The sequence below is a fragment of the Lysobacter yananisis genome, assembly GCF_031199375.1.
GTDB classification, from domain to species: Bacteria; Pseudomonadota; Gammaproteobacteria; order Xanthomonadales; family Xanthomonadaceae; genus Lysobacter; species Lysobacter yananisis.
The window spans coordinates 1,804,871-1,861,889 of the sequence record NZ_CP133568.1 but is presented as its reverse complement, the minus strand read 5'-3'; the positions used below and the strand labels follow the sequence as shown (position 1 = coordinate 1,861,889).

Sequence of the window (57,019 nt, the reverse complement as noted above, 5' to 3'; positions counted from 1 at the left end):
GATCGCCAGCTGGGTCGCGCCGCCGGCCACGCGCACCGACTGGCGCAGGCGGTCTTCGAGTTCCGGATGGATCAGCAGCACCTGCATGGTGCGTTCGCCGTCGGCGTAGCGGTCGGCGATTTCGCGCTTGAGCGCGACGCGCACGTATTCGGTCAGCAGGACCACGTCCTTCTCGCGGCCGCCGACGTCGGTGATCGCCTCGAACGCATCGCGCAGGTTGCGGATCGGCACGCCTTCCTCGACCAGCCGGCGCAGCACGTCGGCCACGCGCTGCGGCGCGACCACGCGCAGCATTTCCTTGACCAGATCGGGATAGTCGCGCTGCATCCGCCCGAACAGGTTGGAGGCTTCCTGGATGCCGATGAAGCTGCCCAGGCGCCGCTCCAGCGCGGCGCGGCAGTGCTCGCTCACCGTGGCCAGGCCGTCGCGGATGTCGGCGCCGGCCTGGCCGGTCCATTCGCCGGCCAGCGGCGGGAAGAAGCCCGGCAGCTTGGGCGCGTTGGCGTCGCCGGCGCGGGCCGGGCGGAACTGCGCGTTCGGCGACAGCCGGCCGAACGCCAGGCGCGCGCCGAACGCGGTCAGGCGATAGCCGCCGAGGCCGTCGTCGCCGTCGAGGTCGGGAGAAATCTTCAGCGCCGGCACCGGCAGCGGCACGCCGTATTCCTCGCGCAGGCGCCGCGCGATCTCGACGATGCGGGTGCGCGCGGCGTGCTCGCCGAACGCGGCCGCCAGCGACGGCGCCAGCTCCAGCTGCAGCGGCGCGGGCGGCGCGATCTCGTCCTCGTTGACGGTCTTTTCCTCGGCCGGACGCTCGCCCTCGGGCACCTTGAACGCGCGCCGCAGCACCGGGTGATGGTGGCGATAGCGCCAGGCGGCGAAGCCCAGCAGCACGACCGACAGCATCAGGAACACCAGCTTGGGGAAGCCGGGCACGAACGTCATGCCGAACGCCAGGAAGCCGGTGATCAGCAGCACGCGCGGCTGGCCGGAGACCTGGCGCGTGATCGACTCGCCGAGGTGGCGGTCGTCCTCGTCGCCGGCGGTGCGGGTCACCACCAGGCCCGCGGCGATCGTCGCCAGGATGGCCGGGATCTGCGAGACCAGGCCGTCGCCGATGGTCAGGATCGAATAGGTGTGGGTGGCGTCGGCGAGCGGCATGCCCTTCTGCAGCACGCCGATGGCCAGGCCGCCGAGCAGATTGATGATGATGATGACGATGCCGGCGATGGCGTCGCCCTTCACGAACTTCATCGCGCCGTCGAGGCTACCGTGCAGCTGGCTTTCCACTTCCAGCAGGCGGCGCTTGCGCTTGGCCTCGTCCTTGTCGATCAGGCCGGCGCGCAGGTCCGAGTCGATCGACAGTTGCTTGCCGGGCATCGCGTCCAGGGTGAAGCGCGCGGCGACCTCGGCCACGCGCTCGGCGCCCTTGGCGATGACGATGAACTGGACCACGGTGATGATCAGGAACACCACGAAGCCGACCACCAGGTTGCCGCCGGCGACGAGACTGCCGAAGGTTTCGACGATGTGGCCGCCGTTGGCTTCCAGCAGGATCGAGCGGGTGATGGCGATCGACAGCGACAGCCGGAACAGCGTGGTCAGCAGCAGCACGCTGGGGAAACTGGAGAACGCGACCGGGGTGGGGATGTACAGCGCGATCAGCAGCAGGCCGAAGCCGATGGCGATGTTGACCGCGACCAGGGTGTCGATGATCGCCAGCGGCAGCGGCAGGATCATCACCCCGATGATGGTGACCGCGGCGAAGGCCAGCACCACGTCGCTGTAACCCGCGCGCCGACGCGGTTGCGCGCCGGAGGCGGTGGCCATCCAGGAAGTCAGCAGTCCACGCATTCGTTCGCCCCGAAAACCCTTAGGAAATCCCGCTCCCCGCGGGTTCGCGCCCGGCCGGGGCCGGCGCGGCGGCGACCGCCCCGCGTCGCGCAAGCGATCCGCGCGCAGCGGCCATGTGATCGGCTAGGCAGTATGAAACGTCGAAGGCCGTCACTGCTTTGCCATGTATCCCTGAGCACCTACGCATGGCGCTGTCCTCGACACGATGCCGGTCCGGACGGCCGATACTAAGTGCAATTTGTCATCTCTTGTGTGAACGAGCCGGTTCCGCGCGCGGCGCGCATGAACTCACGCGTTCTTCATTCCCCGGCGCTAAATTTCGCCCGCATTCGTCGTTGTTTTTGTGAACTCGTGCGCAATTGCACCGACGCATTCGTCTAACGTAAGCGCGAAACGCTCACGATTCGCGCTCCGCGGGGGAGGTCGCGGGCGAGGCGGGAACCGCGGTCGCGGCGACGGTTGCCGATGCAACGGTCTGCTCGGCCGCGGCCGGTACGGCAGCGCCCAGCGCGGCCGCCGCCGGTGCAATGTCGGCCGGATCCAGTTCGGCGATCAGGTTCAGCGATTGCCCGGCCACGCCGACCGCAAGCGCGCGGCCGCTGCGGGTGCGCAGCACCACGATCCGCTCGCGCGGGCCGATCGGCAGGACCTGCAGCACCGTCAGCGGCGCATCGCGCGCGGTCAGGCCGTGGCGCTTGCGCAGGAAGTACAGCACCGCGACCAGGCCGCCGAGCACCACCGCCACCGGCAGCACGATCGCGACAAATTCGAGGAACAGCGACGGCGGCTGCGCAGCGGCGGCCGGCGCGGCAGCCGCCGCCGGCTTCGCGGCCGGCGCGGCGGCTTGGGCCAGCGCGGCCAGCGGCGCGCAGGCGGCGATGAGGCACAGGCGAACGGCAGAACGCAGCAAGGGCAATGTCGGCATGGCGATTGAGTGCGCAACCCGGTTCAAGAACGGACGAAACGAACGACCCGCCGCGCGACTGCGGCGGCGGCGCGCGGCGACATACCCTAGCAGCCCCGCGCGGCTTCACGCCGCCGGGCCGCGGCGCGAGGGACGCTGAGGCATGGCCCGCTCGCGCTCCGCCGGTTCCCGCACGGTCTCTCCGACCGAATCCAAGCCCGATCCCAAGGCCGCTGCGGCGGCCGACTCCGCCGCCGCGCGCGAGGACGCCGGCCTGCTCGCCGCGGTGCCGTTCGCCTGCGCGGTGTTCGCCGAAGACGGCGCGCTGCGCGCGGCCAACGCGCGCTACCGCGCCGAGTTCGGCGAACTGCCCGAGCACGAGCGGCGCGAGGCGCTGCTCGCGCGCCTGCGCGGCGAGGCCCGCGACGGCGCGCGCCCGCGCGAGGTGCGCGCCCCGCACAGCGGCCGCTGGTACGCGCTGCACTGGGGCCGGGCCGAGCACGCCGGCGCGGCCGCCGACGTGCTCACCGCGGTCGACATCAGCGAACGCATGGAGACCCTGGCCTCGCACAAGAGCCGCCAGGAGAAGCTGTTGTTCACCTCGCGCATGATGTCGGTCGGCGAGATGGCCGCGACCCTCGCGCACGAACTGAACCAACCGCTCGCGGCGATCATGAACTACGTGAACGGCAGTCTGCGCCTGGTCGAACAAGCCGGCGGCCCGGTCCAGGTCGAGCGCGCGCTGCAGGCCGCGCGGACCCAGGCCGAGCACGCCAGCGCGGTGATTTCGCGGGTGCGCGAGTTCGTCCGCGCGCGCGAACCGCGGCGCGACGCGCACGAGCTGGCGCGCATCGCCGAGACCGTGCTGGAACTGCTGCGGCTGGAAGCCGAGCGCCTGGACCTGCGCATCGAACTGGGCCTGCCCGAGGCGCTGCCGCCGGTGTTCGCCGACCGGGTCATGGTCGAGCAGGTGCTGCTGAACCTGGTCAAGAACGCGATCGAGGCCATGCGCGAGATCGCCCCGGAGCGGCGCGAACTGCGCATCGACGCGCGCCTGAACCTGGACGAGCAGGTCGAAGTGCGCGTCTGCGACCGCGGCGCCGGCCTCAGCGCGGCCGAGCAGGACCAGCTGTTCTCGCCGTTCTTCACCACCAAGACCGACGGCCTCGGCATCGGCCTGGCGATCTGCCGCTCGATCATCGAGTACCACGAAGGCCGGCTGTTCTTCGAACCGCGCGAGGGCGGCGGCAGCGTGTTCGGGTTTACCTTGCCGCGTTACGAGGCGCGGGGATGAGGGTTGCGCGCGCTAGGCTGGTCCCGGGTTCGAACGCCCCTGGCAGGCAGGACATGACAAAGATCACGACCGTCGGCGCCGAGCGCCGGGTTATATCGTGGCTCCCCTCGGGGCGGGCGGCGTTCGCGCCCGGCGCCCGCCCAGCCTTCAGGACCGTTTCGTTCGTGAATTCCGCCCGCGCGCTCCGACCGGCCCTCCTGGCGTGCATCGCTGCGCTTTGCTGCGCCTGCGCGCACGCGCGCTCCAACCCGCCACCGGCGCCCGAGGCGCTGGAGGACATCGTCGTCGCCGAACCCGCGGCGGCGGACGATATCGACTATGTCTTCAAGATGTCCTGCCGGGACTCGCCCGGCTTGAAGCGGCGGCACGTCGTGGTGGAAGGCTATGTCACCTCGGACAACGCCCGCGAACAGCGTTCCGGCCTGAGCGCCCTGGTCATCGACGGAGTCGCCCTGGACGCGCTCGCCTTGCGCGAGATTAACCGCGAATTCCCGCCCGATGCGGTACAAGATCGCCCTTGGATGCGGTGCGATCGGGGCACGATCGAATTCACCGTGCCGTACAACAACGCCGACAAGCGCGGTAGGGTCCGGTTCAAGATCGACAGCGATCGCCAGATCGAACTCGTTCCCTGAGGAAAGGATTCCCATGTCGACCGTCCCGACTCCCATAGACCAAAACCGGATCGACGCCCTGGCGTCAGAGGTCACGCACCGGATCCTTTCGCAGCCCGATTACAAGCAAAACGAGTACGTCGCGGTCTTGTATCGCGACGACAGCGGGGAACTGAAAGCGACGCCATTGTTCGGCACCGGCCACACCGACCGGGCGCCGTTGGGCCGAGCCTTGGCGGCGGCCGGCGGCAACGACCGCGTGGTCGGCGTGGTGCACAACCACCCGCCGTCGATCGTGGCTACGGCGTCCACCTCCGACCAGGACGAAGCCCGCGATATCAACAAGTTGCCGTCGGACAACGACTGGAGCGGCGCGCGCAAGGTGTTCAGCGACCGCGACGACGTCACTTACTACCTGCTCGGCCCGGACATGGCGCTGCGCAAGTACGACTACCAGGACAATGCGGCCTGGGACCGGAAGAACGATCACGAACATTGGGATCGCAACCGCAGCCGGTTCGAAACGGGGCCCCAATTGCAAGTCGAACCGGCGCCCGATCCGCGCGCGCCCGATCATCAGGACCACGCGCTTTACCGGCAGATCCTCGAAAAAACCCAGGAAGCGTACGAAAAGGCGGGCCGTCCGGCGGCCGAAGGCGAGCATGAACGCGTCGCCGCGAGCCTGCTCGCGGAAACCAAGCGCGATCACCGCGGCCAGTTCGAACGGGCCGACGCGGTGGTGTTCAGCGTCGACCCCAAGTCCGGGGAAGTCGGTCGTCGCATCTTCGTCGTGCAAGGCGACCCGTCGGATCCGGCCAGCCTGCGCAGCGACGCGAAAACCACGGATGCGGCCCGGCAGCCGCTGGAGCAGTCTTTCGACAAGGTCTACGACGCCAATCAACGCCTGTTCCTGCAACAGCACGAGCGCGGCGACGTAGTGCAAGTGCCCCAGCAATCGGCTCCCTCCGCGCCCGCGCCGGCGCGCTGAACCGAGAACTCTCGCGATATGTCCGCTCATCATCCACCCGCTCCCACGATCCTCGCGCCGCGCCGCGGCCCGGCCTTGCCGGGCGCGCGCAGCACCGGAGGCCACGCGCCATGAGCGAAGCCCGCATCTACCTGGTCGACGACAACGACGGTTTCCGCGAGTCCACCGCCTGGCTGCTGGAGACGGCCGGGTTCGAGGTGCAGGCGTACGCGTCGGGGCCGGCGTTCCTGGACGCTTACGGCCACGAGCGCCACGGCGGCGGCGCGCAGTGCCTGGTCTCGGACATCCGCATGCCGCTGATGAGCGGGCTGCAGTTGCAGGAAGAGCTGCGCCGGCGCGGGATCGGCCTGCCGCTCGTGTTCGTCACCGCCCACGGCGACGTGCCGCTGGCGGTCGAGGCGATGCGCAAGGGCGCGGCCAACTTCCTGGAAAAACCCTTCGGCGACGAGGCGCTGATCGAGGCGATCCGCGCCGCCGTGGCCCACGCCCGCAGCCACTCCGGCGGCGGCGAGGCCGGCGACGACCGCCTGGCCCGGCTGAGCCCGCGCGAGCGCCAGGTCATGGACCTGGTGGTCGCGAGCAAGCCGAACAAGATCATCGCCGACGTGCTCGGCATCAGCGTCAAGACCGTGGAACTGCATCGATCGAACATGATGAACAAACTCGGGGTACGCTCGCTGCCCGAACTGATGAAGGTGGCGCTGGGCCATGGCTGATACGCAAGCGGACATCGGCGCGCCGGCGCGCGCCGGCGAAGACCTCGCCGCGCGCGCGCAGCCGTTGCGCGGCAAGGTGCCGGCGCTGCCGCTGTGGCAGGCGCAGGCGCTGTGCGCGTTCTTCGGCGCGCCGCAGCGCTGGCCGCTGCGCGAAGGCGGCGGCTGGCTGGAGTTCTTCCGCGCCGGGCCGATCGACGGCGAAACGGTGACGCTGGAAGGCGACGGCGCGCGGGTGCGGCTGCAGCTCGACAGCGGCCTGGCGCTGGACGCCGATACCGGCCTGCATTGGAGCGGCTATCGCGGCCGCTCGCGCGTGCTGGCCTGGAGCCTGGCCCACGAATCGCAACTGATGAAGCTCAGCCAGGCGCTCGACGTGGCGCTGATTCCGGTGGTCGACGACGGCGCCGCCTCGCTGCGCGAGCTGCAGGCGCGCGGCGGCGAAGACGACGGGCTGTGGCTGGGCTTCCGCATCCTCGACGGTGCCGGCCAGGCGCGTTCGCGCGGCCACCTGCGCATTCCGCCGGGCTGGGTCGACCGGCTGCTGCTGCGCGCCGAACCGTTCGAGCGCGCGCGCGGCGACGGCGAGCAGTACCGCGACTGGTCGCAGCTGCCGGTGCCGGTGACGCTGAGCTGGGACGGCCCGAGCCTGCGCTACGCGCAATGGCGCCAGCTGCGCGCCGGCGACGTGCTGGTGATCGGCAACTACCAACGCCCGCCGCCGGTGCGCGCGCTCGCGCCCGGGCTGGCCTGGCCGCTGGCGCCGGTCGCCGACGGCTGGCGCATCGACGGCGCGCCCCTGACCCTTTCCACGCACCAGGAGACATCTGCGATGAGCGATCCCGAATCCGCCGCCGACGCGCCGGAGGCCGCGACCGGGCCGGACGTGCCGGTCCGCCTGGAATTCGACCTGGGCCGGCTGGAATGCCGCTACGAAGACCTGGCCGGCTTCCAGCCCGGCTACGTGTTCGCCCTGCCCTCGCGGCTGGAAGGCGCCAACGTGGTGATCCGCGCCAACGGGCGCGATGCGGGCCGCGGCGAGATCGTCGCGGTCGGCGAAACCCTGGGCGTGCGCCTGCTCTCCTGGAGCTGAGTCATGGATTTCAGTTCGTTCTCGCCGGCCCTGGTGCTGCTGACGGTGGTCAGCCTGGCGCTGGCGCCGTTCGTGGCGGTGATGGTGACGTCCTTCACCAAGATCGTGGTGGTGCTGAGCCTGCTGCGCAACGCGCTGGGGCTGCAGCAGGTGCCGCCGAACGTGGTCATCAACGGCCTGGCGATCGTGTTGTCGATCTACGTGATGTATCCGGTGATCCTGGAGACCCACGACGCGATCAACGCCAGCGCGAACGGGACCACGGTGGCGGCGACGCAGACGCCGCCGGCGGCTAACGCGACGACCGCGACGGGTGCGGCACCGGCTGCAGCGCCCGCGGGCGCGGCGGTTCCAGCCGCGGGCAACGCCGCGCCGGCCGCGGCGGCGGCCACCACCGCGCCCGCGGCGGCGGCATCGAGCGCCCCCGCGGCGAACGCGGCCGCGACCGCCCCCGCCGGCGCGCAGCCCGCGGCGGCGGCGAAACGCCCGGCGCCGACGCCGTCCTCGGTGCTCGGCGGCAAGATGGACGCCGCGCGCCTGCTGCAGCTGATGGACGCCGGCAAGGAGCCGCTGCGCAAATTCCTGATCAAGCACTCCAGCGATGCCGAGCGCGCGTTCTTCCTGCGCAGCGCCCAGCGCCTGCTGCCGCCGAACGCGCGCGCCGACATCGGCGTGGACGACTTCATCGTGGTGATCCCGGCCTTCACCGTCAGCGAACTCACCGCCGCGTTCCAGATCGGCTTCCTGATCTTCCTGCCGTTCCTGATCATCGACCTGGTGGTGTCGAACATCCTGCTCTCGCTGGGCATGATGATGCTCTCGCCGACCACCGTGTCGCTGCCGTTCAAGCTGCTGCTGTTCGTGTTGATCGGCGGCTGGGCCAAGCTGGTGCACGGCCTGGTGCTGACCTACGGCGGGTGAGTCGGCGGGACCGGGGACCTGGGACCGGGGACCCGTAGTGCGCCAGATCTGCCAGGCTTTTGCGGGACCCGGGTCCCCGGCCCCCTTTCTCCGGAACAACGAGTCCTGCTCATGGGCGACATGCTGGAACTGACCAAACAGGCCCTGTGGCTGACCCTGCTGCTGTCGGGTCCGCCGGTGCTGGCCGCGGCCGTGGTCGGCCTGGTGGTGGCCTTCATCCAGGCGGCGACGCAGTTGCAGGAGCAGACCTTCGCCTACGCGATCAAGTTCACCGTGATCGTGGTGACCCTGTTCGTCACCGCGTCGATGATCGGCGGCACCCTGTACACCTTCGCCGACCGCATCTTCCTCGATTTCCCCGGCATGATCCGGCACTGATGCGCGCGACGATGCGCGACGCGGGCGCGATGCGATGACCCTCGACATCGACAGCGGCGGCAACCTGCTGCTCGCGCTCGGGCTGGTGCTGCCGCGTGTGCTCGGCGCGTTCATGATGCTGCCGCTGATCACCAACGAGAACATGCCGCCGCTGGTGCGCAACAGCTTCATGGTCTCGCTGGCGATCATCGCGATCCCGGTGGCGATGAACGGGGTGCCGCTGAACCAGCTCAACGCGCTGCAGTTCGCGCCGATCGTGCTCAAGGAGCTGTTCATCGGCGTGTCGATCGGCTTCGTGTTCGGCATGGTGTTCTGGGCGATCAGCGCCGCCGGCAACGTCATCGACACCCAGGTCGGCATGACCCTGGCGCAGGTGTTCGACCCGATCCAGGGCCACCAGGCCTCGCTGCACGGCAACTTCCTGTCGCAGTTCGCGACCTGGCTGTTCATGGCCAGCGGCGCGTTCCTGGTGTTCCTCGACCTGCTGATGGCCAGCTACGCGATGTGGCCGGTGGTGTCGTTCTTCCCGACCCTGCACGCGGCCGGCATGGAGCTGTTCGTCGGCCAGTTCAGCTATCTCACCACCGCGCTGCTGGTGCTGGCGGCGCCGGCGATGGTGGTGCTGCTGCTGATCGACCTGTCGTTCGGCCTGGTCAACCGCTTCGCCCCGCAGCTCAACGTGTTCACCATCACCATGCCGATCAAGGCCTGGCTGGCGACCTGGATCGTGCTGCTGATGCTGGGGGTGTACGTCGAGATCGTGCTGGAGCGCATCTCCGGCAATCGCGGCTTGATCGAGGCCTTGAACAAGGCGTTCGGCGGGGCGTAGCGGCGCGGCATGCGCTTTTTGTAGGAGCGGCGCGAGCCACGACCGCGACGACGCAATTGCGCCGAAACGTCCGCGATGCTTGCGTTGTCGCGGCGCGGCTCGCGCCGCTCCTACAGGGAGGTTCCGTCAGCGCGGCTCGTCGTCGAGCGGCGGCGGCAGTTCCGGCGCGCTGTCGTCGCCGTCGCGCAGCCGGCGCACGCCCTCGGCCCAGTGCAGGACCTCGGCCACGGCCTCGAAGAATTCGTTGCCGATGTATTCGTCCAGCGCCACCCGTTCGTGCAGGCCGCGCGCCAGTTCGATGTTCTGCAGGATCGGCACGCCGGCCTCGACGGCGGCGGCCTTGATCGCCTCGGCCATGTAGCCCTCGCCCTTGGCCACCACCATCGGCAGGTCGGTGATGCCGTGCTCGTACTGCAGGGCGATGGCGATGTGGGTGGGATTGGTCACGACGACGTTGGATTGGCGGACGGCGTTGAGCATGTTCTGCTGCGACCATTCCTGATGCAACTGCCGGCGCCGGCTCTTCACGTGCGGATCGCCCTCGTTCTCCTTGACCTCCTGCTGGATGTCGCGCCGGCTCATGCGCAACTGCTTGAGGTAGGAGAACTTCTGGTACCACACGTCGATGGCGGAGACGAAGAAGAACACGAAGATCGTCCACACCACGATCCGCACCAGCCCGTGCCAGATGCCCGAGCCCATCGCCTCCGGCGGCGCGTACGGCAGCAGCATCAGCTGGGCCAGCATCTTGTAGATCACGAACACGCCGATGCCGATCAGCGCCGCGCTCTTGATCACCGACTTGACCAGCTCGACGAGGTTGTCCATCGAGAACATCTTCTTGACGCCCTCGGCCGGATTCATCTTGTCCATGCTGGGCTTGATCTTGCCCAGCGACAGGACCGGGCCGACCTGCAGGAACTCGACCACCGCGCCCAGGAACACGGCCATGGCCAGCAGCGGCAGGGTCAGCCACAGCAGGGTCTCGAAGGCGGAACCGCCGACCTCGCGCAGCGCGTCGCCGAAGGGCTGGTTGATCGCCTTGAGGCTGGCCTCGAACAGGCGGATCAGCTTGAGCCGCATGAAGTCCATCATCAGCCAGCCGCACACCACCCAGCCCAGCACCAGCACGGTGCTGGTCAGCTCCTTGCTCTTGGCGACGTTGCCTTCCTTGCGCGCGTCGCGGATCTTTTTCTGGGTCGGCGGCTCGGTCTTGTCGGCGCCCTGGTCCTTCGCCATGCGCGGCCCTGCTGGGTGAAGGCCATCGAGGCTAGCACGCGGCGCACAGGCCGGAAGTGGCGGCTGTCAGCAATCGCCGCGGGCCTTGCGACGGCTCGGCGAGGCGCGGCTGAATGCGTCCTGGGCACCCGGCGGACACCTAGGGTCGCCCCGAGTTGGCCCTGTCGCGGCCGCGGGGCTACATTGCGTCCATCCCCCGAAACGGCGATCCGCCCACCCCGACCGCATGAGCAGCATCGGCCCCGATTCGCGCATCGACCGCGCTGGCCTCGACAGCCAGACGCTGGAAGCGCTGCGCGTCCGCGAACCGGCGACGCAGGGCGCGTCGCTGCCGGCCGCGGTCGCCGAGGCGGTTCCGGCCTATGCCCCGCCGGCGCGGGATCCGGGCGAGGAAACCCTCAACGCCGATGCCTGGCGCGGCGTGGCGGCCGGCGAGCGGCAACTGCCCGGCGACAGCGGGCTGGAGCGCGAGCTGGGCCAGCTGGACCTGTCCGCCGCGGCCGACCGCGGCGCCGACGCGGTGCTGGATTCGCTGACCGTTTGATTCGTCAGTTATCGATTCGCCGACCGCCTGGGGCGCACCCGCCCGGGTAATGCCCGTGGCCGGCGCGACGGCGACAGCCTCGGCCAAGGCCGGGCTCTGCGACTGCAAGCGCCCCGCCGAATGATCCGCCGGACCGCGAGCGCGGCCTTCGCGGATGCCCGCGTCGCTGGCGCCGGCCCGCTCGGCTAGGCTAGTGGCGTCTTCGCTGCCGTTCCCCGCTCCCGTGACCGACGCCGCTCCCTCGCCCGAAGCCCTGCGCGCCGCCGCCGACCGCCTGGTCTCGGCGCTGGCCGCGCACAGCGACCCGGAGTACCGGCTCAGCGTGCTCAAGCGCGTGGTCCGCCGGCTCGGCGAGGACCGCTATCCTTTGTTCATCCGCCTGCTCGGCGTGGTCGCCGAGAGCGACGACGTGCGCGCCCAGCGCCTGCTCGCCGACACCTTCGGCACCGCGCTGCGGCGCATGGACCTGCCCGGCGGCGCACTCAGCTCCTGGGGCGCGACCCGCCTGCCCGACGCGACCGGGCCGGTCGCGGTCAGCGCCCTGTCCGGGCATTTCTTCGGCGCCACGCCGCGGCGGCTGCTCGGGCCGGTGGAGTACCTGACGGTGTGGCACCTGCAGCGCACCCAGCGCACCGCGCTCGGCGCGGAGACGTTCCGCACCGCGCTGGCGCGGCTGATCGCCCTGCTCAACCGCAGCGAGGACGCGCGCACGCTGTATCCGCAGAAGCTCGCCGCCGATGCGCAGAACGAAATGGAAGGCGCCTACACCCGCGCCACCCGCGAACGCCTGCGCGCGCTCGCCGATGCCTGGCGCGCGGGGCGCTCGCCGGAAGAGGTGGCGCAGGCGGCGCTGGAAGTGGCCGATGCGCCGCTGCCGGGGCAGTGGGTGGTGCGCGATCTCTGAGCGCGCCGCGGCCGCGCGCAAAAACGCCGCTGCGACACTGAGCCACATCCGCGTGCGCGATGCCGGTGCTGCAATGCGAGCCTCCCCGCACCGAAGCGATTGCGCATGCGCGACCATCCCGCCCTGCCCTCGCGCCGCCGCTTGCTCGCCGCGGCCGGCGCCGCCGCGCTGCTCAGCGCCTGCGGCGAACAGGAGCCGAAACTGCGGCTGCACGGCATCGACCTGAGCCAGCGCCCCGGCTTCGGCGGCGATTTCCGCCTCAGCGATCCCGACGGCCGCGAACGCACCCTGTCGGACTTCTACGGCCGCGCAGTGCTGCTGTTCTTCGGCTTCACCCTGTGCCCGGACGTATGCCCGACCGCGCTGACCCGCGCGGCGCAGATCCGAAAACTGCTCGGCGCCGACGGCCAGCGGCTGCAGGTGTTGTTCGTGACCCTGGACCCCGAACGCGACACGCCGCAGGTGCTGCGGGCCTACACCCAGGCCTTCGATCCGAGCTTCATCGGCCTGAGCGGCAGCGAGCAGCGCATCGCCGAAACCGCCAAGGCCTTCCGCGTGGTCTACGCCAAGGTCCCGACCGGCTCGACCTACACCATCGATCACTCCGCGTTGAGTTACGTCTACGACGCCCGCGGCCGGCTGCGCATGGCCTTGCGCCATGAGCAGAGCGCGGCCGAGTGCGTCGACGACATCCGCCAGATCCTGTGAGGCCGCGCATGCGCAACCCGTTTCGCCATTCGCTCCTGTTCGCCGCCGCGCTGCTGTGCGCGCCGATCGCTTTCGCGCAGACCGGCGCCGCGTCCGCGACCGGCGCGCAAGTCGCCATCGACGCGCCGTGGGTACGCGCGACCGTGCCGCGACAACCGGCCACCGGCGCCTTCATGCGCCTGACCGCCGCGCGCGACCTGCGCCTGGTCGGCGCACGTTCGCCGGCGGCCGAACACGTCGAAGTGCACGAGATGGCGATGCAGGGACAGATGATGCGCATGCGCCAGGTCGCGTCGCTGGACTTGCCCAAGGGCCGCGCGGTGGCGTTGGCGCCGGGCGGCTATCACCTGATGCTGATCGGATTGCAGCGGCCGCTGCGCGCCGGCGAAAAGGTCGCGCTGACGCTGCTGTTCGAAGACGCGGACGGCAAACGCAGCGAGCAGCAGGTGCAAGCAGAGGTCCGCCCGCTCGCGACGCCAGCTTCGTGATCGACCTGTAGGAGCGGCGCGAGCCGGGACTGCGACGACGCAGCCATCGCGCAGGTTCCGTCGTAGTTGCATCGTCGCAGTCGCGGCTCGCGCCGCTCCTACAGAAAGCTTCGGCTACAGGCCGACCACGCTGCGCTCGGGACCCGGGCGCTTGCCGAGCTTGCGCTGCAGCGAACGCCGGTGCATGCCGAGCAGGCGCGCGGTCGCCGAGATGTTGCCGCCGGTGTCGTTGAGCGCCTGCTGGATGTGTTCCCACTCCAGGCGCCGCAGCGGCATCATCGTGTCCGGCGCCTGCACCGGCGCGGCCGCCGCATCGGGCGCGTCGACGCCGATCGCGGCGAGGATCGCGCCGACGCTGGCCGGCTTGGGCAGGTAGTCGTCGGCGCCGCGCTTGATCGCATCGACCGCGGTGGCGACGCTGGCGTAACCGGTGACCAGGACGATGCGCATGTCCGCGCGCAACTCGCGCAGCGGCCGGATCAACTGCAGGCCCGAATCGGCGCCGAGCTTGAGGTCGACCAGGGCGAAGGACGGCGCCTGCTGCAGGGCCAGGTCCAGCGCCTGGCGCACGCTGCCGGCGGTGCGCGCCTGGATGCCGCGGCGGGCCAGGCTGCGTTGCAGCGTGGCGGCGTAGGTCTCGTCGTCGTCGACGATCAGGCCGGAGCCTGGCGTGCCGCTCAGAACGGCACGGGGGGGCGTGGAAGCGTTCATGCGCGGCATCCTACGCCCGCGGCCGCGCGGCGGGCGTGCGGCAAACTGCCACAGGACAAAGTGTCCATGGCTGTGGTTGCAAGGGTGCCGCGGGATGCGGCGATCGGGGCGATCGGAGCGAACCGCGTCGGGCCTGAAGGCCCTCCCACGTCGCCGCCTCGATAAAACGAAAGCGCGAGTCGCCTTTTCTTTCGTTTCGCGCCGCCGTCCGCGCCCACGCGGGAACGGCGGCGCCACAGCCGCGCGGATCGCGACGATCCGCGCGCCCGGCTCACTGCCGCTTGCAGTCCACCACCTTGTCCGCATCGGTGCCGTAGGCGACTTCGTGCAGCACCAGCACCGTCCCCTTCGGCGCCTGCAGGCCGAACGGCGAGGCCAGCTTGCCCATGTCGCCGCCGGCCGCGCGCACGCACTTGAGCGGCACGCCGATGCGCTGCCACTGCCCTTGCGGCAGGCCGCGCAGGATCTCGCCGAACGGCAGTTTCGCCTCGCACTTGGTCCCGCACTGCGCGGTCAGCCAGGCCTCGCCCGCGCCGACCGATTCGGGCTTGAGCGTGATCAGCAACTGCACGTCGCCGTTGGTCTCGCGCACCAGTTCCACCGGCGCGTCGGCGACCAGCTCCAGCCGCGCCTCGCCCTTCCACTGCGCGCGCCAGGCGTCTTCCTGCGCCTTGTAGTCGACCGCGGTGACCGCCAGCGCGCCATCGGCGCTGGCCAGCGGCGGCTTGGCCGCGTCGCTGGACTTGCCCTGCGACTGCACCCGCAGCAGCCAGCCGCGCGGCAGCGCGCCGCGGCCGAGGAAGCTCATCGAACGCTGGTCGAGGTCCGGCGTGCCCGGATCTTCCGACAGCGCGCCGACCTTGCCGGCCTTGGCGTAGCTGAGTCCGTAGCCGAACGCGAACTGCGGCGAGTACTCCTTGTCGCCGACGTTGGCGACCTGCACCGCGGTGCGCGGCCACGAATACGACAGCGTGCCCTTGAAGTCGTGCTGGATCGCGCCGTCGGCCTTGCGCAACAGCACGTCGGCGACGCCGCCGCCTTCCGAGCCCGGCAGCCATGCGGCGACGAAGGCATCGGAAGCGTTGATCTCGCGATTGGCCCACAGCGGCCGCCCCGACAGGAACACACTCACCACCGGCACGCCCTCGGCCTTGAGCCGCTTGAGCGTGTCGAGCTCGGGATTGCGCGTGCCGCGGAAGGTGGCGATGCGCAGATCGCCCTGGAATTCGGCGTAGGGGTCTTCGCCGAAGACGAAGATCGCCACGTCGGGCTTGGTCGCGTAGCGGCCGTCCTTGGACAGTTCGGCGCTGCCGCCGGCGGCCTGGATCTGCTCGCGCAGGCCGGCCCAGATCGACTGCGCATGCGGGAAGTCGGACGGCTTGAGCCCGGTGCCCTGCCAGTTCAAGGTCCAGCCGCCGGCCTGCTTGGCGACGTTGTCGGCGCCGTCGCCGAGCACCAGCACCCGCGACTTGGGCGCGATCGGCAGCACGCCGCTGTCGTTCTTGAGCAGCACCAGCGATTCGCGCACCGCCTGGCGCGCGATCGCGCGATGCTCGGCGCTGCCGAGCAGCTCGAACTTGCCGCCGAGCGGGCGCTTGGACGGCGCGCCGGCCTCGAACAGGCCCAGGCGCAGCTTCACCCGCAGGATCCGGGTCACCGCGTCGTCGAGCCGGGCCATGCTGATCTGGCCGGCCTGGACCTGCTTGAGCGCGTTGTCGTAGTAACCGCGCCAACTGTCCGGCGCCATCAGCATGTCGACGCCGGCGTTGAACGCCGCCGCGCAGTCGTCGTTGGCGCAGCCCGGCAGCTGGCCGTGCGCGTTCCAGTCGCCGACCACGAAACCGTCGAAGCCCATGCGGTCCTTCAGCACATCGGTCAGCAGCGCGTGGTTGCCGTGCATCTTGGCGCCGTTCCAGCTGGAGAACGAGGCCATCACCGTCTGCGCGCCGGCCTTCAGCGCGGGCGGATAGCCGGCGCCGTGGACCTCGCGCAGTTCTTTTTCGGTGATCTTCGCATCGCCCTGGTCGCGGCCCTCGAAGGTGCCGCCGTCGGCGAGGAAGTGCTTGGCCGAGGCGATCACGTGCGCGCCGTCGAGGAATTGCTTGCTGCCGAGCTTGCCCTGCAGGCCCTCGATCGCCGCCGCGGCGTAGCTGGCGACGAGCCGAGGATCCTCGGAATAGCCTTCGTAGGTGCGGCCCCAGCGGTCGTCGCGCGGCACCGTCAGGGTCGGCGCGAAGGTCCACTCCATGCCGGTGCTGCGCACCTCGGCGGCGGTGGCCTCGCCGATGCGGCGGATCAGCTCGGGATTGCGGGTGGCGCCCAGGCCGACGTTGTGCGGGAACAAGGTCGCGCCGATCAGGTTGTTGTGGCCGTGCACCGCGTCGATGCCGAAGATGATCGGGATCGCGACCTTGCCGTCGCTGGCGTCCATCGACGCGGCGTAGAACTTGTCGGCGATGTCGAGCCATTCCTGCGGCGGCGCGGCGTAGTTGCCGCCCGGCTCGGAGATGCCGCCGGGCTCGGAATTGCCGCCGGCCAGGACCGAGCCGATGTGGTATTTGCGCACATCCTCGGGCGTGGCGGCGTTGATGTCGGCCTGCACGATCTGGCCGACCTTCTCCTCCACGCTCATCTTCGCCAGCAGCGCCTGGATGCGCGCTTCCAGTCCGGCGTCGCGCGGGATCGGCGGCTTCAGCGCCGGCCACTGCGCCGGATGCACGGCGGCGGCGTCCTGCGCCAGCGCGGGCGCCAGCGGCGCCAGCGCCAGCAGCAGCGCCCAGGCCAGCCGCCGCGGCCGCGGCGCGGCGGTTTGGATCGAGACAGCGGCGGCGCCGCGGCGCGGGCGGGACGGGACGTTCATGCATGACTCCTCAAGGCAGGGAAAAAGGGCGCGAGGTTGTGGCCGGATCGGCATAAACCCCGCAAAACCACGTGGGTTCCGTCCGCGCGTTCTGGCAGAATGCGGCCAACACGCGACAAGGAAACAGACCGGTCATGCGGGTGCGCATCGAAGATGTGGCGGAGGAGGCGGGCGTGTCGATGAAGACCGTCTCGCGCGTGCTCAACCAGGAACCCAACGTCAGCGAGGAAACCCGCAAGCGCGTGGAAGCCGCTGCGCGCAAGCTGCAGTACCGCCCGAATCCGTCGGCGCGCAGCCTGGCCGGGCAGCGTTCGTTCCTGGTCGCGCTGCTGTACGACAACCCGTCCAGCAACTACCTGATGGAAGTGCAGGCGGGCATGCTCGACGCCTGCAACAGCCAGCACTACAACCTGATGCTGGCGCCGGTGACCTACACCGACAAGAAGCTGGTGGCGCACGTCGACGAGATCGTGCAGCGCTCGCGCGCCGACGGCCTGGTGCTGACCCCGCCGCTGACCGACCACCCCGGGCTGATGAAGCGGCTCGGCCAGCTCGCCATTCCCTACGCCAACATCTCGCCCAAGCTGCGCGGCGAGCGCATCGGCGTGGTGCTCGACGAGGAACGCGCGGTGCGCGAGCTGATGGCGCACCTGGTCTCGCTCGGCCACCGCCGCATCGCCCACATCAAGGGCCACCCCGAGCACGGCGCCAGCCAGTGGCGCCTGAACGGCTACCGCGACGGCCTGGCCGCGGCCGGCATCGGGTTCGACCCGGAACTGGTCGTGGAAGGCGACTTCCACTACGACACCGGCGCGATCTGCGCCCAGCGCCTGTTGCTGATGGACGATCCGCCGACCGCGATCTTCGCCGCCAACGACGACATGGCCGCCGGCACCATCCGCACCGCCAGCGAAATGGGTTTGTCGATTCCCGGCGACGTGTCGGTGTGCGGCTTCGACGACACGCCGATCTCGCGCCAGATCTATCCGCCGCTGACCACGGTGCGCCAGCCGACCCGCGAGATGGGCCGCCTGGCCACCCACGAGCTGTTCAAGCGGATCAAGGCGCCCGACGCCGGCCAGCTGATCCTGGCGCCGTACGAACTGCAGTTGCGCAAGTCCACCGGCCCGGTCGGCAAGCCGCGCGCGCGCAAGCGCTGACGCGCGCGCGGCGCGGCGCGGCCGCTGCGTGGTTCGCGCCGGCGCCGTCACCAGAACGCGGCGTACAGCGCGACCAGGATCGCCAGCACGCCCAGCGCGGCCACGTTCCAGGCCGGCGCGGTGGCGTAGCTGACGCCGTCGTGGCGGATGCGGTCGCGCGCCGCCGGCGGTGCGGTCGCCAGCGAGACCGCGGCCATCAGCAACGCGGACAGCAGGAACACCACGCCGATGCGGTTGACGAACGACATGTCGGTCCACACCACGTACTTGAACAGCACCGACAGCAGGATCGAGCCGCCCGCCGCCGCCAGCGCGCCGGCTTCGTTGGCGCGCTTCCAGAACAGCCCGAACAGGAAGATCACCACGATGCCCGGGGTGAAGAAGCCGGTGTATTCCTGGATGTACTGGAAGCCCTGATCGAAGCCGCCGAGCAGCGGCCGCGCGGTAACGATGGCGATCAGGATCGACACCGCCGCGGCGATGCGGCCGACCCGCACCAGTTGGCGCTCGCTCGCATCGATGCGGCGCTTGGCGTAGAAGTCCAGGGTGAAGATGGTCGCCACCGAATTGATCTTCGACGCCAGCGACGCCACGATCGCCGCGACCAGCGCCGCGAACACCAGGCCGAGCACGCCCGGCGGCAGCAGCGCCATCATCGCCGGGTACGCGTCGTCGGAGCGCTCCAGCCCCGGCGACAGCACCACCGCGGCGATGCCCGGCAGCACCACGATCACCGGCAGCACGATCTTCAGCGCCGCGGCGAACACGATGCCCTTCTGCGCTTCCTTGAGATCCTTGGCCGCCAGCGCGCGCTGGATGATGTATTGGTTGAAGCCCCAATAGCTCAGGTGCGCGATCCACAGGCCGCCGAGCAGCACGCCCAGGCCCGGCAGCTTGTCGTAGTGCGGGCTGTCCTTGGGCAGGATCATGTGGAAATGCTCCGGATGCGCCGCCATCAGCTTCTGGAAGCCGGCGACGATGCCCGCGCCGTCGCCGATCTTGCTCAGCGTCAGCCCCGCGACCAACAGCCCGCCGAGCACCAGCAGCGTCACCTGCACGATATCGGTCAGCGCCACCGCCTTGAGCCCGCCGTACAGCTGGTACGCCAGCGCGAACAGGCCGAGCAGGGTCAGCGCCAGCATCTGGTCCATGCCGGTGACTTGCGCCACCGCGATCGAACCCAGCCACACGATCGAGGTCAGGTTGACGAACACGTACAGGCCCAGCCAGAACACCGCCATCAGGGTGCGGATGCGGTTGCCGTAACGTTCCTCCAAAAACTGCGGCATGGTGTAGATGCCGTTGCGCAGGAACACCGGCAGGAAGAACTTGCCGACCACCAGCAGCGTCGCCGCCGCCATCCATTCGTAGGACGCGATCGCCAGCCCGAGCGCGTAGCCCGAGCCGGACATGCCGATGATCTGCTCGGCCGAGATGTTGGCGGCGATCAGCGAGGCGCCGATGGCCCACCACGGCAGCGCCTTGCTCGCCAGGAAATAGTCCTTGGCGGTCTTCTCGTGGCCGCTCTTTTCGCGCGAGACCCATTGGGCGAGGACGAACACGCCGGCCAGGTAGGCCAGGACGATGGCGGTGTCGAGCAAGGAGAGTTTCATGCGGCTCCGTGGCGGGATTGCGCGGTTGCGTCCGTTCTACCCGCCGCGCCCGGGGCTGGCCATGGCTGGACGGCGGTTTGGGGCAAGAATTCGATTGCAATGGCGGGCGACGGCGCCGCGACGACACCCCGCTGCCCCGCCCGCGCGCCGTGGGGACGCGCGCGGAGCGGGACGGCGAGGCAGGGACGCGGTGCGGTGGCCATCAGAAGTTCCAACGCACGCGCAGGCCGTAGCTGCGCGCGTCGTTGAGGAAGCGCGTGTTCACGCCCGAGCCGACCAGGGCCTTCTGCGACACGTCCTTGTTGGTCAGGTTCGCGCCCCACAGTTCGAAGCGCCAGGCGCCGTTAGACGTGGTGTAGCCGGCGCCGGCGTTGATCTGGGTGAAGCCGTCCTGGCGATCGGGAAAGCCGGCCGTGGCCGAATCCTCGATCCGGTCGACCGTGCCGGCGGTGTCGCGCAGGAAGGTCACCGGGCGGTTGTTGTACTGGGTCAGGTAGAACGCGGATCGATACGCGGCGAGGATCTGCCAGTCGAAACTGCCGCCGGGCACGTCGAAGGCCTGCTGCAGGCGCGCGTTGAAGGTGATCTTCGACGACAGCGGCAACTCGTTGCCCGACAGGTCGATCTGCGAGGTGATGCCGCCGTTGCCGAAATCCTGGCTGCGCACGTCGGCGACCACGCCGCGCTTGATCTTGGTCTGCAGGTACAGCGCGTTGAGGTCGAGCGTGAAGCCGGCGCCGAAACGGAACCGGCCCTCGGCCTCGACGCCGTACAGCTCGGACTTGCCGACGTTGCGGTTGACCAGGGCGAAGCCGCTGGCCTCGCCGTCGGGATTGAACGCGATCACGCTCAGGTCCTGGAACACCTGGTCTTCGTAGTCGTAATAGAACCCCGACACGTTGAAGCTGGCGGGACGGCCGAGGAACTGGAACGAGTTCTTGGAGCCGATCTCCAGCGCGGTCAGCTTCTCCGGCTTGTAGGTCTCCGGGATCACGTTGACGTCGAAGCTGTCGTTGAAACCGCCGGCCTTGTGGCCGGTGGAGACGGTCGCGTAGAGCAGGTTGCGTTCGCTGAGGTCGTACTCGGCGCCGATGCGCCAGTCGGTGAACTCGAACGCGCTGGAGCCGTGCTGCGCCGCCGGCACGCCCAGGGCGATGAAGCTGTGCTGGCCGTCGGCCGGGCAGTTCGCGGTGTTGCCGCCGATGTCGGGCCGGTCGATGCAGGTGCCGTTCGGACGGGTCCCGTCGACGATGCCGGCCAACTGCTGCTGCATGGTGTCGCGCGCGCCGGCGCGCAGGATGCCCTGCAGCAGGAAGCGGGCGAGGTCGGCGTTGCTGGTCAGGCCGGTGACGTCGAAACTCGGCCGGTCGAGCAGCGCGGGCATGAAGCCCTCGGTGCCCAGGCGGGTCTGGAACACGCCGCCGTCGCCGCCGAAGCCCATCGTCCAGTTGCCGCCGATGCCGTCGCGCGACTTGCGTTCCTCGGTGTAGCGCAGTCCGCCCTTGACCCGGAAACGTTCGTTGACGTCGAAGGTGCCGTCGCCGTACACCGCCCACGAGCGGCCGTCGACGTCGGGCATGGTGAACTCGGTGCCCGAGTAGAACGCGCCCTTGTCGGTCAGCGAGATGAAACCGACCTGCTGCTTCTCGTGGAAGTAGAAGCCGCCGGTGGTCCAGCGGAAACGCGCGTCGTCGTCGGACGACAGCCGCAGTTCGTGGGTCTGCGACTGCGAGCGCGCCTGCAGGTAGTTGGTGCCGAAGTTGTCGTAGTCGACCCCACCCCAGCTCGCCGGCTCGCCCGGCGGACGCTCGCGCAGATCGCGGCCCGGCCAACTGTTGCCGTCGGCGGCGGCGTTGATCTGGAAATAATCGACGTCGCGGTAGCTGCCGCTGTACTCCAGGTTGACCGCGCCGAAGTCGTAGCGCACCTGGCCCTGGAAACCCCACAGTTTGTTGTCGACCTTGCCCTGCACGCCGCGGTAGACCACCGCGCGCATGTCGATGTCGTCCGGCTCGAAGCCGGCCTGGGCGGCGCGGAACACGCCGGCGCCCGGATAGCCGGTGCCGAGTTCGCGGCCGACGTCGAGCATCGCGAACACCTGCAGCTTCTCGTCGGGCTCGTACAGGAACGACAAGCGGCCGGCGCTGTCGTCCTGAATGCCGGCGGGCTTGAGGTGGCCCCACAGGCCGACGTTCTTGAACCCGGCTTCCTTCTCGACGTGATAGCCCGACAGGCGCAGCGCGGCGTAGTCGCCGAGCGGGAAATTCAACGCGGTCTCGTAGCCCTTCTGGTCGCGGTTGCCGGCCTCGGCCTGCACGTAGCCGCTGAACTCGCCGCCGAGTTCGGGCTTCTTGGTCACGATGTTGAGCGTGCCGGCCAGCGCGTTGCGCCCGCGCAGCGTGCCCTGCGGGCCTTTGTTGATCTCGACGCGTTCCAGGTCGAAGAACATCCCGCCCAGGCCGCGCGGACGCGGGATGTAGGCGCCGTTGATGTGCGGCGCCGCGCCGGGATCGCCGAGCTCGGTGTTGTTGGACGAACCCACGCCGCGGATGAAGACCTCGGTCGCGCCCTCCTGGTTGGCGATGCTCAGGCCGGGCACGGCCACCTGCATCTGCCGCAGTTCGTTGTTGATGCCCAGGCCGCGCAGGTCGTCCTGCGACAGCGCCTGGGCGGTGCCGGCGTACTTCTGCAGGCTCTGCGCGCGGCGCTCGACGGTGACGATGACCGAGTCCAGGTCGGTGGCGCGCTGCGCGGCGCGCGCTTCGGCGGCCGGCGGCGGCGCGGCGCCGGCTTGCGCGGGCGCGATCTCCTGCGCGGCGGCGGTGCCGGCCAGCAGGGCCGCCACGATGGCCGCGCTCAGGCGCGAACTACGGTTGTCCACGATCATCGCAACATCCCCTCCCGGCGCCGGCGGCGAGTCCGGTCGCGTGTCTGTCTTGGCGTTGGCGCGGCGCGGGCGCCCCCTGCAGCGGAGCCGGCCGAAAGATGCGGCCAGCTTGTAGCCCGGCTATGACAGCGCTGTCAACATGATGGACACGATGCCGCAATGCAGCACGATTTCCGTGGAAATCGAACGCGCGCGCCGGACAGGACGGCTGTGCGGCGCTTGCGTGATGCGGGTCACGCGAATCGGGCGTTTTCGGCGCGCGCGGGCGATTTCGATGGGTTCGGGCGAGACCCCGCCTTGGACCAAAGTCGCGCTTGCGCGCGCGGGCTCGGCCTGCCCGGGACGCGCCGCGCGTCTGCGTATACGGCCGGCGATTGCGCACTGCGTCACGGCGCTTGCGCGGGGCGTCGAGGTGGTGCGCACGCGCGCCGGCGCGGGCCGGTCCGACAAAAAAAGCGGACCCCGGCCGAAGCCGGAGTCCGCGGATCGCTATCGACGAATGCCCGACCGCGGCCACGGCGTGCGCGGCCGCGGTGGGAAGCGCTTACGGCGTGGCGTCGGTGGCCGCGTCGGCGTTGGCGATGCCGGTGCCGATGGTCGGGCTTTGCGGCGTGGCGAACGGCGAGGCGGTGCTCTTGATGATCTGCTCCACCTGCGCCGGGCTCAGGTCCGGGCTCGGCTTGGACTGCATCAGCGCGACGATGCCGGCCACGAACGGCGCCGCCATCGAGGTGCCGTTGTAGTTGACGTAGTTGAACGCGCCCGGCGTGGTGGTGCCGGCGTTGAGCGTGGACAGGATGCTCTGGCCCGGCGCGGCCACGTCCACCAGCGAACCGTGGTTGGAGAAGCTCGCGCGCACGCCGGCCGAGGTCGTCGCGCCGACGTTGATCACGTTGGCGCAGCTGGCCGGCTGGAAGCCCGAGGCCGGAGCGTTGCTGTTGCCGGCCGCCACCACCACCGTGGTACCGGCGTTGTAGGCGTTGGTGATCGCCACCTGCATCGCCGAGGTCGACGAGCACGCGCCGCCACCGCCCAGGCTCATGTTGATCACCGTGGCCTTGTTGGCGCCGACCGAGGGCACGCCGCTGACGGTGCCGCCGGACGCCCAGGTGATCGCATCGGCGATGTCGGCCAGGGTGCCGCCGCAGCGGCCGAGCACGCGCGCGCTGAGGATCTTGGCCTTGAACGCGGTGCCGGCGATGCCGGCCGCGTTGTTGGTCACGCCCGCGGCGATGCCGCTGACGTGGGTGCCGTGCCAGCTGGAATTGCGCGCCGGCTGGCCCAGGCCGCACTGGCCCGCGGTGGTCCAGTCGCCCGGATCGTGCGGATCGGCGTCGCGCCCGCCGCCGTCGTTGGCGGTGGCGGCATTGCTGATGAAGTCGTAGCCCAGCGGCGAGGTCAGGTTGCCGACCAGATCGGGATGATCGGTGATGCCGGTATCGATCACCGCGATGATCTTGCCCTGGCCCTGGTAGGTGTTGTCCCAGGCGGTGTTGGCCTTGATGCCCCAGGTGCCGTGCAGGCCCCACTGCGAGGGATAGTTGGTGTCGTTCGGGGTGAAGGTGGGATAGAAGCGCGCGTTGGGCTCGACGAACGTCACCCGCGGATCGGCGGCGATGCTCTTCATCAGCGCCGCCGCTTCGACCACGTCGAGCGTGCGGTTGACTTCGACCAGCTCGGCGCCGGTGGAAATGGTGCGGGTGTGCCGGATCTTCAGGTCCTTGCGGCCGACCGACGCCAGGGCGATGTCGAGATCGCGCTGGAACGCCGCGGCCTTGGGCGCGCCGGCGTCGTAGGTGACCAGGAAACCGTCGACCGGCGCGTCGGCCTTCAGGCCGCTGAGATCGACCCGGTCGGAGGCGAAGGCCGGCGCGGCGATGACGCCGAGGACGGCGGCCGCCAGGACGTGCCGGCGGAGGCGGAGCGTGGATTGCGTAGACATGAGGCGAAACTCCCGTGAGGTTTCGATGAGCCGCGATCTGCGGCGGAACCGTCCTGGTCCCTCTCGCGTGTCCAGCAGTGGGGCGTGCGGCGTTGCGCGAGCGCGTCCGGACGTGGTGCGCGGGCAGCGCTATGCCCGCGCACTGGAGCCTAGGGCGGAATATTTATTCGACAACCGCTAAACCACCTGCGGTCACATCGGCTTCGACGAAAACATCATGGATTGCGCATCCTCGCGGCCGACGTTCGCATGAATGCGCAGCGCGCGTTTTGGCAACGCGATGAACGAACGCGATGCGCGTCGCGATGCCTGCGCGCGCGATTGGATTGCGGAAAACGATTATCCAATCGGGAATGGTTGGCGACGTTTTTTGTCGCGCGAACGTACGTGCGCAAACCAATCGACGGGAGCTTCGCGGTGCGCGATGAGGATGCGCATCGACGGCTTGGTTTCCGATCGCGCGAACGGGACGAGACCCGAGGATCGCGAACGCTCTTCGCTGCCTGCGTCGTCGCTCCATTGCCGCGGTCGCGGCTCGCACCATCGGCTACCAACACCGCCGCCGTCTTTGCAGAAGCAGCGCAAACCGCGCCGGCCGCGACAACCGACGAAAGCGCCCCGCGAAGCCCGGGCCACCGACATCGTTCGCACCCAAACCCAGCGCTTGCCAGGGTCCCGTCCGCCCCCGCAGCCCCATCTCGACGCCGTGCCCGCGCAGGAGTAAGTTTTACCCGAGCGCATCGCCGCGGCCGCGGACGCAAGTCCGCACCAGAAGGAAGGAATCGAAATGAACGCCGCTGCCCACACGCTCCTGCCCTCGCGGGCGGACGCCGCGTCGTCCGCTGCCCGCGCCATCGAACGGCCGCTGCCGGCCTCACTCGGCGCGTGCGCACTGATCCACGGGGTCCTCGATGCGGCCGAGTGCGCGGCGCTGATCGCCGCCGCCGAGGCCCGCGGTTTCGCCGGCGCGGGCGGAGATTACCCGCCGTCCTACCGCAACAACGACCGCCAGGTGCTCGACGATCCGGCGCTGGCGCAACGCTTGTTCGAACGCCTGCGCGAGTACGTGCCGGCCGAGTTCGCCGATACCGACGGCACGCGCTGGCGGCTGGCGTCGCTCAACGAACGCCTGCGCCTGTGCCGCTATCGTCCCGGCCAGCGCTTCAACATCCATCAGGACGGCGTGCACCATCGCGGCCCGGACCTGCGCAGCCGCCTGACCTTCATGATCTACCTCACCGACGGCGATGCCTTCGTCGGCGGCGACACCCTGTTCTACGCGCGCGGCCCCGGCCGCGGCGGCGAGGCCGCCGGCGAGCCGCTGGCGCGGGTGCGCCCGCGCGCGGGCACGCTGATCCTGTTCGATCACGCGCTGTGGCATGCCGGCGAGGCGGTGACCGCCGGCGTCAAGCACCTGCTGCGCAGCGATCTGATGTACCAACGCATCGACGACCCTCGCGAACCCGCGCAGGCGACGCACGCCGATGCGCCGTTCGCGCCGGGCCACGACGGTTACGTGTGGACGCTGGCGCGCCTGACCGACGGCCGCATCGCCAGCGCGGGGCGCGATGCGCAGGTGCGGCTGTGGTCCGGCGACGGCCGCGAGCGCGCGCGCCTGCGCGGTCACGCGCAGTCGGTGCTGGGTCTGTGCGAATTGCCGGGCGCGCGGCTGGCGACGGTATCGCGCGACCGCTGTCTGCGCGTCTGGAGCCTCGACGACGGGCGCTGCCTTCGCAGCGAGGTCGCTCACGACGCCGCGGCGCTGTGCCTGGCCCGGCTCGGCGACGGCCGCCTGGCCAGCGGCGCGGCCGACGGCCGCATCGCCCTGTGGCGCGACGACGGCGAGCCGCTCGGCGGCTGGGCCGCGCACGCAGGCTGGGTATGGTCGCTGTGCGCGCTCGGCGGCTCGGGACTGCTCAGCGCCAGCGAGGACGCCGAACTGGCGTGGTGGGATGCGCGACGCGGCGAGCGCGTGGCCAGCATCGATTGCGGCGCGCCGCTGCGCAGCGTCGACGTTCGCGCGGACGCAGGCGGCGCCTGCGTCGCTTTCGCCGGCGTCGACGGCCGAGTCCGCCTCGCGTACGCCGTCGACGGCGCGCTGCGGTGCGAGCGCGACTGGCCCGCGCACGAGGCCGCGGTGCGACGGGTGCGTTGGCTCGGCGACGGGCGCCTGGTCAGTTGCGGCGAGGATGGGCGGGTGCGGGTGTGGACGCGCGACGGGACGCTGCTGGACGAACGGCGGCACGACAACTTCGCTACCGATGCGTTGTTGCTGGAAGACGGCCGGTTGCTCAGTTGCGGCTACGATGGCGTGCTGCGGACGGGGTGATCGGGTTTCGCCGTAGTCGGGGTATCGCGGTCGCGGCTTGCGCCGCTCCTACAGGTAGCGACCGCGGATTCGTATCCGACTGTAGGAGCGGCGCAAGCCGCGACCGCGACACCACGCCTACGGCGCAACGCCAACACGCGCCATCGCCCCTCTCCCGCGAACGGGAGAGGGGCATCCACTCAGTTCTCGTACGCCGACTCGCCATGCGTGGTGATGTCCAGGCCCTCGCGCTCGGCTTCCTCGGCCACGCGCAAGCCGACCACGGCCTTGACGATCACGAACGCAACCACCGACACCAGCCCCGACCACACCACCGTGATCGCCACGCCCAGCGCCTGCACGCCGACCTGCGCGGCGATGGTCTCGTTGCCCGCGCCGAGCCCGAAGCCGCCCAGCGCCGGCGCGCTGAACACGCCGGTCAGCAGCGCGCCGATGATGCCGCCCAGGCCGTGCACGCCGAACACGTCGAGCGCGTCGTCGGCGCGCAGCAGGCGCTTGAGCCCGTGCACGCCCCACACGCAGGCCGCGCCGGCGATGGCGCCGATGGCGATCGCGCCGAACGGGCCGACCGTGCCGCAGGCCGGGGTGATCGCGACCAATCCGGCGACCACGCCCGAGGCGCCGCCGAGCATCGACGACTTGCCCTTGGCGATCTTCTCCACCAGGCTCCACGCCAGCGCCGCCGCGGCGGTGGCCAGCAAGGTGTTGAGGAACGCCAACGCCGCGCCGGAGGTGGCTTCCAGGTTGGAACCGGCGTTGAAGCCGAACCAGCCCACCCACAGCAGCGACGCGCCGATCATGGTGAAGGTGACGTTGTGCGGCTTGAGCGCCTCGCGTCCGTAGCCCACCCGCTTGCCGACGAAATAGGCGCCGACCAGGCCGGCGATGCCGGCGTTGATGTGCACCACGGTGCCGCCGGCGAAGTCGATCGCGCCCTTGGCGAACAGATAACCGTCCGGCCCGTACCAGACCATGTGCGCGATCGGCAGGTAGGCGAAGGTGAACCAGATCGCCGCGAACAGCAGCACCGCGGCGAACTTGATCCGCTCGGCGAACGCGCCGACGATCAGCGCGCCGGTGATCCCGGCGAAGGTCGACTGGAACGCCACGAACACGTACTCGGGCAGGGCTACGCCGGCGGTGAAGGTCGCCGCCAGCGAGTCCTTGTCCACGCCCTTGAGTAACAGCTTGTCGAAGGTGCCGATGAAGGCGTTGCCGCCGGCGAACGCCAGCGAGTAGCCGTACGTCACCCACAGCAGCACGATCAGCGAGAACACCGCCAACACCTGCATCAGCACCGACAGCACGTTCTTGGAGCGCACCAGCCCGCCGTAGAACAGCGCCAGGCCGGGCACGGTCATCAACAGCACCAACAGGGTCGAGGTCAGCATCCAGGCGACGTCGCCCTTGTCGACCACCGGCTTGGCCGCTTCGGCCGCAGCCGCCGCGTCCTGGGCGTGGGCCGGGGCGAACGCCAGCAGCGCCGCCAGCGGCAGCGCGGTCCACAACATCGTCTTGCACATCCGCTCGCGCGAGCGGTCGTCGAAGGTCTTCGCGTACTTCATGGGAATCTCTCGCAGGCCGTAGTCAAAGGGCTCGTCGTCACAACGCGTCGTCGTCGAGTTCGCCGGTGCGGATGCGCACCGTGTTCTCCACCGGCAGGACGATGATCTTTCCGTCGCCGACCTTGCCGGTGCGCGCGGCGTTCTGGATCGCTTCCAGCGCCGCGTCGAGCTGGCCGTCGGGCACGGCGCATTCGATCTTCAGCTTGGGCAGGAAATCGACGACGTACTCGGCGCCGCGGTACAGCTCGGTGTGGCCCTTCTGCCGGCCGAAGCCCTTGACCTCGGTGACGGTGATGCCCGACACGCCGACTTCGGTGAGCGCTTCGCGCACTTCGTCGAGCTTGAACGGGCGGATGATCGCGATGATCAGTTTCATCTCGCAGCTCCTGTGTAGGCGGGTGTGCGGCGCGGCGTCAGAACGCTTTGCTCAACGTGAGGGTGAAGGCGCTGTCGGCCAGGAAGTTGCCGTGGGCGTTGGTGTAGAGCGCTTTCTCGGCGTCGGTATCGCTGTAGGCCGCGGCGACCGAGAACCCGTTGTCGAAGCTCTTGGTCACGCCGAGCTTCCAGTCGGTGTACTCGAAGGCCTTGTTGCCTTCGATCCACTGCTTGCCGCCGTGCAGGTTCAGCGCCCAGCCTGGCTGGAAGGTCCAGTTGAGGCTGGCGTCGAGATAGCCCGAGCCGTCGGAATCGGCGTAGCCGAACAGGTCGGTGACCGAATACGAGTACTTGAGCCCGATCGATACCGTCTCGCTCGGCGCAAGCGTGCCGCCGACGTAGATCTCGGTCGTGTTGGGGCTGTTGAAGCCGGACGGATAGCTGCCCGGGTAGTAGTAGGTCAGCACGCCGACGTCGTAGGAAAAGATTTCGCCGGCCTTGCCGCGATAGCCCAGGTAAGCGTCGATTTCCAGGCTGCTGGAGATGTCGTCGCCGACGACGACCGTGTCCGACAGCCAACTGACGTTGCTGCCCCACGCGCCGACGTAGAAGCCGTTGTCGTGGGCGTACTCGATGCCGGCCTGCAGCGCCGGTTTCTGGTTGGTCTGGGACACGCCGCGGAACAGGTAGTCCGTGGTCAGCGCGATCGAGCCCGACGTGCCGGCGAACGCCGGCGCCGCCGCGCAGGCGAGCGCCAGCGCCAGCAGCGCGCGTCGCGATGCGTGTTTCTGTTTCGGAGCATGTGCGGGCGTCGTCCTGACGCGGGACGCCGTGATGGCGACGGCATCGGTGGTGGTTTCGCTGGTGTGAGACGACATGACGCAGGCTCCTCATAAGCGGTGGCCCCTCCCCGGTCATTGCTTCGCGATGGAAGCTCTCGTGCGGGATGCGGCGGAACGCTTCGTCGTCGTTCTCGCCGTTTTCGGAAACAAGCCGCCCCCGCGGCGGGCTTGACCCGTCGTGCGCGTTCTCCTGGTTGAAGTCGAAATCGAAAGCCGCCCAAACGAACACGGCCCGAAGCGTTCGCTTCGGGCCGTGCGGGTTACAAGGTCTTGCTCATGAACACGCTGTGGGGATCGTCGCGATAGTCGGCGAAGGGCCCGCAGTAGTCGAAGCCGTAGCGCGCGTAGAGGCTGCGCGCCGGGCCGAATCCTTCCATCGAGCCGGTTTCCAGGCTCAGGCGCCGGTACGCGCGCCGCGCCGCTTCATCGAGAATGTGTTCGAGCATCGCCGCGGCCACCCCGCGCCGGCGGTGCGCGTCGGCGGTGCGCATCGACTTGATCTCGCCGTGCTCCGCATCCAACTGCTTGAGCGCGCCGCAGCCGAGCAGTTCGCCGCCGTCCCACACGCTCCAGAAGCTGATGCGCGGATGCTTGAGGCCGTCGAGGTCGAGCGCGTGGATGCTTTCCGGCGGCGACAGTTCGGCCATGCCCTGCAGGTGTTCGCGCAGCAGCGCGATCACTTCGGGACGGTCGAGCTGGCCTTCGCGGATCTGCATCGGTCGCCGCTCCTGCGTTTGCAAGGCAAAACACATCCCGAAGGCGCCGGCGCGAGGCCGCCGCCCTGGGAGCATCGATCGTTGGACAGGCAACGCGGCCGCGCGATGCGGCCGCGCCGCGGCGCCGTCAGACGGCGTAGTACATCTGGTATTCCAGCGGATGCGTCGCCGCGCGGAACTTGGTCACTTCCTGCATCTTCAGCGCGATGTAGCCGTCGATGAAGTCGTCGGTGAACACGCCGCCGGCCTTGAGGAAGTCGCGGTCCTTGTCCAGCGCTTCCAGGGCCTGGTCGAGCGAATGGCAAACGGTCGGGATGCCCTTCTCTTCTTCCGGCGGCAGGTCGTACAGGTCCTTGTCGCTCGGCGCGCCCGGGTCGATCTGGTTCTTGATGCCGTCCAGGCCGGCCATCATCAGCGCGGCGAAGGTCAGGTAGCCCGACTGGATCGGGTCGGGGAAGCGCATTTCGATGCGGCGCGCCTTCGGGTTGGCCACGTACGGAATGCGGCAGCTCGCCGAGCGGTTGCGCGCCGAGTACGCCAGCATCACCGGCGCCTCGTAGCCCGGGACCAGGCGCTTGTAGCTGTTGGTGCCCGAGTTGGTGAAGGCGTTGATCGCGCGCGCGTGCTTGAACACGCCGCCGATGTACCACAGCGCCATCTGCGACAGGCCGCCGTAGCCGTCGCCGGAGAACAGGTTCACGCCGCCCTTGGCGAAGGACTGGTGCACGTGCATGCCGCTGCCGTTGTCGCCGACCAGCGGCTTGGGCATGAAGGTCGCGGTCTTGCCGTTGCGGTGGGCGACGTTCTTGATGATGTACTTCATCGTCAGCAACTCGTCGGCCTTGGCGACCAGCGAGTTGAACTTGGTGCCGATCTCGCACTGGCCGGCGTTGGCGACTTCGTGGTGGTGCACTTCGACTTCGATGCCGACCTGCTCCAGCGTCTTGCACATCTCGGCGCGGATGTCGTGCAGCGAATCGAGCGGGGCGACCGGGAAATAGCCGCCCTTCACGCCCGGACGGTAGCCGCTGTTGCCGCCTTCGTATTCCTTGCCCGAGTTCCACGCGGCTTCTTCCGAATCGACGTGGAAGAAGGTGTGGCCCATGTCGTTGGCGTAACGCACCGAGTCGAAGATGAAGAACTCGGGCTCAGGGCCGAAGAAGGCCTGGTCGGCGACGCCGCTGGACTTCAGGTAGGCCTCGGCGCGCTTGGCGACGCCGCGCGGATCGCGCGAATAGGCCTGCATGGTCGCCGGGTCGAGGATGTCGCAGGTCAGCACCAGGGTCGGATCGGCGGTGAACGGATCCAGGAACGCGGTCGAGGCGTCGGGCAGCAGGATCATGTCCGACTCGTTGATGCCCTTCCAGCCGCTGATCGAGGACCCGTCGAACATCTTGCCGTCCTCGAACAGCGCCGGCTCGACGATCGACTTGGGGAAGGTCACGTGGTGCTGCACGCCACGCATGTCGGTGAAGCGCAGATCGACGAATTCGACCTTGTGGTCCTTGATGAGCTTTTCGACGTGTTCGAGGGACATGTGCCTGGATCCGGATGAGTAAAGGGGGGTCGGACAACGCGGGGCCGTGCTGCGCCTGCATGTGCGCCTCCACGTAACAAAGCAAGTCGCGTGCCAAGCCCGATGGCGGCGCAAGCGATTGATTCGAAAGGATGACCGACTAAGCACTACAGGCTTTTGCACCAATATCGTGCAATACAAACCCGCTTCGCACCAATTTGGGCAAAAGCCTTTCCGTTATTCTGACCCGCCGGCGGCGCTTCCCCCGACCGCGACGCCGCGCCATTCCCGATTCCCATTCCCCACCGGCCCCAATGACCGACCTCTTAGCCGCCCTGCTCCTCGGCATCATCGAAGGCATCACCGAATTCCTCCCGATCTCCAGCACCGGCCACCTGCTGATCGCCCAGCACTGGCTCGGCGCGCGCTCGGACCTGTTCAACATCTCGATCCAGGCCGGCGCGATCCTGGCGGTGGTGGTGATCTACTGGAAGCGCCTGTGGGGGCTCGCGGTCGGCTTCACCCAGCGCGACAACCTCGACTACCTGCTCAAGCTCGGGCTCGCCTTCGGCATCACCGGCGTACTCGGCATCGTGGTCAAGAAGGCCGGCTTCACCCTGCCCGACCACGTCACTCCGATCGCCTGGGCGCTGGTGCTCGGCGGCGTGTGGATGATCGCGGCCGAGCATTTCGCCGCCCGGCGCGCCGCCGCGCTCGGCGAGCGCAGCGACATCACCTGGACGGTGGCGACCCTGGTCGGCATCGCCCAGGTCGTGGCCGGTGTGTTCCCGGGCACCTCGCGCTCGGCGGCGACGATCTTCGTCGCCCTGCTCGCCGGCACCACCTCGCGCGCGGCGGCGACCGAGTTCGCGTTCCTGGTCGGCATCCCGACCATGTTCGCCGCCAGCGGCTACGAGCTGATGGGCGTGATCGGCACCCCGGCCGCGGCGCAGGAAGACTGGAGCGCGCTGGCGGTGGCCTTCGTCGCCTCGGCGGTGACCGCCTTCATCGCGGTGAAATGGCTGCTGCGCTACATCCAGAGCCACCGCTTCACCGCGTTCGCGATCTACCGTCTCGTGTTCGGCGTCGCCCTGCTGTGGCTGATGCCGGCCGGCAGCTGAGGAACCCGCCATGTCCGATCCGCACGCACCGCACGCCGACGCCGCGGGCCTGGAGCAGGAACTGCTCGAGGACCAGGCGCTGTCCGCCGCCGAACGCTATGCCGCGTTCCTCGCCGCGGTCGCCGACAGCGGCCGCTTCTGGGTGGCCGAATCGGGCGAATACCTGCTGACCCTGTTCGACGGCGAAGGCCAGGAACTGTTGCCGGCCTGGCCCTCGGCCGCGACCGCGCGCGCCGCGCTGGCGCAAGCGCGCGCGCAATCGCCGAATTTGGCCGGCTATGCGCCGGCCGCGCGCGAGCTGGCCGCCTGGCGCGAGCGCGCCGCCGCGGCGATGGACGAGGCCGGCGTCGGCGTCGGCGCGTTTCCCGATCTGGCGATGCAGTGCGCGGTGGTCGCGCCGGCGCAGTTGCTCGAACACCTCGATGCGCTGATCGCCGAGTCCGACGCCGACGCGGCGACGGAAGCGGACGAGACGGACGGCGATGCCGGCGACGATTCCGCCGGCGCCCCCGCCGCGCTCGACCTCGCCCAGGCGCAGCGCGCGCTGGCGCAGAAGTTCGCCAAGCCCAAGGGCGACTGAGCGCGCGGCCGCAGGCCCGCTAACACAGACCCAGGACCCGCTCGCATCGCCGCAACCGCGGCGATTCTTCGATAGTGCGAGCGCCATCGCAGATCGATGCGCGCGGCGCGCGCCGTCGTGCCTCAGGCTGTGCGCCCCGATATGGAGATCGCCATGCCCGCGTTGCTGTCGCCCCTGCGCATCGCCATAGCCGCCGTCGTCCTAGCGCTGCCCGCCGCCTACGCCGTTGCGGTGTACGCCAAGCCGGGCGGCTACCGCATCGACGAATCGGCGGACCCGACGTTCGCCCCGCTGCCGCGACGCAGCGCCAGCAGCGCCGACCTGCGCGAATACCGCTGGCAGGTGCAACTGGCCACGCGCGCCGACGGCAACGCGCTGCCGCTGCTGCAGGCCGATGCGCTCGATCAGATTTATCTGCAATTCGGCCCGGACCGCATGAGCTTCAGCGGCGGCGCCAACGAGATCTCGATGTACTACCAGGTCGACGGCTCGCGCATCGCCTCCTTCGTACCGACCCGATCGGGCCTGCGCAAGCAAGGCGGCGGCTTCGTCTCGACCGCGGTCGGCACCTGGAGCGAACGTCCGCTGGCGATGGACCAACTGCTCTCCGCTCACCTCGCGCCGCCGTTCGAGCATTGGCTGGAAGGCAGCGGCACGGCCCAGCGCCTGCATCTGATCGGCGCCGACGGCACCCATTTCATCCTGCAGACCACGGATGCGGCCTACGGCGCCAAGGGCGAGCGCGTGAACCTGGAAATCGCCGCGGGACTGAAGCGGTGCTCGACCGGTTGCGGGCCGCTCAACGCGCCCAGGCCCGACTGCGTATCGGCGCGCAAGCTGCGCTGGGCGAACGGCGGGCCGCAGCCCGCGTCGGAATGGTTCACCCTGCCGCGGCACGCCTTCGACGGCCGGCGCATGCAGGACAACCAGCACCAAGTGCTGGAGACGCGCCACTACCCCAGCCTGAGCGGCAAGCAGTGCTCGGTCGGCATCTACGTCGTCGACTACGTGTCGCGCTACGAAGACATCGCCCGGACGCACAGCGACGGCCTCACGACCGCGACGGCCGCGCCATGAGCCCGACCCGCGCCTGAACGCGCAAAACCCCACGCCTCGCGGCGCTGCGTTCATCTGTTTTTCGCGACTCACCCCGGATCATTGCGCCCCATGAACATCCAACGTCCCCTGCTTCTCGCCGCCGCGCTGTCCAGCGTCCTGCTCGCCGCCTGCGCCGCGCCCTCGACCTCCGCCGACAAGGGTGCCGACATGTCCAAGCCCAAGGTCGATGCGACGATCAAGAACGACGCCGCGCCGGCCGCGCGCATCAACCTGCGCGGCTTCACCTGGAACCTCGACAGCGCCGTCGATGCCGCCGGCAAGCCGATCGCGCTGCTGCAGCGCGAAGGCAAGTACGGCCTGAAGCTGAGCTTCGTCGGCGACAACCTCGGCGTCTCCGGCGGCTGCAACCACGTCGGCGCCGGCTTCAAGCTCGACGGCGACCGCCTCGACATCAGCGATTTCCGCACCACGCTGATGGCCTGCCAGGACCAGCGCCTGATGCAGATGGACACCGCCATCAGCGAGCAGCTCAAGGGCAAGGCCAGCTACGCCATCGAAGGCGAGCCGCCGAGCCCGCGCCTGCTGCTGACCACCGCCAGCGGCGCCAAGCTCACCCTCAGCGGCGAGCCGACCGCGGAAACCCGCTACGGCAGCGCCGGCACCACGATGTTCCTGGAAGTGGATTCGCAGCTGCGCAAGTGCTCGCACCCGCTGATCCCGAACCATCAGTGCCTGTGGGTGCGCGAGCGCGCGTACGACGCCAACGGCGTCGCACTCAAGCCCAGCGACGAGTGGCACTTCCTGTACCAGGACATCGAGGGTTACCAGCACGAAGCCGGCATCCGCAACGTGGTGCGGGTGAAGAAGTTCGACGTCAAGAACCCGCCGGCCGACGCATCGTCGGTCGCCTACGTGCTCGACATGGTGGTCGAGAGCGAATCGGTGCCGGCGCCGAACGCGAAATAAGCGCGGCTCGCGCACGGGCGCGGCCTCGAACGCCAACGAAAAGCCCGGCCGCTCGCGCGGCCGGGCTTTTTTTCGCGCAGCGTCAGCGCGACGCCGGCGTCGGCTGCGCGCGCACCACCAGCGTCTTGGGCAGGCGGTCGTGCCATGCGGTCGGGCGCGCGGCCGGCGAGAACAGGATGGTGAACTGCTCGAACGGGATCAGCCGGGCGACGGTGCGGGCCAGCACCTGGCCCCAGCTCGGCGGACGGCCCTGTTCGTCGACCACGCGGGTGTTGGTCACCAGCTTGCCGAGGGTGACGCCGAACATGCCCTCCATCGGCACGTAGTACACCAGCAGCACCAGCGCGGTCATCAACAGGTCGCGCCAGGGGTTGGGCTGCTTGAGCGTTTCGATCACGCCCGGGTCGATCGCCGAGTAGACGCTGAGCCCGCAGAAGATCAGCGCCACGCAGGCGGTGCTGTCGATGAGGTAGTTGACCAGGCGCTGGATGCGTCCGGCCACGACCAGTTGCGCGGCGCGTTCGGCGCGGATCTGCGCCTGCGGCGCGGTGTAGGGATCGTGCGGTTCGTTCATGGCTGCGCTCGTTGGATCACAGGGTTCGCGTCTGGCCGCCGTCGACGTCGACGATCGCGCCCTGCATGTAGCTGGCCGCGTCCGAGGCCAGGAAGGCGACCACGCGCGCGACTTCCTCGGGTGCGCCGAAGCGGGCGATGCCGAGTTTTGCGGCCAGTTCCGCAGCGGCTTGGTCCGGTTCGATGCCGCGTTCGCGCGCGAGCGCGTCGACCCGCGCCCGGTTGCGTTCGGTGGCGATGGCGCTGGGGTTGACCGCGTTGACCCGCACGCCGTCGCGCACGCCGCGGTCGGCCAGCGATTTGGTGAGGTTCAGCAGCGCGGCGTTGACCGCGCCGCCGATGGCGAATTCGGCGCTGCCGGTGCGCCCGCCGATGCCGGCGATGTTGACGATGGCGCCGCCGCTCTCGGCCAGGGCCGGCCACGCCGCGCGGCACAGCCGCACCGCACCGAAGAACTTCAGCGCGAAGCCGGCGTCCCAGTCGGCGTCGGCGAAAGCGAGGAAATCGCCGCGCGGGGTCGCGCCGGCGTTGTTGACCAGCACGTCGAGGCGGCCGAAGCGCTCGTGCGCGGCCGCGACCGCGCGCGCGGCGGCGTCGGGCTCGGACAGGTCGGCCGGCAACGCCAGCGCCGGGCCCGGCAGTTGCGCGGCCAGCGCGGCCAGGGCCTCGCCCGAACGCGCCACCAGCGCCACCGCGCAGCCCGCCGCCGACAGCTCGCGCGCGACCGCCGCGCCGATGCCGCGGCTGGCGCCGCTGACCAAGGCGACGCGCTGGCTCACCCCTTCACCGCCGGATTGAGCGAATACGTGCCGTAGATCGAGGCCTGCGCGAGCACGTGCCCGTGCATCGCATTGAACACGTCGCCGGCGCCGAAGCGCGGCGCCAGCGGCAGGCGCTCGACGTCGAGGGCGTACAGGCGGAAGAAATAACGGTGCAGGCGCAAATCGTTGGGCGGCGGAAACGGGCCGTCGTAGCCGTACCAGTCGCCGGCCATGGCCGGATCGGACGCGAACCAGCCGGTGTAGTCGTTCAGGCCCTGGCGCGCGCCGCGCGGGCCGGCCGGATCGCGCTTGCCGTGCGCGACCACGCCGTCGCTGCAGCTGCCGGCGGCGATCTCGCGCACATCGGCGGGGATGTCGGCCATGACCCAGTGGATGAAGTCGCCGCGCACCTGGTGTTCGGGAATCCGCACGTCAGCGCGGCCGACCATCTCGGCCACGGTCGGCACGTCCGGGTCGATACAGATCAGCGCGAACGAGCGCGCGCCGGCGGGCACATCGTCCCAGGCCAGGTGCGGATTGCGGTTGGCGGCGAAGCCGAAGCCGTCGGCAGTGGCCTGGCCGGCGGCGAATTCGGCCGCCAGACGCTGGCGGTGCTGGAAGCTGTTGCTGCGGATCTGCATGGCGAACTCCTGGGGCGAGTCGGGTTCTCGTCGCACCTCGCGCGGCGGGCGGAACCGCGCGCGGGTGCCGGTGCTGGCGGAAACGATGCTTTCTTCGAAACGCTGCCGCACGGCGGCGATGGTCGCTCGAAACAACTCACGCCGGCGACGGTGCGGCGCCGCCGCGCGGACGCAACGGCCCATGATCGCACCGGCGCATGACGGCGACCGCGACCGCCGCCGCGCATCGGCGGCGCGGCGCGCGCCTCAGCGCTCGGGATAACCGAGCCGGCGCGCGACCGGGGCGAGCGCGGCGAAGGCCTCGCCCAGCGCGCCCTGGTACTCGCGCCAGCGGCCGTCGGCCATGCGCGGACGCAGGCGGATTCCGGCGGGCAGCTGCAGGTTCACGCGCAGGGTATCGGCGAGCAACTGGGCGATCGCGGCCGGGTCTTCGCCGGTCTCGTCCAGGCGCACCAGCCGGTGCGGGAACAGGTCGCCCTCGTGCAGCTCGGCGACCTGCTCCAGGCTCTGCGCCAGCCAGCGCGCGGCATCGTCCGGCGCGCTCAGCGCGTACGGCGTCGGGCTGCCGTAGGCGAGCCAATCCAGCAGCATGTCGCGCGGGTCGCGGATCGGGATCAGCAGGAACGCCTCGGGCAGGTACGGGCGCAGCGCGCGCAGCAGGGCGTTGTCCCACCACAGCAGCCAGTCGAACACCGGGCCTTCGGCGGCGCCGCGCGCGGGCAGCGCGGCGCGGTAGAGCTTGACCAGGAACGCCGGATCGAGGCTGCCGCCGAGCAGTTCCTCGACCGTGCCGTAGCGCTGCATCGGGTCGGTCGGCGGCTGCGCGCCGAAACGGTCGACCAGCAGCGGCGCGCCGGCGGCGTTGAGCACGTTGGCGATGCGCTCCACCCGCGAACCCGGCGCGCCCCACAGCATCAGGATGCCGCGGCCGTTCTCGGGAATCGGCGCCAGCGCCGGCCAATCCGCGCCGCCGCGGCGGCTGATCGCATTCAGCGGCAGGCGCTGGTCGGCGGCTTCGGCGTGCAGTTCGGCCCAGGTCGCGGCCGCGGCCTCGGGCTGGCCGGCCACGTCGAGGGTCTGGCCGAGCAGCTGGCGCAGCTCGCGCTTCACCGCCGGGTCCGCGGCCATGCCGATCAGGCGCTCGATGCGCTCGGCGGCGGCGTCGGGATCGCGCTCGGTCAGGCCGTGGACGATGCGCATCTCGGCGTTGGTGTCGCCCGGGCTCAGCTCGACGATGCGCTGGGCGATGGCCTCGGCCTGCTCGTGCTCGCCGCGGTGGTCGTGCACGGCGGCGCGCGCTTCCAGCGCGGCCAGGTGCTCGGGCATGGCCTGGCGCCAGCGTTCGATCACCGCCAACGCCGAATCGTCGGCGAACGGCTCCAGCGCCAGCCGCGCGCGCCACAGGTGCGGCGCCTGCGCGTGCGCGGCCAATGCGGTCTCCAGCGCTTCGCGCGCGGCGTCGAAGGCGCCGGCGCGGCGCCAGGCTTCCATGCTGGCGTCGAGCGTGCGCGGATCGTCGGGGTGTTCGGCGAACAGCGCCTGGGCGAGCTGCAGCGCGCGCTCGTTGCGGCCGGCGTCGAGTTCGAGTTCGGCGGCCCAGCGGCGCACGCCGAAATCGGCGCCGTCGCGGTCGGCCAGCGGCGCGATGCGCTCGGCCGCTTCCTGGAAGCGCGACTGGCGGCGCAGCAGGTCGGCGATCAGCAACTGCAGCGTGGGCTGGGCGGGATTGAGCTCGTCCAGGCGCGCGAAGCACTGTTCGGCGAACGCGAGATGATCCTTGGCCAGGTAGGCGAACCCCAGCGCGTGCAGCACCTGCGGATCGTCGGGCGCGACCGCGGCGGCCTGGCTGAGTACGGCCAGGGCGCGCTCGGCGTCGCCGCGGCGCAGCGCCAGCATGCCGACCACCGCGCCCACGCGCGGATGTTCCGGGGCGATGCGCGCGGCGGTGCGGCCCAGGCGCTCGGCCTCGTCGAGGTCGCCGCGCAGCAGCGCCAGCTGCGCCTTGACGATGTAGGCGGGGAACTGGTTCGGGTCCAGGCCGATCGCCCGGGCCAGGGCGGCCTGGGCCTCGTCGAGCTGGCGGCCGTCGAGCAGCGCGCCGGCGCGCTCCAGGTGCAGCTGCGCTTCCTCCGGCGCCAGGCCGATGGCGCGGTCGAGCGCGGCCACCGCGGCGTCGCGCTCGCCGCCCAGGCGCAGCGCGGCGGCGTGCAGGCGGTGCGCGGTGGCGTCGTTGGGGTGCTCGCCGGCGAGCTGTTCGGCGGCGGCGATCGCCTCCGCCGCCGCGCCGCGGCGCAGGGCGTCGAGGATGGATTCGTACATGTGACCTGATTCGCGCTGGATAAGTGAGGTGGGGATTGTAGGCGCGCGGGCCGGGTTGCGCGGCTTTGCCGAGTCCGGCCGCGGCGGGCGCGGACTGGATCGCGGGCCGGCGCGGCGCGGGCATGCGGCCGGCGCGGGCGTTCTCGTATTCGGCTCGGGCGGGGCGCGGCGCCATGGGCGACGGGCGCCGGCGGGCGGGGGGCGCGTTCGCGGCTTGCGCCGCTCCTACAGGGGCTCCGGGCGGCTTCGTTTGCGGCTGCGGGAGCGGCGACCGCGGCGGACGCCGCTACGACCGCGCTCAGCCCGCCGCCAGCGCCGCCAGCCGGTCGGCGATCCAGCGCTCGGCGAAGCCGTCCAGGCGCGCGTTCTCCAGGAACCCGCAATGGCCGCCCCACGGCGCCACTTCCAGGCGCGAATGCGGCGGCAGTTGCAGTTCGCCGAACGCGTCCAGCGGAATCACCGGATCGTCGGCGGCCATCAGGATGCTGGCCGGCACCCGCAGCCGCGCCAGCCGCGGTCCGGCGATGGAATAGCCTTCGAAATAGCGGTCCAGGGTGCCGAAGTCGGTGTGCCGCTCGACCATCCACTGGGTCAGCGGACGCATGCGCAGGCCCAGGGTGCGGTCGTCGAAGTCGTGCACGGACGGAAACAGGTTGCGCTTGCGCGCCAGCGAATCGCGCCACTTGCGCTCGAAGTACCACAGGTACATCGGCAGGCCGGTTTCCATCGAATCCATGGTCCGCGCCGGGTCCAGCACCGGGCACACCGCGACCGCGTGCGCCAGCGGCAGGCCGATCTCGCTGGCGCGCAGCGCCAGGCGCAAGGCGAAGTTGCCGCCGAGCGAGTAGCCGGCCACCGACAGCGGCCGCAGCGGAAAGCGCCGCGCCACTTCCTGCGCGGCCTGCACCACTTCGTCCAGCCGGTTGGAGTGGAACAGGCCTTCGTTGAGGTGGTGGGTGTCGCCGTGGTCGCGGAAGTTGAGCCGGAACACCTCGAAGCCGCGCCCCAGCAACTGCGCCGCGGTCAGGCGCATGTAGTTGGATTCGGCGCTGCCTTCCCAGCCGTGCAGCAGCAGCACCAGCCCGTGCGGGCGCACGCCCGGCACCGCGCTGTGCAGGCCCTGCAGGCGCACGCCGCCGGCGGTTTCCAGCAGGTGGATCTCGGTGCGCGCGCCGGCCGCGGCCAGGCGTTGTTCGGCGGTGCGCCGGCGCAGCGGGCTGGAGCCGAGCACCGACTGCACATGGGCGTTGCGCAGCCAGCGCGGGGGCGCGTAGTCGGCGGCGGTCAGCATCGCCGCCTCAGCTCGCCATCGCCTCGACGATGCGCTGCCGCGCCAGTTCGGCGATGCGGCGGCGGCCGTCGGCTTCGCCCGGGCCGATCGGGGCGAGGAAATGCACTTCCGCCAGCCGCCCGGGCTCGCCGAGCAGGCGCAGGAAGTTGGCGAAGAAGCTCTCGCGGCCCTGGAACGCGACCACGGCCTGGGCGTCGCCGCGCTCGCCGTAGCGCAGCGCCACCGGCTGCACCGGCACGCCGGCTTCGACCGCGGCCATGAAGATGCGCGCGTGGAACGGGCCGATCTCGCGCCCGCCGCGGGTGCCGCCTTCGGGGAACACGCCGACCGAACGGCCCGCGCGCAGGCGCGCGAGCATCTCGTGCAGCACGCCGCCGAGCGACTCGGTGCTGCCGCGCGAATGGAAAATGGTGTGGCCGCGCGCGGCCAGCCAGCCGACCACCGGCCAACCGGCGATCTCGCGCTTGGCGACGAAGCCCATCATGCGCTGGCTGTGCAGGATCTCGATGTCGACCCAGCTGACGTGGTTGGCGACGAACAGCGCCGCGCCCGGCAGCGGCGTGCCGATCCGGCGCAGGCGGAAGCCGAACACGCGCATCAGCCCGGCCGACCAGGCCCGGATCACGCGGTGTTCCAGCGGGATATCGCCCCAGGGGATGCGGGCGGTCGGCAGGGTGATCAGCAGCAGCACCAGCGGCAGGTGGACGAACACATGCCACAGCAGCAAGGGCGTACGGACCAGGTAACGCAGCGCACGCGCGGCCGACGCCCCGGTGGGCGCGACCGCGCCGGCGTGGGGAGGCGGCGCATTCATTGCGTGCACGATACCGAAGCGCCGCCGCAGCGGCCAGCGTCATTTGGCGGAACGCCGCGTCCGGCGGAGCCGGGCGCGGCGGCGTTGAAATTTCGACCGGGCAGGCGCGCGGCGTTTGAAACGCCTGCGCCGCCGGAAAGATGAACTGTGGGCAGGGCCATCGCTGTGGAGAGAGGGCCTGCACTGTGGGAGGGCCTTCAGGCCCGACACATTGCGCTCAGATCGCCGCAAGCTGGAACGACAGCGTCGGGCCTGAAGGCCCTCCCACAAAAGCGCAAGCCGGAAGGACCCTGCCTGCGCAGGGCCCGCCGAACCGAGTCAGTTCGCCTCGACCGCGGGCCGCGCCGCGGCGCCGGCGCCGCCGGACTCGCGCTGGCCGACCTTATGCCCGACCTTGGCGAAGAACAGGATGTACAGGTAGCACGGCACCATCAGCGCCAGGAACACCGCCTGGAAGTCGAAGTGCTGCTTCAGCACCGCGTACAGCTGCGGCACCACCGCGCCGCCGGCGATGCCCATGACCATGATCGCCGAGCCGGTCTCGGTGTGGCGGCCCAGGCCGCGGATGCCGAGCGGGAAGATCGCCGGCCACATCATCGCGTTGGCGAAGCCCAGCGCGGCCACGAACAGCACCGACACATAGCCGTGGGTGGCGAACGCGCCGATGCTCAACAGCACGCCCAGCACCGCCGACCACGACAGGTAGCGCTCCTGCGAGATGAAGCGCGGGATCACGATCAGGCCGACGATGTAGCCGAGCAGCATGCCGCCGAGGGTGAAGGAGGTGAAGAACTTGGTCTTGTCCAGCGGCAGGCCGAAGCTATGGCCGTAGGTGCCGATGGCATCGCCGGCCATCACCTCCACGCCGACGTAGACGAAGATGCACAGCGCGCCGAGCCACAGGTGCGGATAGCCGAACAGGCCGCGGCCGGCGCCGCCGTTGTCGGCGCCGCTCTTGTTGACCTCTTCGCCGCGCAGTTCCGGCAGCGGCGAGAACAGCACGCCGACCGCGAGCACGGCGAGCACGCCGGCCATCAGCAGATACGGGCCGTGGATGCTGGACGCGAACTGGTTCAACAGCTGCTCCTTGGTCGCCGGATCGGCGCCCTTGACCTGCTCGGCGAGGTCGCCCATGCCGTGCAGCACCAGGGTGCCGAGCACGATCGGCGCGAGGATGCCGGCGATCTTGTTGCAGATGCCCATCACCGCGATGCGCTGGGCCGCGCCCTCGATCGGGCCGAGGATGCTGATGTAGGGATTGACCGCGGTCTGCAGCACCGCCAGGCCCGCGCCGATCACGAACAGGCCGCCGAGCGCGCCGGGGTACCAGCGCTGGGTGGTGAACTCGCCGAACACCGCCGCGCCGATCGCCATCACCAGCAGGCCCAGCGCCATGCCGCGCTTCATCCCGGTGAAGCGCAGGATCGACGAGGCCGGCAGGGCCAGGAAGAAGTACGACAGGTAGAAGGCCATCGGCACCAGGAAGGCGCCGACCTCGTCCAGGTCGAAGGCGAGCTGGGCGAAGCCGATCAGCGGGCCGTTGAGCCAGGTGACGAAGCCGAATACGAAGAACAACGCGCCGATGATCCCGATCGACATGAGATAGCGCGGCGGCGCGCTGGCGTTTGCAACCGACATGAGACTCCCCTCCCAGGGCAGGCGGGAGACGCCCGCCGCGTGCGCCTTGCTCCGGTTGACCGGCACGACAAGCGTTGGCCCAACGTTGTCACAAGTGCACGCGTCCTGCCAACCGGGACCGCCCGATTCGGCCGAAACCCGCGCCAGAACGTGATCTCCGGCGCGCGCCGGCATGTTGCGGCGCATCAATAAAAGCGCGGTCGCAGGCACGGTTTGCGCCCGTGCATGACGGTTTTGCGGAGTCTTGTTGACAACGTTGTCAAAGCGGGTGCAGTCTCGGCGCCGCCAAGGGGAACGCTCAAGGGCAGCCGTGGAGGGCGCATGCAGTGGGACGGGTCGTCGGAAACCGGGCAATCGCAGCCGCAGCGGCCGCAACACGGGCGCTCGCGCCGCATGAACGGCCGCAGCGACGCCGCGCGGACGCGGGTGCGCGCATGAGCGCGGCGCCGCGACTGACCCCGGCCGCTTCGGCCGAGGCCGGCAGCTTCATCGCCGCCGACGTCGGCGGCACCCACACCCGGGTCGGGCTGGTGCGTCCGGGCCAGGGCGGCGACACCGTCGCCGTGCTCGCTCACCGCAAGTACGTGTGCGCCGACTACCCGAGCCTGGCGCCGATCCTCAGCGCGTTCCTGGCCGAATTCACCGCCGGCAACGGCATCGGCGTCGAGCGCGTGGTGATCGCCTGCGCCGGCGTGGTGCTGGAAGACCGCGTGGTCAATTCCAACCTGCCGTGGCCGATCTCGCTGTCGGAACTGCGCGCCGAGCTGGGCTTGCGCGAAGTGTTGTTCATCAACGATTTCCAAGCCAACGCCAACGCCGCCCAGTGCATGGCACCGGACGATTCGACCCTGCTCACTCCGGGCGTGCGCGATGCCGCGCCCGGCCCGGTGCTGGTGATCGGCCCGGGCACCGGCCTGGGCGCGGCGATCCGCATTCCCCACGGCCGCGGCACCGTGGTGCTGCCGACCGAAACCGGCCACACCGCCTTCGCGCCGGGCAACGCGCGCGAGGTCGAGATGCTGCGGCTGGTGCAGCAGCGCGGCCAGGACTACGTCAAGACCGAACATTTCGTCTCCGGCCCCGGGCTGGTCAACCTGTACGACTCGCTGTGCACGCTGGCCGGGGTCGAGCCGGCGCTGCGCGCGCCGGCGGCGATCACCGAAGCCGCGCGCCGTGGCGACGCGATCGCGCGCGAGGCGGTGCTGACCTTCTGCGCCCTGCTCGGCAGCGTGATCGGCGACCTGGTGGTCATCAGCGGCGCCAAGTCGGTGTTCATCGCCGGCGGCATCCTGCCGCAGCTCAAGGACTTCGTGCCCGACAGCCCGTTCCACGCGCGCATGCTCGACAAGGGCGTGATGCGGCCGGTGCTGGAAACCGTGCCGGTGCGGCTGATCGAGAACGAGCGCCTGGGCGTGATCGGCGCGGCCAGCTGGTACCTGGAACACGCCCGCGACGCCCACGGCGACGCGGCCCGTCCCATCGCGTAACCGCACCACCGTCGCGCGGCGCGCACGCGCCGCGCGGCGCAGGCAGCACCCGCTCCAGGCGCAAGGCCGCCGCAGGCTCGCGGCCCCCGGCACCGAAGGCGGCAGTACCGCAGCACGGCTCACCGCAGCACCGGCACCGGTCCACGGGCGGCATCGCCGCGACCGGCCGCAGCAGCACCGCACCGACCACCGCACGCACAAAGACAACCGGACTCGACGACGAACCGGCCACCGGACGATCGCCGAGCCATCACCGCCCGAGGGAGGAACAGTAATGAAAGCGCGCAAGACCCTTTTGTCCGCCAGCATCGTCGTGGCACTGAGCATGGCTTCGGCCGCGGCGATGGCCCAGGACGCACCGGCCGCGTCGCAGGCCAAGGACCTCGACGCGGTCGTGGTCACCGGCATCCGCGCCAGCCTGGAGAAGTCGCTCGACACCAAGCGGGCCAACGTCACCGTGTCGGAGGCGATCACCGCCGAGGACATCGGCAAGTTCGCCAACACCAACGTCGCCGAAGCCATGTCGCAGATTCCCGGCGTGGTCCTGGACCGCCGCTTCGGCCAGGGCGAACGCGTCAGCATCGACGGCACCGACCCCAGCCTCAACCTCAGCTTCCTCGACGGCCACCCGGTGGCGCAGTCGATCTGGCTGTACGGCGAGCAGCCCAACCGCGGCTTCGACTACACCCTGCTGGCGCCGGAAATCCTCGGCCGGCTGGAAGTCATCAAGTCCTCCGAAGCGCGCCTGACCGAGGGCAGCCTCGGCGGCACCGTGCTGATGCACACGCGCAAGCCGCTGGACATGGACGCCAACTCCATCGCCGGCTCGCTGAGCTTCAACTACAACGACCAAGGCGGCGACACCCGTCCCAGCGGCTCGTTCATGTACAGCTGGAAGAACGCCGAAGAGACCTTCGGCGTCAACTTCGCCGCGCAGCACTACGAGGAAACCGTCGACCGCCAGGGCGTGGAAGTGTTCGGCTACCAGAAGGCCAGCGCGTTCCCGAACCAGACCGGCGCGGCCGCGGGCATCGACGTGCCCAACTTCGTCAACGCCGCCTGGTTCCAGCAGACCCGCGAGCGCAACAGCGCCAACCTCAACCTGCAGTTCAAGCCGAGCGAGGAGCTGGAGTTCAACCTCAGCGGCCTGTTCATCCGCGAGAGCTTCGACAACTACAACCAGTCGTTCTACAACTTCCTGACCCAGCGTCCGGGCGCGGTCGACCGGCTGAGCACCAGCGGCAACGTCGCCACCGGCGGCCACAGCAACGCCAACCCGGTGTTCTACGACAACAACGTGCGCGCGTCCGAGCCCGAGACCAAAGGCATCGACCTGACCGGCAAGTACCAGACCGACACCTGGGGCGTGTCGGGCCAGGTCGGCCACAGCAAGTCGGAGAACTCGCTGGAGCAGTGGTTCATCGAACCGGTCTACACCGGCGGCTACAGCTTCGACCTCAAGCGCGGCCTGACCTTCGACAACCCGGCCGCCGCCAGCAATCCGGCCAACTGGGCCGGCGACGGCTTCATGGGCAACTACGGCGTCATCGACACCGAGACCAAGGACACCTACGGCCAGGTCGATTTCAACGTCCGCTTCGACAGCGTGCTCAACAACCTCAGCTTCGGCGCGCGCCGCGGCAAGCACGAGGAAGACTACCGCCAGAACGTCTACGTCGGCCTGCCGGTCGCGGACCTGGTCACCGTCGGCACGATCAACCCGGTCAGCCTGCGCGACCTCAATCCCGGTTCGGGCCGCCATGTGCAAGTCGGCCGCCAGAACGTGATCGACTACGTCAACCGCTACCGCGGCGCGCTGACGCCGGACCCGGCCAGCTTCCTCAACAACACCTTCAACATCGAGCAGACCAATACCGCCGCCTACGTCCAGGCCGACTTCGCCAGCGGCGGCTTCCGCGGCAACATCGGCGTGCGCTACGTCGAGTCCAAGACCGACGGCGAGGGCTTCGCCTACGGCGGCACCCCGACCCTGACCGACCTCGACTCCAAGCGCGTGCGCAGCTCGAAGAAGGAAGACTTCGTGCTGCCGTCGTTGAACGTGGTCTACGACACCGGCGCCGACGTGCTGCTGCGCTTCGGCGCGGCCAAGGTCGTGGCCTGGGCGCCGTACAACCAGCTGGTGGGCAACACCTTCCTCAACGACAGCACCTTCACCGGCAGCGGCGGCAGTTCCGACCTCGACGCGTACGAGTCGACCAACTACAGCCTGTCGGCCGAGTGGTACTTCGCCGAGCAGTCGGTGCTGGCGGCGTCGGTGTTCTACAAGGACATCGACAACTACATCACCAGCGAAGGCCGAATCGAGCGCCAGTTCAACTCCAACGCGACCACCGCGCCGGCGTTCTACCAGTCGCGCATCGTCGGCACCAACGGCTGCACCGCCGACGGCTTCTGCGACTACAGCATCATCCGCCCGCTCAACGCCGGCAAGGGCAAGGTCAAGGGCTTCACCGTCAGCTACCAGCAGCCGTTCGGCGACACCGGCTTCGGCCTGACCGCGAACTACACCTACGCCGACGGCGAAGGCGCCAACGGCACCGACCTGCCGTACCAGTCGCGCGATGCGGTGGCGATCAGCCCGTACTACGAGCGCGGTCCGTTCTCCGCCCGGGTCAGCTACAACTGGCGCAGCGACTACCTGGCCGGCGGCTACGTGGCCGGCGCGCCGCCGGCGAGCGTGGACGACTACGCCGAGCTCGGCGCGAGCGTGGCCTGGAACATCGACGACCGCCTGACGGTCGCGCTGGAAGGCATGAACCTGCTCGACTCGGAGTACAAGCAGTACCTCGGCCGCGAAGAACTGGTCGCCCAGAGCTTCCACACCGGGCGCCGCTTCATGGCGTCGTTCCGCTTCAAGTTCTGATCGGCCGGCAAGGCGATCGATCGCTCGACCCGACAAGCCCGGCATTCGCGTGCCGGGCTTGTCGTTTTTGGCGTCGCCGAAACCTCGCCGTTCGTGCGGCCAGTCGCGCGAACGCACCAACACACAACCACGGTCGGCGCGCCTGCGGCATGGTGTGCGGCCGAACGCCTCGCTCCGGAGTCCGTCCACGATGAAGCCCCGCTCCCTCGTCGCCCCGCCCGTCCGCACCGCTTTCGTCCACGCCGGCCTGGCCTGCGCCCTGGTGCTGGCGACGACCGCCTGCGAGCGCAAGCCCGCCGGCGAACCCGCCGGCGCCGCGACGCAAGCCGCGCCCGCGGCGCCGGCCGCGCAGCCGCGCGCCGCCCATCCCAGTGCCGCCCATCCCAGTGCGATCCTGCCGCGCCCGGCCAAGTTCGTGCCGGGCCAGGGCGCGTTCGCGTTCGGCCCGCAGACCGCTGTCGCGGTCGCCGTCGACCAGCCCGGCGCGCGCCGCGTCGGCGAGTTCTTCGCCCAGCGCGTGCTGGCCGTACGCGGCTTCGCGCCGAAGCTGCAAGACCGCGCCGGCGACGCCAAGGGCGCGGTCGAACTGGCGCTGGACCCGAAGCTGCCGATCGGCGAGGAAGCCTATGTGCTCGACATCGGCCAGGACGGCGCCAAGATCAGCGCGCGCAGCGAGGCCGGCCTGTTCTACGGCGCGGTGAGCCTGTGGCAGCTGGCCAGCGCCGACGGCGCCCAGGGCGCGACCGCGATCGCCGCGCAGCGCATCGAGGACGCGCCGGCGTATCGCTGGCGCGGGCTGATGCTCGACGTCGCGCGTCATTTCCGCAGCGTCGAAGAGGTCAAGGCGGTGCTCGACCAGATGGCGCTGCTGAAGCTCAACACCTTCCACTGGCACCTCACCGACGACCAGGGCTGGCGCATCGAGATCAAGAAGTACCCGCGCCTGACCGAGGTCGGCGGCTGCCGCGTGCGCGCCGGCGCCAACGGCCGCGACGCCCAGGGCAAGAGCGTGCAGTACTGCGGTTTCTACACCCAGGAACAGATCCGCGACGTGGTCGCCTACGCCGCCGCGCGCCACATCAACGTGGTGCCGGAAATCGAAATGCCGGGCCATGCGCAGGCGGCCATCGCCGCCTACCCGGCGCTCGGCGTCGGCGACGTGCTCAAGCAGGCGCCGGCGGTATCGTCGGACTGGGGCGTGCACACCTATCTGTTCAATCCGCAGGACCAGACCTTCGCGTTCCTGAGCGATGTCCTCGACGAAGTGGTCGCGCTGTTCCCGTCGAAGTACATCCACATCGGCGGCGACGAGGCGGCCAAGGACCAGTGGCAGCTCTCGCCGACGGTGCGCGCCAAGATCAAGTCGCTGGGGCTGAAGGACGAAGCGGCGCTGCAGAGCTGGTTCGTCGGCCGCATCGGCGCGCACCTGCAGACGCGCGGCCGCGTGCTGGTCGGCTGGGACGAGATACTGGAAGGCGGCACGCTGCCGGCCAGCGCCACGGTGATGTCCTGGCGCGGCGACGCCGGCGCGCTGGAGGCCACACGCAAGGGCCACGACGTGATCCTCGCGCCCGATCGCAAGCTGTACCTGGACTACGCCCAGAGCGATCGCGACGACGAACCCAGCGGCCGCTTCCCGGTCACCGGCCTGCGCGCGTTCTACGAATTCCCGATGACTCCGCCCGGCATGGACGCGCAGCAGGCCGCGCACGTGATCGGCGCGCAGGGCAATCTGTGGACCGAGCACAAGCGCAGCTTCGAACAGGTGCAGCGGGCGCTGCACCCGCGCCTGGACGCGCTGGCCGAGGTGGTGTGGTCGCCGGCGCAGGGCCGCGACTGGAACGACTTCCAGCGCCGGCTGGTGTCGCAGCTGGAGCGCTACAAGGCGCTCAAGGTCGGTTTCAGCGACGCCGCCTATGCGGTGGACTTCAAGGCCGAGCCCGGCGCCGGCGGCGCGCAGGTGACGCTGTCCACCCAGACCGGCTTCGGCGAGATCCGCTACCGCACCGACGGCGGCGAACCCGACGCGTCCTCGCCGGTGTATTCGCAGCCGCTGCAGGCGGCGCTGCCGCTGGACCTGGTCGCCACCGCGTTCTTCGACGGCCATGCGCTGTCCGCGCCGCGGCGCTTGCAGGCCAAGACCGCGGCCGACCTCAGCGAACGCGGCAGCGCCCGGCTCAAGGCCTGTCGCGAGGGCTACAACCTGCGCCTGGAGGACGATGCAACGCGCGACGGCCGCGTGGGCGACGACGGCGACGGCGCGCGCGCGGCGCTGACGGCGAACCTGATCGACCCGTGCTGGATCTACCCCGGCGCCAAGCTCGACGGCGTGGCCACGCTGCGCGCCACGGTCGGGCAGGTGCCGTACAACTTCCAGCTGTGGCACGACACCGACCAGATCGTCACCCGCAAGGCGCAACCCGATGCGGCGCTGGAAGTGCGCCTGAACGATTGCAAGAGCGCGCCGATCGCGCGCCTGCCGCTGCAGCCGGCCCTCGCCAGCGACGGCCTGACCGTGCTGGAGGCGCCGCTGCCGAAGCTGTCCGGCAGCCACGACCTGTGCTTCGTGTTCGCCAGCGGCAAGCACGATCCGCTGTGGGCGCTGGATCGGGTGAGCCTGCGCCCCGCGCCGTGATATCGCGCGGCGCCGCCGCGCTGCATAGCGGTGCAGGGGACGTCCGTACGCGGCCGTCCCCTGCGCCGGCGTATGTGTCACGGACGTGTCGTCAGTGGCAGTTACGCGTTTCAGACGCACGCCGCCATGCGCTTCGCCACATCCGGGAAAGAAAAATATGTGCCGATGTTCATGGAAACGTGCATTGAGCGGTTAGCATGTAGCCGCCCAAAGGGGGGATTCACGTTCATGTTCATCCGCAATCTGCTGCTGGCCTCGGCACTCGCCGCGGCCCTGGCCTCCGGCGCAGCCCGCGCGCAAAGCCTGCCCAAGCCCAACGAGTTCTATTTCGACGCCGACGCGCAGACCGCGCGGCCGGTCATCGCGGTGCGCGAAACCGGCGAGGCGGCGATGGACCGGCTGGCCAAGATCCTCGAACGCAAGCCGCGCGCGCCGGCCGAGGCCGCGCAACTGGCGCACCTGGCGATGGAGGCCGGGCGCACCGAGTTGGGTCGCCAGCTGTACGGCCGCGCCCTGCACGAGATCGACAGCGGCAGCGCGCAATGGCGCGCGATCCACTGGAACTACGCCTGGGACCTCTACCACGCCGGCGCCGGCGAAGACGCGCTGAAGATCTTCGTGACCCTGCACAACGCGCGCGGCGTCAGTGCGAGCTGGATGCCGCCGACCTACGCCGTCGTGCTGTGGTCGCTGGGCCGCAAGGACGAAGCGCTGCAGTGGTACGCCGCGGCGGTGCGCACCGAGCCGGACCAGTGGCGCAACGCCTCGCGCTACGCCGAACTGCTGCCGAACTGGCGCGAGTCCGATCGCGCGACCCTGGTCGAAGTGCAGAAGGCCTGGGCGGCCAATCCGCCGGCCTGGCCCTGAGCGCGCGCTAAGCGCGTGAGTCCGGCGCCGGGCGCGTGAATCCGGCGCCGGGCGCGACCCGGCCACAGGCGCGCACCGCGCCGTTCATCGAGTTCGCGAGCCGGGCCGACCCGCCCGTAGCGGGCCCGCGCGCACCCGCATCACAACGCGCGCGCGATACCCATCGCAACCGCTCCGACCGTTCGTCGCCACGCTTCCCGTTCACTCCCGTACACGGCTACAGTTCGGCCGTTCGCGGCCGAGCCCGCTGCCGGGTCCGGTCTGTCGCTGCGCATGCAGCCGAGGATCGGATGTCGAAGTCGGCTCTCAGCGTCCTGGTGGTCGAAGATCACGGCTTCCAGCGCCGCATGGCCCTGCGCCTGCTGGGCGAACTGGGCATCGCGCCGGTGCTGGAAGCCGCCGACGGCGCCAGCGCGCTGCGCATCCTGCGCGAACGCGAGGCGCGGTCCGGTCCCCACCCCATCGATCTGGTCCTGGTCGATCTGGACATGCCCGGCATGGACGGCATCGAATTCATCGACCACCTCGCCCACGAGCAACTGGCGCGCGCGGTGCTGGTGGTCAGCGCGCTCGACCCGGCGCTGCTGCACACCGTGCAGACCATGGCCCGGGTCAGCGGGCTGCGCGTGCTGGAGGCGGTGGCCAAGCCGCTGACCAAAGCCAAACTCTCGAATGCCCTGACCGCCCTGCGCCAAACCAAGGCCTGCGAAGAACCCCAAGCCCCCCTCGAAATCACCGAAGCGCAAGCCCGCGAAGCCCTGGAATCCGGCGCCATCGAACCCTGGTTCCAGTTGCAGGTGGAACTCGGCAACGGCCGCGCCGTCGGCGTGGAAGCGTTGGCGCGCTGGCGCCGCGACGACGGCCGGGTGATCCTGCCGCAGTATTTCGTGCCGCTGCTGGACGCCCAGGACCTGCTCGACGAACTCACCCAACGCATGCTCGCCCAGGCCTGCCGCTACAAGCGCGGCTGGGACCGCGAGGGCCTGCGCCTGAGGCTGTCGGTCAACGTCTCCGCGTCCGCGCTCGACGACGCCGGCGCCGCCGACCGCTACCAGCGCATCGTGCGCGAGGCCGGGGTGGCCGCAGGCGAGGTCGTGCTGGAGCTGACCGAAAGCTCGCTGATGGCCGACGCCGCGCGCGGCCTGGCGGTGCTGGCGCGGCTGCGGCTGAAGGGCTTCGGCTTGTCGATCGACGACTTCGGCACCGGCTGGTCGTCGCTGTCGCAACTCTCGCAGGTGCCGTTCACCGAGCTGAAGATCGATCAGGAATTCGTCGCCGGCGCCAGCCACCAGCCGCGCAAGCGCGCGGTGGTCGAGGCCAGCCTGGACCTGGCGCGCAAGCTCGGCCTGGGCGTGGTGGCCGAAGGCGTGGAGACGGTCGAGGACTGGCAGATGCTGGCCGAACTGGGCTGCGCGACCGCGCAGGGACGGCTGATCGGCGACGCCGTGCCCGGCCCCGAACTGCGCGCCGCGCTCGGCCGCTGGCGCCGGCCGGAGCACTGAGCGCGGCATGTTCGCCTGGCTCGACCGCATCAGCATCCGCCGCCAGCTGTGGGGCCTGTTCGCGTTGTTCCTCGCCGCCGGCTCCAGCGTGCTGCTGCTCGACGAGTTCGAACAGCACCGCGGCCGCGCCGCGCTGCAGACCCTGCAGGACGACTCGCTGAGCGGGCTGCGCCTGATCAAGACCATCTCCGACGCCTACGGCCTGGACGTGGTCGACACCACCTTCCGGGTGCGCAACGACCTGGTCGGCTGGGACGAGGGCGTGGGCCGGGTCGACCGCGCCCGCGCCCGCATCGATGCGGCCTGGCGCAGGCTCGACGCGCTGCCGCATTCGCCGCAGGAACAGCAACAGCTCGCCGCCGCCGGCCAGGCCCGGCGCACCGCCGACGCCGCCGCGCAGGAGTTGCGCGCGATCCTGCTGCGGCGCGACCTGCCGGCGCTGGGCCGCTTCGCCGACACCCGCCTGTACCCGGCGATCGACCCGCTGACCCAGCGCATGCAGAAGCTCTCCGACCTGGAGCTGATCCAGGCCGACGCGGTGGTGCGCGCCGACATCGCCCGCAGCGAACGGGTCAGCGCGCTGCGCATAGCGGTGTCGCTGCTGGCGCTGACGCTGGCGGCGCTGGTCGGCCGGCGGGTGCTGCGCAACGCCTCGCGCGGCATCGACCAACTCACCTGGCTGGCGCGGCGCATGCGCGAGCACGACTACACCGCCGACCCCGGCGAGCTGCCGCCGGGCGAACTCGGCGCGGTGATGCAGACGTTCCTGGACATGCGCCGCGACGTGCTCGGCTTCGAGACCGAACTGACCGGCCAGCTGATCCGCAACGAGCGCACCCGCGCCGAACTGGAGCGGCGCGAGCGCTTCCAGGCTTCGCTGCTGGATTCGGCCCAGACCGCGATCATGGCGGTCGACGCGCAGGGCCGCTTCACCCTGGTCAACCCGTTCGCCGAACGCCTGCTCGGCCTGCGCGAGGCCGACGCGGTCGGGCGCATGCCGCTGCATTCGGTGTTCGAAGGCCGCGCGCTGCGGGCGCTGGCGAGCGAACTGGGCGCGCAACTGGGCCGGCCGGTCGCGGCCGACTGGACCGCGCTGCGCGAACTCGCGCGCGCCCACGCCGCGCCGCGCGAGACCCGCCTGCGCCATCGCGACGGCACCTGGGTGCCGGCATTGGTCGCGGTCTCGGCCACCGGCGGCGGCGACGACGAACCGCCGGGCCTGCTGGTGATCGCCGCCGACCTGAGCGCGCTCAAGCGGCTGGAACGCGAGTTGCGCGCCAGCGAGGCGCGCGCGCACGATGCCAGCCGGGCCAAGTCTTCGTTCCTGGCGGCGATGAGCCACGAGATCCGCACGCCGATGATCGGTGTGACCGGCATGATCGAGGTGCTCGCGCATTCGCGCCTGGACCCGGGCCAGCGCCAGGCGCTGGAGGTGATCCAGCAGTCCTCGCAGTCGCTGCTGCAGATCATCGGCGACATCCTCGACCTGTCGAAGATCGAGGCCGGCCGGCTGGAACTGGCGCCGGCGCCGCTGGACCTGGCCGCGCTGGTGCGCGCCACCGGCGCCGGCTTCCTCGCCGCGGCGCGCGCGCGCGGACTGGCGCTGGACTGCGAGGTCGACGCGCGGGTGGCCGCGGCCTATCGCGGCGATGCGCTGCGGCTGCGGCAGATCCTCGGCAACTTCCTCTCCAACGCGGTCAAGTTCACCGAGCGCGGCCGGATCGAGGCGGCGCTGGAATTCGAAGCCGCGATGGCGCCGGCCGCCGGCGACGACGCGCCGCGCGACCGCCTGTGCCTGCGCGTGAGCGACACCGGCGTCGGCATCGACCCGCAACAACAGCGGCAATTGTTCCAGCCGTTCCAGCAGGCCGATGCCGACACCGCGCACCGCTACGGCGGCACCGGCCTGGGCCTGGCGATCTGCCGGCGCCTGGCCGAGCTGATGGGCGGACGGATCGAACTGCACAGCGAGCCGGGCGTGGGCACCACCTTGCGCCTGCATCTGGAACTGGCCCGCGCGCAGGCCGCCGAACTCGCCGTCGACGCCGACGCGGCGCTGCCCGCGCGCGCGCCGCCGGACGTCGAACGCGCGGCGCGCGAAGGCCGGCTGACGCTGCTGGTCGACGACCACCCGACCAACCGCCTGGTGCTGGCGCAGCAACTGGCGCTGGCCGGCTACGCCTGCGAGACCGCGGCCGGCGGCGAGGACGCGTTGCGGCGCTGGCGCGGCGGCCGCTACGCCCTGGTCCTGACCGACCTGCGCATGCCCGGCATGGACGGCTACGCGCTGGCGCGGGCGATCCGCGCCGAGCAGGCGCAAGCCGGCATCGGCGCCGGCGATCCGCGGCGCACGCCGATCCTGGCGCTGACCGCTTCGGCGCTGAAGGACGAGGCCGACGCCTGCGTCGAGGCCGGCATGGACGACTGCCTGGTCAAGCCGCTGGCCGCGGCGACGCTGGCGGCGGCGCTGCGGCGCTGGATCGCGCCGGAACCCGACGACGCGCCGCCGACGCAGCCCGCATCGGCGCTGGCGCCGGGGCGCGAGCTGGGTCGCCTGCTCGATCTGGACACGCTGCACGGCCTGCTCGCCGACAGCGGCGGCGGCGATGCCGCCACGGTGCTGGCCGAGTTCCTGGCCGCCGCCGACGACGACCTCGCCGGCCTGCATCGCGCGCGCGCCGACGACGACGCCGGCGCGCTGCACCGCCACGCGCACCGGCTCAAGGGCGCAGCGCAACTGGTCGGCGCGCAGGAGTTGGCCGAAGCGGCGCAGGCGCTGGAACGCGCGGTGCACGCACAGGATCGGTCGCTGTGGGCGGCGCTGCTCGGCGATGCGGAGTCGGCGCTGCAACGCTTGCGGCGACTGAGCGGCTGAAGCGTTCCTGCGCGCGCGGCGCCGCGACCGTTCGCGTCTTGCCTCGTCCGCCGGAATCCACCGCCCCTCACTTCGCCGCGTTCTCCACCGCCACGCCGCGCTCGCGCAGCCACGCGATCGCCGCCTCGCGTTCGCCGCGGGTGCGCGCGTTGAGCAAGCGGTCCGGGCTCATGAACATGTAGCGCTGGAAGGTGACGCCCTGCGCGTTGCGCGCGCCCGGATCGGCGCCGGCGCGCAGCAGGGTCAGCGCATGGCCGAATTCGTTGATCTTGGCCGCCACGTGCAGCGGCGTGTTGCCCATGCGGTCGGCGCGGCCGGGATCGGCGCCGGCGGCGAGCAGCGCGGCGAAGTTGCCGGCGCGCTCGGCCATCAGCGCCGAGGCCAGCGCGCCCGCGCCGGTGACGGTATTGGTCAGGTTCGGATCGACCTTGGCCTCGAGCAGCGCGCGCAGGTACTGCGGATCGTCGGCCATCGCCGCCAGTTGCAGCACGGTGGCGCCGTCGTCGGCGCCGCGCGCGGGATCGGCGCCGGCGTCGAGCAGCGCGCGCAATCCGGCGACGCTGCGCTGGTACAGCGCCCACTGCAGCACGGTGATGCCGCGCGCGCCGCGCGCATCGGGATCGGCGCCGGCGGCGACCAGGGCGCGCACCCGTGCGGCGTCGCCGCTGGCCGCGGCCTCGGCCAGTTCGGCCGCGGTCGCGGCGGGAAAGACCTCGCGGGCTTGCATGGCGCGCACTCCGGGTTGGGCGGACGCGGCCGACAGGCACAGCCACAGGCCCAGCGCGGCCGCTGCCGCGCGCGCCGCGGCGAGCGCGCGCGAACGCGCGACGGGAGCGTGGCGGGAACCGTGGATGAGCGAGGCCATGCGCGCCTCCGCGTCGATGCGGGGAAGATGCGCCGATGCTAACCCGCGAACGCGGCGAGGACGCCGCAGCGCGGCACGAAGCCGGCGAACCGTCTCAGCGCCCGCCGTCCTCCACCGCCACATCGTGCTGCTGCAGCCACGCCGTCACTTTGGCGCG

General features: G+C 70.5%; 47 protein-coding genes (2 of these 47 cut by a window edge). 24 read left to right on the top strand and 23 right to left on the bottom strand.

Annotation, left to right across the window (positions count from 1 at the left end; all coding sequences use genetic code 11):
- Both RDV84_RS07890 and RDV84_RS07885 read right to left on the bottom strand, forming a co-directional pair.
- Positions 1–1,827 carry the 5' portion of an FHIPEP family type III secretion protein gene (locus RDV84_RS07890; protein ID WP_057949563.1) on the bottom strand. 213 nt of this gene lie to the left of the window's left edge, so only the first 1,827 of its 2,040 coding nucleotides appear in the window; it begins with the start codon at positions 1,825–1,827; the stop codon falls past the left edge of the window.
- A 421-nt stretch (positions 1,828–2,248) separates the two neighbouring features.
- Positions 2,249–2,761 (bottom strand): flagellar biosynthetic protein FliO, encoded by a 513-nt coding sequence (locus RDV84_RS07885; RefSeq protein ID WP_309152998.1) that lies wholly within the window; start codon positions 2,759–2,761, stop codon positions 2,249–2,251.
- Between the two features lie 157 nt (positions 2,762–2,918).
- On the opposite strand from RDV84_RS07885, the gene RDV84_RS07880 reads away from it, so the two are divergent.
- From RDV84_RS07880 to sctT, 8 genes are all read left to right on the top strand, one after another.
- Positions 2,919–4,049: a sensor histidine kinase gene (locus tag RDV84_RS07880; protein WP_309152997.1), complete on the top strand. Its 1,131-nt coding sequence runs from the start codon at positions 2,919–2,921 to the stop codon at positions 4,047–4,049.
- Between the two features lie 53 nt (positions 4,050–4,102).
- Positions 4,103–4,684, top strand: a complete 582-nt coding sequence (locus tag RDV84_RS07875) for a hypothetical protein (protein WP_309152996.1) — start codon at positions 4,103–4,105, stop codon at positions 4,682–4,684.
- 13 nt (positions 4,685–4,697) lie between these two features.
- Positions 4,698–5,651, top strand: coding sequence for an XVIPCD domain-containing protein (locus RDV84_RS07870; RefSeq protein ID WP_309152995.1), 954 nt, complete (start codon positions 4,698–4,700; stop codon positions 5,649–5,651).
- 110 nt (positions 5,652–5,761) lie between these two features.
- A complete protein-coding gene (locus RDV84_RS07865) occupies positions 5,762–6,367 on the top strand; it encodes a response regulator transcription factor (protein ID WP_309152994.1) in 606 nt (201 codons plus the stop codon).
- Positions 6,360–7,457 (top strand): type III secretion system cytoplasmic ring protein SctQ, encoded by a 1,098-nt coding sequence (sctQ, locus tag RDV84_RS07860; protein ID WP_309152993.1) that lies wholly within the window; start codon positions 6,360–6,362, stop codon positions 7,455–7,457. Before RDV84_RS07865 ends, sctQ begins: the two co-directional genes overlap by 8 nt.
- A 3-nt stretch (positions 7,458–7,460) precedes the next feature.
- Complete coding sequence (locus RDV84_RS07855) at positions 7,461–8,378, top strand: EscR/YscR/HrcR family type III secretion system export apparatus protein (RefSeq protein ID WP_309152992.1); 918 nt, start codon at positions 7,461–7,463, stop codon at positions 8,376–8,378.
- Between the two features lie 111 nt (positions 8,379–8,489).
- A complete protein-coding gene (gene sctS, locus RDV84_RS07850; RefSeq protein ID WP_057949570.1) occupies positions 8,490–8,756 on the top strand; it encodes a type III secretion system export apparatus subunit SctS in 267 nt (88 codons plus the stop codon).
- A gap of 34 nt (positions 8,757–8,790) precedes the next feature.
- The gene (gene sctT, locus RDV84_RS07845) at positions 8,791–9,585 is read left to right on the top strand and encodes a type III secretion system export apparatus subunit SctT (protein ID WP_078997028.1); all 795 of its coding nucleotides are present in this window, start codon (positions 8,791–8,793) and stop codon (positions 9,583–9,585) included.
- A 126-nt stretch (positions 9,586–9,711) separates the two neighbouring features.
- On the opposite strand, the gene sctU is transcribed toward sctT, so the two are convergent.
- A complete protein-coding gene (gene sctU, locus RDV84_RS07840; RefSeq protein WP_057949572.1) occupies positions 9,712–10,824 on the bottom strand; it encodes a type III secretion system export apparatus subunit SctU in 1,113 nt (370 codons plus the stop codon).
- 226 nt (positions 10,825–11,050) lie between these two features.
- On the opposite strand from sctU, the gene RDV84_RS07835 reads away from it, so the two are divergent.
- From RDV84_RS07835 to RDV84_RS07820, 4 genes are all read left to right on the top strand, one after another.
- Positions 11,051–11,368, top strand: a complete 318-nt coding sequence (locus RDV84_RS07835; protein WP_123646223.1) for a hypothetical protein — start codon at positions 11,051–11,053, stop codon at positions 11,366–11,368.
- Between the two features lie 223 nt (positions 11,369–11,591).
- Positions 11,592–12,272, top strand: coding sequence for a hypothetical protein (locus RDV84_RS07830; protein ID WP_057949574.1), 681 nt, complete (start codon positions 11,592–11,594; stop codon positions 12,270–12,272).
- Between the two features lie 105 nt (positions 12,273–12,377).
- Positions 12,378–12,980, top strand: a complete 603-nt coding sequence (locus RDV84_RS07825) for an SCO family protein (RefSeq protein ID WP_309152991.1) — start codon at positions 12,378–12,380, stop codon at positions 12,978–12,980.
- A gap of 8 nt (positions 12,981–12,988) precedes the next feature.
- The gene (locus RDV84_RS07820; protein ID WP_309152990.1) at positions 12,989–13,468 is read left to right on the top strand and encodes a copper chaperone PCu(A)C; all 480 of its coding nucleotides are present in this window, start codon (positions 12,989–12,991) and stop codon (positions 13,466–13,468) included.
- A gap of 114 nt (positions 13,469–13,582) precedes the next feature.
- On the opposite strand, the gene RDV84_RS07815 is transcribed toward RDV84_RS07820, so the two are convergent.
- Together RDV84_RS07815 and RDV84_RS07810 are read right to left on the bottom strand one after the other, a co-directional pair.
- The gene (locus tag RDV84_RS07815; protein ID WP_057949576.1) at positions 13,583–14,179 is read right to left on the bottom strand and encodes a response regulator transcription factor; all 597 of its coding nucleotides are present in this window, start codon (positions 14,177–14,179) and stop codon (positions 13,583–13,585) included.
- A 271-nt stretch (positions 14,180–14,450) separates the two neighbouring features.
- Positions 14,451–17,039, bottom strand: a complete 2,589-nt coding sequence (locus tag RDV84_RS07810; protein WP_309152989.1) for a glycoside hydrolase family 3 protein — start codon at positions 17,037–17,039, stop codon at positions 14,451–14,453.
- A 134-nt stretch (positions 17,040–17,173) separates the two neighbouring features.
- Here RDV84_RS07810 and RDV84_RS07805 point away from each other — a divergent pair, with 134 nt between their 5' ends.
- Positions 17,174–18,199: a LacI family DNA-binding transcriptional regulator gene (locus RDV84_RS07805; RefSeq protein WP_057949578.1), complete on the top strand. Its 1,026-nt coding sequence runs from the start codon at positions 17,174–17,176 to the stop codon at positions 18,197–18,199.
- A gap of 47 nt (positions 18,200–18,246) precedes the next feature.
- Here RDV84_RS07805 and RDV84_RS07800 read toward each other — a convergent pair whose 3' ends face one another.
- The 3 genes from RDV84_RS07800 to RDV84_RS07790 form a co-directional block, all read right to left on the bottom strand.
- A complete protein-coding gene (locus tag RDV84_RS07800) occupies positions 18,247–19,812 on the bottom strand; it encodes a sodium/sugar symporter (RefSeq protein WP_309152988.1) in 1,566 nt (521 codons plus the stop codon).
- Between the two features lie 202 nt (positions 19,813–20,014).
- Entirely contained in the window at positions 20,015–22,699 is a 2,685-nt protein-coding gene (locus RDV84_RS07795) for a TonB-dependent receptor (protein WP_309152987.1), read from the bottom strand.
- 544 nt (positions 22,700–23,243) lie between these two features.
- The gene (locus RDV84_RS07790; protein ID WP_309152986.1) at positions 23,244–24,641 is read right to left on the bottom strand and encodes a S8 family peptidase; all 1,398 of its coding nucleotides are present in this window, start codon (positions 24,639–24,641) and stop codon (positions 23,244–23,246) included.
- Positions 24,642–25,428: 787 nt separating this feature from the next.
- Between RDV84_RS07790 and RDV84_RS07785 the strand changes: the two genes are divergently transcribed.
- A complete protein-coding gene (locus tag RDV84_RS07785) occupies positions 25,429–26,970 on the top strand; it encodes a 2OG-Fe(II) oxygenase (RefSeq protein ID WP_309152985.1) in 1,542 nt (513 codons plus the stop codon).
- A 179-nt stretch (positions 26,971–27,149) separates the two neighbouring features.
- On the opposite strand, the gene RDV84_RS07780 is transcribed toward RDV84_RS07785, so the two are convergent.
- From RDV84_RS07780 to glnA, 5 genes are all read right to left on the bottom strand, one after another.
- Complete coding sequence (locus RDV84_RS07780; RefSeq protein ID WP_425606432.1) at positions 27,150–28,481, bottom strand: ammonium transporter; 1,332 nt, start codon at positions 28,479–28,481, stop codon at positions 27,150–27,152.
- 91 nt (positions 28,482–28,572) lie between these two features.
- Positions 28,573–28,911 (bottom strand): P-II family nitrogen regulator, encoded by a 339-nt coding sequence (locus RDV84_RS07775; RefSeq protein WP_057949583.1) that lies wholly within the window; start codon positions 28,909–28,911, stop codon positions 28,573–28,575.
- 37 nt (positions 28,912–28,948) lie between these two features.
- Positions 28,949–29,788 (bottom strand): TorF family putative porin, encoded by an 840-nt coding sequence (locus tag RDV84_RS07770; RefSeq protein WP_309152983.1) that lies wholly within the window; start codon positions 29,786–29,788, stop codon positions 28,949–28,951.
- Between the two features lie 224 nt (positions 29,789–30,012).
- Positions 30,013–30,468: a GNAT family N-acetyltransferase gene (locus tag RDV84_RS07765; RefSeq protein WP_309152982.1), complete on the bottom strand. Its 456-nt coding sequence runs from the start codon at positions 30,466–30,468 to the stop codon at positions 30,013–30,015.
- Between the two features lie 127 nt (positions 30,469–30,595).
- Positions 30,596–32,005: a type I glutamate--ammonia ligase gene (glnA, locus tag RDV84_RS07760; protein WP_057949585.1), complete on the bottom strand. Its 1,410-nt coding sequence runs from the start codon at positions 32,003–32,005 to the stop codon at positions 30,596–30,598.
- 293 nt (positions 32,006–32,298) lie between these two features.
- Here glnA and RDV84_RS07755 point away from each other — a divergent pair, with 293 nt between their 5' ends.
- The 4 genes from RDV84_RS07755 (at position 32,299) to RDV84_RS07740 (ending at position 35,710) form a co-directional block, all read left to right on the top strand.
- Positions 32,299–33,105, top strand: coding sequence for an undecaprenyl-diphosphate phosphatase (locus tag RDV84_RS07755; RefSeq protein ID WP_309152981.1), 807 nt, complete (start codon positions 32,299–32,301; stop codon positions 33,103–33,105).
- 10 nt (positions 33,106–33,115) lie between these two features.
- Positions 33,116–33,685, top strand: coding sequence for a DUF2750 domain-containing protein (locus tag RDV84_RS07750; RefSeq protein ID WP_309152980.1), 570 nt, complete (start codon positions 33,116–33,118; stop codon positions 33,683–33,685).
- A 153-nt stretch (positions 33,686–33,838) separates the two neighbouring features.
- Positions 33,839–34,762: a hypothetical protein gene (locus tag RDV84_RS07745; protein ID WP_309152979.1), complete on the top strand. Its 924-nt coding sequence runs from the start codon at positions 33,839–33,841 to the stop codon at positions 34,760–34,762.
- A 90-nt stretch (positions 34,763–34,852) separates the two neighbouring features.
- Positions 34,853–35,710, top strand: a complete 858-nt coding sequence (locus tag RDV84_RS07740) for an META and DUF4377 domain-containing protein (RefSeq protein ID WP_309152978.1) — start codon at positions 34,853–34,855, stop codon at positions 35,708–35,710.
- Between the two features lie 82 nt (positions 35,711–35,792).
- Here the strand turns inward: RDV84_RS07740 and RDV84_RS07735 are convergent, their stop codons facing one another.
- The 8 genes from RDV84_RS07735 to RDV84_RS07705 form a co-directional block, all read right to left on the bottom strand.
- Positions 35,793–36,284 carry an RDD family protein gene (locus tag RDV84_RS07735; protein WP_078997045.1) on the bottom strand — a complete coding sequence of 164 codons (492 nt, stop codon included), beginning with the start codon at positions 36,282–36,284 and terminating at the stop codon, positions 35,793–35,795.
- A 16-nt stretch (positions 36,285–36,300) separates the two neighbouring features.
- A complete protein-coding gene (locus tag RDV84_RS07730) occupies positions 36,301–37,062 on the bottom strand; it encodes an SDR family oxidoreductase (RefSeq protein ID WP_309152977.1) in 762 nt (253 codons plus the stop codon).
- The gene (locus RDV84_RS07725) at positions 37,059–37,685 is read right to left on the bottom strand and encodes a YbhB/YbcL family Raf kinase inhibitor-like protein (protein WP_057950344.1); all 627 of its coding nucleotides are present in this window, start codon (positions 37,683–37,685) and stop codon (positions 37,059–37,061) included. Before RDV84_RS07725 ends, RDV84_RS07730 begins: the two co-directional genes overlap by 4 nt.
- Positions 37,686–37,931: 246 nt before the next feature.
- The gene (locus RDV84_RS07720) at positions 37,932–40,004 is read right to left on the bottom strand and encodes a tetratricopeptide repeat protein (protein ID WP_078997047.1); all 2,073 of its coding nucleotides are present in this window, start codon (positions 40,002–40,004) and stop codon (positions 37,932–37,934) included.
- Between the two features lie 298 nt (positions 40,005–40,302).
- The gene (locus tag RDV84_RS07715) at positions 40,303–41,292 is read right to left on the bottom strand and encodes a YheT family hydrolase (RefSeq protein WP_309153703.1); all 990 of its coding nucleotides are present in this window, start codon (positions 41,290–41,292) and stop codon (positions 40,303–40,305) included.
- A 10-nt stretch (positions 41,293–41,302) separates the two neighbouring features.
- Positions 41,303–42,109 (bottom strand): lysophospholipid acyltransferase family protein, encoded by an 807-nt coding sequence (locus RDV84_RS07710; protein WP_057949594.1) that lies wholly within the window; start codon positions 42,107–42,109, stop codon positions 41,303–41,305.
- Between the two features lie 217 nt (positions 42,110–42,326).
- Positions 42,327–42,377, bottom strand: a complete 51-nt coding sequence (locus tag RDV84_RS26010; protein ID WP_425606433.1) for a DUF6053 domain-containing protein — start codon at positions 42,375–42,377, stop codon at positions 42,327–42,329.
- 50 nt (positions 42,378–42,427) lie between these two features.
- On the bottom strand, positions 42,428–43,747 hold the full coding sequence (locus RDV84_RS07705) for a sugar MFS transporter (RefSeq protein ID WP_057949595.1): 1,320 nt from the start codon (positions 43,745–43,747) through the stop codon (positions 42,428–42,430).
- 434 nt (positions 43,748–44,181) lie between these two features.
- On the opposite strand from RDV84_RS07705, the gene RDV84_RS07700 reads away from it, so the two are divergent.
- The 6 genes from RDV84_RS07700 to RDV84_RS07675 all read left to right on the top strand — a co-directional run bounded on the left by RDV84_RS07700 (position 44,182) and on the right by RDV84_RS07675 (position 55,997).
- Positions 44,182–45,234, top strand: coding sequence for a glucokinase (locus tag RDV84_RS07700; RefSeq protein WP_309152976.1), 1,053 nt, complete (start codon positions 44,182–44,184; stop codon positions 45,232–45,234).
- 274 nt (positions 45,235–45,508) lie between these two features.
- Positions 45,509–48,118, top strand: a complete 2,610-nt coding sequence (locus tag RDV84_RS07695; protein ID WP_309152975.1) for a TonB-dependent receptor — start codon at positions 45,509–45,511, stop codon at positions 48,116–48,118.
- A 190-nt stretch (positions 48,119–48,308) separates the two neighbouring features.
- On the top strand, positions 48,309–50,753 hold the full coding sequence (locus RDV84_RS07690; RefSeq protein ID WP_309152974.1) for a family 20 glycosylhydrolase: 2,445 nt from the start codon (positions 48,309–48,311) through the stop codon (positions 50,751–50,753).
- 228 nt (positions 50,754–50,981) lie between these two features.
- Positions 50,982–51,620 (top strand): tetratricopeptide repeat protein, encoded by a 639-nt coding sequence (locus RDV84_RS07685; protein WP_309152973.1) that lies wholly within the window; start codon positions 50,982–50,984, stop codon positions 51,618–51,620.
- Between the two features lie 290 nt (positions 51,621–51,910).
- The gene (locus tag RDV84_RS07680; protein ID WP_309152972.1) at positions 51,911–53,122 is read left to right on the top strand and encodes an EAL domain-containing response regulator; all 1,212 of its coding nucleotides are present in this window, start codon (positions 51,911–51,913) and stop codon (positions 53,120–53,122) included.
- Between the two features lie 7 nt (positions 53,123–53,129).
- A complete protein-coding gene (locus RDV84_RS07675; protein WP_309152971.1) occupies positions 53,130–55,997 on the top strand; it encodes an ATP-binding protein in 2,868 nt (955 codons plus the stop codon).
- 67 nt (positions 55,998–56,064) lie between these two features.
- Here the strand turns inward: RDV84_RS07675 and RDV84_RS07670 are convergent, their stop codons facing one another.
- Together RDV84_RS07670 and RDV84_RS07665 are read right to left on the bottom strand one after the other, a co-directional pair.
- On the bottom strand, positions 56,065–56,862 hold the full coding sequence (locus RDV84_RS07670; protein ID WP_309152970.1) for an ankyrin repeat domain-containing protein: 798 nt from the start codon (positions 56,860–56,862) through the stop codon (positions 56,065–56,067).
- Positions 56,863–56,956: 94 nt separating this feature from the next.
- Positions 56,957–57,019, bottom strand: partial view of an ankyrin repeat domain-containing protein gene (locus tag RDV84_RS07665; RefSeq protein ID WP_309152969.1) — the 3' end only. 675 nt of this gene lie beyond the right edge of the window; the window shows 63 of its 738 coding nt (coding positions 676–738); its start codon lies beyond the right edge, outside the window — the gene reads right to left on this strand; the stop codon is at positions 56,957–56,959.

Bases quoted from the DNA above. Each gene is read 5' to 3' on its own strand.
- RDV84_RS07695 (WP_309152975.1), top strand. From the start codon at position 45,509: ATGAAAGCGCGCAAGACCCTTTTGTCCGCCAGCATCGTCGTGGCACTG.
- RDV84_RS07740 (WP_309152978.1), top strand. From the start codon at position 34,853: ATGAACATCCAACGTCCCCTGCTTCTCGCCGCCGCGCTGTCCAGCGTC.
- RDV84_RS07705 (WP_057949595.1), bottom strand. From the start codon at position 43,747: ATGTCGGTTGCAAACGCCAGCGCGCCGCCGCGCTATCTCATGTCGATC.
- RDV84_RS07880 (WP_309152997.1), top strand. From the start codon at position 2,919: ATGGCCCGCTCGCGCTCCGCCGGTTCCCGCACGGTCTCTCCGACCGAA.
- sctQ (WP_309152993.1), top strand. From the start codon at position 6,360: ATGGCTGATACGCAAGCGGACATCGGCGCGCCGGCGCGCGCCGGCGAA.
- RDV84_RS07805 (WP_057949578.1), top strand. From the start codon at position 17,174: ATGCGGGTGCGCATCGAAGATGTGGCGGAGGAGGCGGGCGTGTCGATG.
- RDV84_RS07790 (WP_309152986.1), bottom strand. From the start codon at position 24,641: ATGTCTACGCAATCCACGCTCCGCCTCCGCCGGCACGTCCTGGCGGCC.
- glnA (WP_057949585.1), bottom strand. From the start codon at position 32,005: ATGTCCCTCGAACACGTCGAAAAGCTCATCAAGGACCACAAGGTCGAA.
- RDV84_RS07735 (WP_078997045.1), bottom strand. From the start codon at position 36,284: ATGAACGAACCGCACGATCCCTACACCGCGCCGCAGGCGCAGATCCGC.
- RDV84_RS07755 (WP_309152981.1), top strand. From the start codon at position 32,299: ATGACCGACCTCTTAGCCGCCCTGCTCCTCGGCATCATCGAAGGCATC.
- RDV84_RS07855 (WP_309152992.1), top strand. From the start codon at position 7,461: ATGGATTTCAGTTCGTTCTCGCCGGCCCTGGTGCTGCTGACGGTGGTC.
- RDV84_RS07820 (WP_309152990.1), top strand. From the start codon at position 12,989: ATGCGCAACCCGTTTCGCCATTCGCTCCTGTTCGCCGCCGCGCTGCTG.
- RDV84_RS07875 (WP_309152996.1), top strand. From the start codon at position 4,103: ATGACAAAGATCACGACCGTCGGCGCCGAGCGCCGGGTTATATCGTGG.
- RDV84_RS07765 (WP_309152982.1), bottom strand. From the start codon at position 30,468: ATGCAGATCCGCGAAGGCCAGCTCGACCGTCCCGAAGTGATCGCGCTG.
- sctT (WP_078997028.1), top strand. From the start codon at position 8,791: ATGACCCTCGACATCGACAGCGGCGGCAACCTGCTGCTCGCGCTCGGG.
- RDV84_RS07785 (WP_309152985.1), top strand. From the start codon at position 25,429: ATGAACGCCGCTGCCCACACGCTCCTGCCCTCGCGGGCGGACGCCGCG.
- RDV84_RS07865 (WP_309152994.1), top strand. From the start codon at position 5,762: ATGAGCGAAGCCCGCATCTACCTGGTCGACGACAACGACGGTTTCCGC.
- RDV84_RS07685 (WP_309152973.1), top strand. From the start codon at position 50,982: ATGTTCATCCGCAATCTGCTGCTGGCCTCGGCACTCGCCGCGGCCCTG.
- RDV84_RS07700 (WP_309152976.1), top strand. From the start codon at position 44,182: ATGAGCGCGGCGCCGCGACTGACCCCGGCCGCTTCGGCCGAGGCCGGC.
- RDV84_RS07690 (WP_309152974.1), top strand. From the start codon at position 48,309: ATGAAGCCCCGCTCCCTCGTCGCCCCGCCCGTCCGCACCGCTTTCGTC.
- RDV84_RS07810 (WP_309152989.1), bottom strand. From the start codon at position 17,039: ATGAACGTCCCGTCCCGCCCGCGCCGCGGCGCCGCCGCTGTCTCGATC.
- sctU (WP_057949572.1), bottom strand. From the start codon at position 10,824: ATGGCGAAGGACCAGGGCGCCGACAAGACCGAGCCGCCGACCCAGAAA.
- RDV84_RS07815 (WP_057949576.1), bottom strand. From the start codon at position 14,179: ATGAACGCTTCCACGCCCCCCCGTGCCGTTCTGAGCGGCACGCCAGGC.
- RDV84_RS07725 (WP_057950344.1), bottom strand. From the start codon at position 37,685: ATGCAGATCCGCAGCAACAGCTTCCAGCACCGCCAGCGTCTGGCGGCC.
- RDV84_RS07800 (WP_309152988.1), bottom strand. From the start codon at position 19,812: ATGAAACTCTCCTTGCTCGACACCGCCATCGTCCTGGCCTACCTGGCC.
- RDV84_RS07680 (WP_309152972.1), top strand. From the start codon at position 51,911: ATGTCGAAGTCGGCTCTCAGCGTCCTGGTGGTCGAAGATCACGGCTTC.
- RDV84_RS07835 (WP_123646223.1), top strand. From the start codon at position 11,051: ATGAGCAGCATCGGCCCCGATTCGCGCATCGACCGCGCTGGCCTCGAC.
- RDV84_RS07675 (WP_309152971.1), top strand. From the start codon at position 53,130: ATGTTCGCCTGGCTCGACCGCATCAGCATCCGCCGCCAGCTGTGGGGC.
- RDV84_RS07770 (WP_309152983.1), bottom strand. From the start codon at position 29,788: ATGTCGTCTCACACCAGCGAAACCACCACCGATGCCGTCGCCATCACG.
- RDV84_RS07795 (WP_309152987.1), bottom strand. From the start codon at position 22,699: ATGATCGTGGACAACCGTAGTTCGCGCCTGAGCGCGGCCATCGTGGCG.
- RDV84_RS07780 (WP_425606432.1), bottom strand. From the start codon at position 28,481: ATGTTGTGGACCGCGCTGCCGCTGGCGGCGCTGCTGGCGTTCGCCCCG.
- RDV84_RS07825 (WP_309152991.1), top strand. From the start codon at position 12,378: ATGCGCGACCATCCCGCCCTGCCCTCGCGCCGCCGCTTGCTCGCCGCG.
- RDV84_RS07670 (WP_309152970.1), bottom strand. From the start codon at position 56,862: ATGGCCTCGCTCATCCACGGTTCCCGCCACGCTCCCGTCGCGCGTTCG.
- RDV84_RS07870 (WP_309152995.1), top strand. From the start codon at position 4,698: ATGTCGACCGTCCCGACTCCCATAGACCAAAACCGGATCGACGCCCTG.
- RDV84_RS07720 (WP_078997047.1), bottom strand. From the start codon at position 40,004: ATGTACGAATCCATCCTCGACGCCCTGCGCCGCGGCGCGGCGGCGGAG.
- sctS (WP_057949570.1), top strand. From the start codon at position 8,490: ATGGGCGACATGCTGGAACTGACCAAACAGGCCCTGTGGCTGACCCTG.
- RDV84_RS07750 (WP_309152980.1), top strand. From the start codon at position 33,116: ATGTCCGATCCGCACGCACCGCACGCCGACGCCGCGGGCCTGGAGCAG.
- RDV84_RS07775 (WP_057949583.1), bottom strand. From the start codon at position 28,911: ATGAAACTGATCATCGCGATCATCCGCCCGTTCAAGCTCGACGAAGTG.
- RDV84_RS07710 (WP_057949594.1), bottom strand. From the start codon at position 42,109: ATGAATGCGCCGCCTCCCCACGCCGGCGCGGTCGCGCCCACCGGGGCG.
- RDV84_RS07745 (WP_309152979.1), top strand. From the start codon at position 33,839: ATGCCCGCGTTGCTGTCGCCCCTGCGCATCGCCATAGCCGCCGTCGTC.